General features: G+C 49.9%; 55 protein-coding genes and 1 pseudogene (1 of these 56 running past the window's edge). 34 read left to right on the top strand and 22 right to left on the bottom strand.

The window, feature by feature from the left end:
* On the top strand, positions 1-518 hold the 3' portion of the coding sequence (locus tag KDM89_RS08395) for a TetR/AcrR family transcriptional regulator (protein ID WP_212687502.1). Its footprint begins 118 nt before the window's first position; the window shows 518 of its 636 coding nt (coding positions 119-636); its start codon lies beyond the left edge, outside the window; it ends in the stop codon at positions 516-518.
* Between the two features lie 96 nt (positions 519-614).
* On the opposite strand, the gene KDM89_RS08390 is transcribed toward KDM89_RS08395, so the two are convergent.
* Positions 615-1,169: a glutathione peroxidase gene (locus KDM89_RS08390; RefSeq protein ID WP_212687501.1), complete on the bottom strand. Its 555-nt coding sequence runs from the start codon at positions 1,167-1,169 to the stop codon at positions 615-617.
* A gap of 270 nt (positions 1,170-1,439) precedes the next feature.
* On the opposite strand from KDM89_RS08390, the gene KDM89_RS08385 reads away from it, so the two are divergent.
* From KDM89_RS08385 to KDM89_RS08365, 5 genes are read left to right on the top strand one after another with little or no spacing between them, the layout of a single operon-like run.
* On the top strand, positions 1,440-2,444 hold the full coding sequence (locus tag KDM89_RS08385; protein WP_212687500.1) for a sulfate ABC transporter substrate-binding protein: 1,005 nt from the start codon (positions 1,440-1,442) through the stop codon (positions 2,442-2,444).
* A gap of 29 nt (positions 2,445-2,473) precedes the next feature.
* On the top strand, positions 2,474-3,334 hold the full coding sequence (gene cysT, locus KDM89_RS08380) for a sulfate ABC transporter permease subunit CysT (RefSeq protein WP_212687499.1): 861 nt from the start codon (positions 2,474-2,476) through the stop codon (positions 3,332-3,334).
* Positions 3,331-4,218 carry a sulfate ABC transporter permease subunit CysW gene (gene cysW / locus KDM89_RS08375; RefSeq protein ID WP_212687498.1) on the top strand — a complete coding sequence of 296 codons (888 nt, stop codon included), beginning with the start codon at positions 3,331-3,333 and terminating at the stop codon, positions 4,216-4,218. The genes cysT and cysW overlap by 4 nt, the downstream gene beginning before the upstream one ends.
* 10 nt (positions 4,219-4,228) lie before the next feature.
* Positions 4,229-5,299 carry a sulfate/molybdate ABC transporter ATP-binding protein gene (locus tag KDM89_RS08370; protein ID WP_212687497.1) on the top strand — a complete coding sequence of 357 codons (1,071 nt, stop codon included), beginning with the start codon at positions 4,229-4,231 and terminating at the stop codon, positions 5,297-5,299.
* A 14-nt stretch (positions 5,300-5,313) separates the two neighbouring features.
* Positions 5,314-6,252 (top strand): CysB family HTH-type transcriptional regulator, encoded by a 939-nt coding sequence (locus tag KDM89_RS08365; protein WP_212687496.1) that lies wholly within the window; start codon positions 5,314-5,316, stop codon positions 6,250-6,252.
* A 134-nt stretch (positions 6,253-6,386) separates the two neighbouring features.
* On the opposite strand, the gene KDM89_RS08360 is transcribed toward KDM89_RS08365, so the two are convergent.
* Positions 6,387-6,791 (bottom strand): VOC family protein, encoded by a 405-nt coding sequence (locus tag KDM89_RS08360; protein WP_212687495.1) that lies wholly within the window; start codon positions 6,789-6,791, stop codon positions 6,387-6,389.
* A gap of 375 nt (positions 6,792-7,166) precedes the next feature.
* Here KDM89_RS08360 and rfaE2 point away from each other — a divergent pair, with 375 nt between their 5' ends.
* Complete coding sequence (gene rfaE2, locus KDM89_RS08355; RefSeq protein ID WP_212687494.1) at positions 7,167-7,655, top strand: D-glycero-beta-D-manno-heptose 1-phosphate adenylyltransferase; 489 nt, start codon at positions 7,167-7,169, stop codon at positions 7,653-7,655.
* On the opposite strand, the gene KDM89_RS08350 is transcribed toward rfaE2, so the two are convergent.
* From KDM89_RS08350 to KDM89_RS08340, 3 genes are read right to left on the bottom strand one after another with little or no spacing between them, the layout of a single operon-like run.
* On the bottom strand, positions 7,624-10,338 hold the full coding sequence (locus KDM89_RS08350; RefSeq protein ID WP_212687493.1) for a putative bifunctional diguanylate cyclase/phosphodiesterase: 2,715 nt from the start codon (positions 10,336-10,338) through the stop codon (positions 7,624-7,626). The genes rfaE2 and KDM89_RS08350 overlap by 32 nt on opposite strands.
* 34 nt (positions 10,339-10,372) lie before the next feature.
* Positions 10,373-10,843 (bottom strand): tRNA (uridine(34)/cytosine(34)/5-carboxymethylaminomethyluridine(34)-2'-O)-methyltransferase TrmL, encoded by a 471-nt coding sequence (trmL, locus tag KDM89_RS08345; protein ID WP_212687492.1) that lies wholly within the window; start codon positions 10,841-10,843, stop codon positions 10,373-10,375.
* Between the two features lie 35 nt (positions 10,844-10,878).
* The gene (locus tag KDM89_RS08340) at positions 10,879-11,457 is read right to left on the bottom strand and encodes a ComF family protein (RefSeq protein WP_212687491.1); all 579 of its coding nucleotides are present in this window, start codon (positions 11,455-11,457) and stop codon (positions 10,879-10,881) included.
* Positions 11,458-11,800: 343 nt separating this feature from the next.
* On the opposite strand from KDM89_RS08340, the gene KDM89_RS08335 reads away from it, so the two are divergent.
* The 6 genes from KDM89_RS08335 to KDM89_RS08310 all read left to right on the top strand — a co-directional run bounded on the left by KDM89_RS08335 (position 11,801) and on the right by KDM89_RS08310 (position 17,702).
* Positions 11,801-12,715 carry a methyltransferase domain-containing protein gene (locus tag KDM89_RS08335; protein ID WP_212687490.1) on the top strand — a complete coding sequence of 305 codons (915 nt, stop codon included), beginning with the start codon at positions 11,801-11,803 and terminating at the stop codon, positions 12,713-12,715.
* A 328-nt stretch (positions 12,716-13,043) separates the two neighbouring features.
* The gene (gene coxB, locus KDM89_RS08330; protein ID WP_212687489.1) at positions 13,044-14,216 is read left to right on the top strand and encodes a cytochrome c oxidase subunit II; all 1,173 of its coding nucleotides are present in this window, start codon (positions 13,044-13,046) and stop codon (positions 14,214-14,216) included.
* Between the two features lie 23 nt (positions 14,217-14,239).
* Positions 14,240-15,835: a cytochrome c oxidase subunit I gene (ctaD, locus tag KDM89_RS08325; protein WP_212687488.1), complete on the top strand. Its 1,596-nt coding sequence runs from the start codon at positions 14,240-14,242 to the stop codon at positions 15,833-15,835.
* A 158-nt stretch (positions 15,836-15,993) separates the two neighbouring features.
* Positions 15,994-16,578, top strand: coding sequence for a cytochrome c oxidase assembly protein (locus KDM89_RS08320; RefSeq protein ID WP_212687487.1), 585 nt, complete (start codon positions 15,994-15,996; stop codon positions 16,576-16,578).
* On the top strand, positions 16,575-16,790 hold the full coding sequence (locus KDM89_RS08315; RefSeq protein ID WP_212687486.1) for a DUF2970 domain-containing protein: 216 nt from the start codon (positions 16,575-16,577) through the stop codon (positions 16,788-16,790). The genes KDM89_RS08320 and KDM89_RS08315 overlap by 4 nt, the downstream gene beginning before the upstream one ends.
* A gap of 51 nt (positions 16,791-16,841) precedes the next feature.
* Positions 16,842-17,702: a cytochrome c oxidase subunit 3 gene (locus KDM89_RS08310; protein ID WP_212687485.1), complete on the top strand. Its 861-nt coding sequence runs from the start codon at positions 16,842-16,844 to the stop codon at positions 17,700-17,702.
* Between the two features lie 42 nt (positions 17,703-17,744).
* On the opposite strand, the gene KDM89_RS08305 is transcribed toward KDM89_RS08310, so the two are convergent.
* Positions 17,745-17,945: a twin transmembrane helix small protein gene (locus KDM89_RS08305; RefSeq protein WP_212687484.1), complete on the bottom strand. Its 201-nt coding sequence runs from the start codon at positions 17,943-17,945 to the stop codon at positions 17,745-17,747.
* Positions 17,946-18,046: 101 nt separating this feature from the next.
* Here KDM89_RS08305 and KDM89_RS08300 point away from each other — a divergent pair, with 101 nt between their 5' ends.
* The 5 genes from KDM89_RS08300 to KDM89_RS08280 all read left to right on the top strand — a co-directional run bounded on the left by KDM89_RS08300 (position 18,047) and on the right by KDM89_RS08280 (position 21,890).
* Positions 18,047-18,733, top strand: a complete 687-nt coding sequence (locus KDM89_RS08300; protein WP_212687483.1) for an SURF1 family protein — start codon at positions 18,047-18,049, stop codon at positions 18,731-18,733.
* Positions 18,734-18,812: 79 nt separating this feature from the next.
* Positions 18,813-19,334, top strand: a complete 522-nt coding sequence (locus KDM89_RS08295) for a cytochrome C oxidase subunit I (protein ID WP_329604637.1) — start codon at positions 18,813-18,815, stop codon at positions 19,332-19,334.
* Between the two features lie 2 nt (positions 19,335-19,336).
* Entirely contained in the window at positions 19,337-20,416 is a 1,080-nt protein-coding gene (locus tag KDM89_RS08290; protein ID WP_212687482.1) for a COX15/CtaA family protein, read from the top strand.
* Positions 20,417-20,421: 5 nt separating this feature from the next.
* Positions 20,422-21,303, top strand: a complete 882-nt coding sequence (cyoE, locus tag KDM89_RS08285) for a heme o synthase (protein WP_212687481.1) — start codon at positions 20,422-20,424, stop codon at positions 21,301-21,303.
* Positions 21,304-21,320: 17 nt separating this feature from the next.
* On the top strand, positions 21,321-21,890 hold the full coding sequence (locus KDM89_RS08280) for an SCO family protein (RefSeq protein WP_329604644.1): 570 nt from the start codon (positions 21,321-21,323) through the stop codon (positions 21,888-21,890).
* Between the two features lie 68 nt (positions 21,891-21,958).
* Here KDM89_RS08280 and rpoH read toward each other — a convergent pair whose 3' ends face one another.
* The 4 genes from rpoH to ftsY form a co-directional block, all read right to left on the bottom strand.
* Complete coding sequence (gene rpoH / locus KDM89_RS08275) at positions 21,959-22,849, bottom strand: RNA polymerase sigma factor RpoH (protein ID WP_373295323.1); 891 nt, start codon at positions 22,847-22,849, stop codon at positions 21,959-21,961.
* Positions 22,850-23,134: 285 nt separating this feature from the next.
* Positions 23,135-24,049, bottom strand: a complete 915-nt coding sequence (locus tag KDM89_RS08270; protein WP_212687479.1) for a cell division protein FtsX — start codon at positions 24,047-24,049, stop codon at positions 23,135-23,137.
* 26 nt (positions 24,050-24,075) lie between these two features.
* Positions 24,076-24,744: a cell division ATP-binding protein FtsE gene (locus KDM89_RS08265; protein ID WP_212687478.1), complete on the bottom strand. Its 669-nt coding sequence runs from the start codon at positions 24,742-24,744 to the stop codon at positions 24,076-24,078.
* 12 nt (positions 24,745-24,756) lie between these two features.
* Complete coding sequence (ftsY, locus tag KDM89_RS08260) at positions 24,757-25,857, bottom strand: signal recognition particle-docking protein FtsY (protein WP_212687477.1); 1,101 nt, start codon at positions 25,855-25,857, stop codon at positions 24,757-24,759.
* A 111-nt stretch (positions 25,858-25,968) separates the two neighbouring features.
* Here ftsY and rsmD point away from each other — a divergent pair, with 111 nt between their 5' ends.
* The 3 genes from rsmD to KDM89_RS08245 all read left to right on the top strand — a co-directional run bounded on the left by rsmD (position 25,969) and on the right by KDM89_RS08245 (position 27,570).
* Positions 25,969-26,613 (top strand): 16S rRNA (guanine(966)-N(2))-methyltransferase RsmD, encoded by a 645-nt coding sequence (gene rsmD / locus KDM89_RS08255; protein ID WP_212687476.1) that lies wholly within the window; start codon positions 25,969-25,971, stop codon positions 26,611-26,613.
* A gap of 61 nt (positions 26,614-26,674) precedes the next feature.
* Positions 26,675-27,175, top strand: a complete 501-nt coding sequence (coaD, locus tag KDM89_RS08250; RefSeq protein ID WP_189356371.1) for a pantetheine-phosphate adenylyltransferase — start codon at positions 26,675-26,677, stop codon at positions 27,173-27,175.
* A 116-nt stretch (positions 27,176-27,291) separates the two neighbouring features.
* A complete protein-coding gene (locus tag KDM89_RS08245; protein ID WP_212687475.1) occupies positions 27,292-27,570 on the top strand; it encodes a YfhL family 4Fe-4S dicluster ferredoxin in 279 nt (92 codons plus the stop codon).
* Here the strand turns inward: KDM89_RS08245 and KDM89_RS08240 are convergent, their stop codons facing one another.
* Together KDM89_RS08240 and KDM89_RS08235 are read right to left on the bottom strand one after the other, a co-directional pair.
* Complete coding sequence (locus tag KDM89_RS08240) at positions 27,571-28,695, bottom strand: GGDEF domain-containing protein (RefSeq protein WP_212687474.1); 1,125 nt, start codon at positions 28,693-28,695, stop codon at positions 27,571-27,573.
* 13 nt (positions 28,696-28,708) lie between these two features.
* The gene (locus tag KDM89_RS08235) at positions 28,709-29,557 is read right to left on the bottom strand and encodes an MOSC domain-containing protein (protein ID WP_212687473.1); all 849 of its coding nucleotides are present in this window, start codon (positions 29,555-29,557) and stop codon (positions 28,709-28,711) included.
* Positions 29,558-29,741: 184 nt separating this feature from the next.
* Between KDM89_RS08235 and KDM89_RS08230 the strand changes: the two genes are divergently transcribed.
* On the top strand, positions 29,742-32,558 hold the full coding sequence (locus tag KDM89_RS08230) for a DUF3857 domain-containing protein (protein ID WP_212687472.1): 2,817 nt from the start codon (positions 29,742-29,744) through the stop codon (positions 32,556-32,558).
* A 105-nt stretch (positions 32,559-32,663) separates the two neighbouring features.
* On the opposite strand, the gene ychF is transcribed toward KDM89_RS08230, so the two are convergent.
* From ychF to KDM89_RS08215, 3 genes are all read right to left on the bottom strand, one after another.
* Positions 32,664-33,755: a redox-regulated ATPase YchF gene (ychF, locus tag KDM89_RS08225; protein WP_212687471.1), complete on the bottom strand. Its 1,092-nt coding sequence runs from the start codon at positions 33,753-33,755 to the stop codon at positions 32,664-32,666.
* A gap of 346 nt (positions 33,756-34,101) precedes the next feature.
* Positions 34,102-35,475, bottom strand: coding sequence for an MATE family efflux transporter (locus KDM89_RS08220; RefSeq protein WP_212687470.1), 1,374 nt, complete (start codon positions 35,473-35,475; stop codon positions 34,102-34,104).
* Between the two features lie 119 nt (positions 35,476-35,594).
* Positions 35,595-37,292: an SgrR family transcriptional regulator gene (locus tag KDM89_RS08215; RefSeq protein WP_212687469.1), complete on the bottom strand. Its 1,698-nt coding sequence runs from the start codon at positions 37,290-37,292 to the stop codon at positions 35,595-35,597.
* Positions 37,293-37,458: 166 nt separating this feature from the next.
* On the opposite strand from KDM89_RS08215, the gene KDM89_RS08210 reads away from it, so the two are divergent.
* From KDM89_RS08210 to KDM89_RS08200, 3 genes are all read left to right on the top strand, one after another.
* The gene (locus tag KDM89_RS08210; protein ID WP_212687468.1) at positions 37,459-38,832 is read left to right on the top strand and encodes an MFS transporter; all 1,374 of its coding nucleotides are present in this window, start codon (positions 37,459-37,461) and stop codon (positions 38,830-38,832) included.
* A gap of 173 nt (positions 38,833-39,005) precedes the next feature.
* Positions 39,006-39,620 (top strand): hypothetical protein, encoded by a 615-nt coding sequence (locus KDM89_RS08205; protein WP_212687467.1) that lies wholly within the window; start codon positions 39,006-39,008, stop codon positions 39,618-39,620.
* Between the two features lie 164 nt (positions 39,621-39,784).
* Positions 39,785-41,095 (top strand): hypothetical protein, encoded by a 1,311-nt coding sequence (locus tag KDM89_RS08200; RefSeq protein ID WP_212687466.1) that lies wholly within the window; start codon positions 39,785-39,787, stop codon positions 41,093-41,095.
* Positions 41,096-41,384: 289 nt separating this feature from the next.
* Here the strand turns inward: KDM89_RS08200 and KDM89_RS08195 are convergent, their stop codons facing one another.
* From KDM89_RS08195 to KDM89_RS08175, 6 genes and pseudogenes are all read right to left on the bottom strand, one after another.
* Positions 41,385-42,467 (bottom strand): hypothetical protein, encoded by a 1,083-nt coding sequence (locus tag KDM89_RS08195; protein WP_230427753.1) that lies wholly within the window; start codon positions 42,465-42,467, stop codon positions 41,385-41,387.
* 108 nt (positions 42,468-42,575) lie between these two features.
* Positions 42,576-42,914 (bottom strand): annotated as a pseudogene (locus tag KDM89_RS22965) (TniQ family protein); the annotation flags it as partial.
* Entirely contained in the window at positions 42,911-43,888 is a 978-nt protein-coding gene (locus tag KDM89_RS08190; protein WP_212687464.1) for a TniB family NTP-binding protein, read from the bottom strand. The gene KDM89_RS08190 and the pseudogene KDM89_RS22965, both read right to left, overlap by 4 nt.
* A 4-nt stretch (positions 43,889-43,892) precedes the next feature.
* Positions 43,893-45,863, bottom strand: a complete 1,971-nt coding sequence (locus KDM89_RS08185; RefSeq protein ID WP_212687463.1) for an integrase catalytic domain-containing protein — start codon at positions 45,861-45,863, stop codon at positions 43,893-43,895.
* Entirely contained in the window at positions 45,847-46,575 is a 729-nt protein-coding gene (locus tag KDM89_RS08180; protein WP_212687462.1) for a TnsA endonuclease N-terminal domain-containing protein, read from the bottom strand. Before KDM89_RS08180 ends, KDM89_RS08185 begins: the two co-directional genes overlap by 17 nt.
* A gap of 221 nt (positions 46,576-46,796) precedes the next feature.
* A complete protein-coding gene (locus KDM89_RS08175) occupies positions 46,797-47,309 on the bottom strand; it encodes a helix-turn-helix domain-containing protein (protein ID WP_212687461.1) in 513 nt (170 codons plus the stop codon).
* 166 nt (positions 47,310-47,475) lie between these two features.
* On the opposite strand from KDM89_RS08175, the gene KDM89_RS08170 reads away from it, so the two are divergent.
* From KDM89_RS08170 to KDM89_RS08155, 4 genes are all read left to right on the top strand, one after another.
* Positions 47,476-48,717, top strand: a complete 1,242-nt coding sequence (locus KDM89_RS08170) for a hypothetical protein (RefSeq protein ID WP_212687460.1) — start codon at positions 47,476-47,478, stop codon at positions 48,715-48,717.
* Entirely contained in the window at positions 48,714-50,993 is a 2,280-nt protein-coding gene (locus KDM89_RS08165) for a hypothetical protein (protein ID WP_212687459.1), read from the top strand. The genes KDM89_RS08170 and KDM89_RS08165 overlap by 4 nt, the downstream gene beginning before the upstream one ends.
* 111 nt (positions 50,994-51,104) lie before the next feature.
* Entirely contained in the window at positions 51,105-52,763 is a 1,659-nt protein-coding gene (locus KDM89_RS08160) for an ATP-dependent nuclease (RefSeq protein ID WP_212687458.1), read from the top strand.
* Entirely contained in the window at positions 52,756-53,913 is a 1,158-nt protein-coding gene (locus tag KDM89_RS08155; RefSeq protein ID WP_212687457.1) for a UvrD-helicase domain-containing protein, read from the top strand. Before KDM89_RS08160 ends, KDM89_RS08155 begins: the two co-directional genes overlap by 8 nt.
* A gap of 140 nt (positions 53,914-54,053) precedes the next feature.
* Here KDM89_RS08155 and KDM89_RS08150 read toward each other — a convergent pair whose 3' ends face one another.
* Positions 54,054-54,302 carry a helix-turn-helix domain-containing protein gene (locus KDM89_RS08150; RefSeq protein WP_230427752.1) on the bottom strand — a complete coding sequence of 83 codons (249 nt, stop codon included), beginning with the start codon at positions 54,300-54,302 and terminating at the stop codon, positions 54,054-54,056.
* 161 nt (positions 54,303-54,463) lie between these two features.
* Between KDM89_RS08150 and KDM89_RS08145 the strand changes: the two genes are divergently transcribed.
* From KDM89_RS08145 to KDM89_RS08125, 5 genes are all read left to right on the top strand, one after another.
* Positions 54,464-54,709 carry a hypothetical protein gene (locus tag KDM89_RS08145; protein ID WP_212687456.1) on the top strand — a complete coding sequence of 82 codons (246 nt, stop codon included), beginning with the start codon at positions 54,464-54,466 and terminating at the stop codon, positions 54,707-54,709.
* A 515-nt stretch (positions 54,710-55,224) separates the two neighbouring features.
* Positions 55,225-56,136 (top strand): SPFH domain-containing protein, encoded by a 912-nt coding sequence (locus KDM89_RS08140; RefSeq protein ID WP_230427751.1) that lies wholly within the window; start codon positions 55,225-55,227, stop codon positions 56,134-56,136.
* Positions 56,137-56,159: 23 nt separating this feature from the next.
* Positions 56,160-56,651 (top strand): hypothetical protein, encoded by a 492-nt coding sequence (locus KDM89_RS08135; protein ID WP_212687455.1) that lies wholly within the window; start codon positions 56,160-56,162, stop codon positions 56,649-56,651.
* On the top strand, positions 56,644-56,853 hold the full coding sequence (locus tag KDM89_RS08130; protein WP_212687454.1) for a type II toxin-antitoxin system antitoxin: 210 nt from the start codon (positions 56,644-56,646) through the stop codon (positions 56,851-56,853). The genes KDM89_RS08135 and KDM89_RS08130 overlap by 8 nt, the downstream gene beginning before the upstream one ends.
* A 196-nt stretch (positions 56,854-57,049) precedes the next feature.
* Positions 57,050-57,671: aldehyde dehydrogenase family protein (locus tag KDM89_RS08125; protein ID WP_212687678.1), on the top strand; the 622-nt coding region annotated here is incomplete at its 3' end.

The following is a 57,671-nucleotide window of genomic DNA, read 5'->3' as shown; positions in this document are numbered from 1 at the left end:
TGGCGGATGCGGTCGGCATTGCGAAGGGAAGTCTGTACAAGCACTTCTCTTCCAAAGACAAACTGGCCGCTGCTGCGCTGATACGTCTGCTGAATGCAACGATGGCGGAACTGGAAACGTTGCCGGACACCATGCCGGAAATCGAGAAGATCCGCCATATCCTGACCTGGTCGCTGAAATTGCGTCTGGAAGGCGGTGTCCCGCATCTGCCATCGACCAGTCTGACCCTGCAACGCAGCCTGATGCTGAATCTGGAATACATCACGCTGGCTCTGAAAATGCATAAGCGTTTCCATGCGATGGTGGCAAAAGCCCGTGAGCAGGGTGCGCTGACGCCGCTGGTGCCGGATGATGTGCTGGTCTACACCCTGTATTCACGTGCCTGCGATCCGACCGTGGATTTTCTGTTGCGAGATAAACGCATGAGCCACGAGCAAATCGTGACTGCGATGGTGCATGCAACGCTGGGCGGATTTTTGTCGGAACAGGCCAGAACGGCTGCACAGGCTGCTGCCTGACTCTGAAAGCCGCACACGGTAAGCTGTCATGTAAAAAAAGCCTGAAACCGTTATGGCTTCAGGCTTTTTGTTTTTGCCTCAGTGATGCTGAGATGATTACTGCGCCAGTGCTTTGTCGATATCGCTGAGCAGTTTTTTATCGTCCGGTGTAGTCATGCTGGAATAAGCTGCCAGCACTTTACCGTTGCGGTCGATCAGATATTTGTAGAAATTCCATTTCGGTGTAGTACCGGTGGCTTTTACCAGCTCGGCGTACAGCGGATTGATGTCTTTGCCGCTGACCGAGGATTTGGCAAACATCGGGAATTTCACGCCGTAGGTATTGAAGCAGAAATCCGCGATTTCCTTGCTGCTGCCCGGTTCCTGTTTGCCGAAATCATTGGACGGGAAACCCAGAATCACCAGACCCTTATCCTGCAAACGGGCATACAGCTTTTCCAGACCTTCATACTGTTTGGTGAAACCGCAATAGCTGGCGGTGTTGACTACCAGTGCCACTTTTCCTTTGTACTGACACAGGTTTTGCGGTGCATCGTCCTGCAGACGGTTAAAACTGTGGTTCAGAACTGCAGGGCAGGAAGCTGCATCGTCGGCCAGTGCCGGTAAGGCGACGGCCTGCATCAGGCCAAGTGCCAAAAGCCATTTTTTCATGTTTCGCTCCGGAGATAACGGAATACACAGTCATGCTGACCGCGTGCGGCAATTGCCTGCTGTCAGCGCCGCTGCGCAGTGTAGCTGAGCGTCATTATTTTTGCAGAGACTGTTAAAAAACTTATTTTTCAGATAATTAAATCACTTAAATCAATCGGAAATTACCCTCTATATTCGTTTTTTGAATATAGAACGAAAAAATACTTCGTTTTCAGGTATAAAAAGCATGGATATGCTTACTTCATTATTCGATAACCAAATGAGGAAAGCATGTCTGTACATAAGTGGATTGCAGTAGCACTGCTGGCGTTTTCCGGCACAGTAGCCCAGGCGGCGGAAGTACGCTTGCTGAACGTATCGTATGACCCTACCCGTGAACTGTATCAGGATGTGAATAAAGCCTTCGCCCGTCAGTGGCAGGCAAGTTCCGGTGATACTGTGACCATCAAACAATCGCACGGCGGTTCCGGCAAACAGGCGCGAGCCGTGATCGATGGTCTGGATGCCGATGTCGTCACACTGGCGCTGGCTTATGACACGGATGCGCTGGCAGAGCGCGGCTTGCTGGCGAAAGACTGGCAAAAACGTTTTCCTCATAATGCATCGCCTTACACATCAACCATCGTGTTTCTGGTGCGCAAAGGCAATCCTAAGCAAATCCGCGACTGGAATGATCTGGTCAAACCAGGCGTGGCTGTGATTACGCCAAACCCGAAAACTTCCGGCGGTGCGCGCTGGAACCATCTGGCAGCCTATGCCTATGCCCTGCGTCAGCCGGGTGGCAATGAAGCGACTGCAAAAGATTTCCTGAGCCGTTTATACCGCAATGTACCGGTGCTGGATTCCGGCGCACGTGGTGCAACCACTACCTTTGTAGAGCGCGGCATCGGCGATGTGTTGCTGGCATGGGAAAACGAAGCCTTGCTGGCGATCCGTGAACTTGGCCCGGATAAAGTGGAAATCGTGGTGCCATCGATCAGTATTCTGGCGGAGCCTGCAGTGGCTGTGGTTGATAAGGTGGTGGACAAGCGCGGTACCCGCAAAGTAGCGCAAGCCTATCTGCAATATCTGTACACAGATGAAGCGCAGGATCTGATCGCAAAGCATTACTACCGTCCGACCACCGAAAAAGCAGCCAAAAAATACGCCGCACAGTTCCCGAAACTGAAACTGGTGACGGTGGATGACACTTTCGGCGGCTGGACAACAGCGCAGAAAACCCATTTCGCAGACGGCGGTTTATTCGATCAGATTTACCAGCCGGGTCAGCGCTGATTTTGTCGCCCGTGTGAGATGAGGTTCCCATGCTGAGTTCTGTTTTTTCTTCTGCGCCACGACGACGTCAGGTGATACCGGGATTTTCCTTGTCACTGGGATTTACGGTGGTGTACCTGAGTCTGATTGTGTTGATTCCTTTGTCTGCCGTATTTCTGAAAACACTGGGACTCAGCTGGGATCAGTTTGTCGCCACGGTAACTTCTGATCGTGTGATGGCATCGTATCGACTGACTTTCGGTGCCTCGTTTCTGGCAGCGATTACCAACGGTATTTTCGGGCTGATCGTGGCCTGGGTACTGGTGCGTTACCCGTTTCCCGGTAAGCGTGTGCTGGACGCGCTGGTGGATTTGCCATTCGCACTGCCAACCGCCGTGGCTGGCATCACACTGGCAACTCTGTATGCGCCGCAAGGCTGGCTGGGTCAGTGGCTGACACCGCTGGGTATCAAGGTCGCATTCACGCCGCTGGGTGTCTGGGTTGCGCTGACGTTTATCGGTTTGCCGTTTGTGGTGCGTACCGTACAACCGGTACTGGAAGAAACTGAAAAAGAACTGGAAGAAGCGGCGCTGAGTCTGGGTGCGAGTCACTGGCAAACCTTTGTGCGCGTGATTTTCCCGACCATTCTGCCAGCGTGGCTGACCGGTTTTGCGATGGCGTTTGCACGTGCCACCGGTGAGTACGGATCGGTGATTTTTATCGCGGGCAATATGCCCATGGTTTCTGAAATCACACCCTTATTTATTATTACGAAACTGGAGCAGTACGATTACGCCGGTGCTACAGCGATTGCGGTGGTGATGCTGAGTATTTCGTTTGTACTGTTGCTCACGATTAATCTGCTGCAGGCATGGGCGCGTCGTCGTCAGACCGGAGGGAAATTCGCATGACACAGACTGCTGTTTTATCTGCTGCGCCGGCCGTCACGGTGGTGCGCAGTCCAGCCACGACCGAGCCGCGCTGGGTGCGCATTGTATTGCTGAGCGTGGCAGCCTTATTTCTGACTTTATTTTTATTGATTCCGCTGGCTGCCGTGTTTGCTGAAGCACTGGCGAAGGGTTGGCGAGTGTATCTGGAATCGATCACGGAACCGGATGCCTTGTCGGCGATTCGCTTAACGCTGATCGCTGCCGGTATTTCCGTGCCGCTGAATCTGGTGTTCGGTGTGGCGGCGGCGTGGGCAATTGCGAAATTTCAGTTCCGTGGCAAAAGTATTTTACTGACGCTGATTGATTTGCCGTTCTCTGTATCGCCGGTGATTTCCGGTCTGATTTATGTATTGCTGTTCGGCGCGCAGGGCTGGTTTGGCGAGTGGTTGCGGGAACACGATATCCGCATTTTGTTTGCAGTACCGGGCATTGTACTGGCAACGCTGTTCGTGACCTTTCCGTTTGTGGCACGCGAACTGATTCCGCTGATGCAGGCGCAGGGTACAGAGGAGGAAGAAGCCGCGCTGGTGCTTGGTGCATCCGGCTGGCAAACCTTCTTCCGCGTCACGCTGCCGAATGTGAAATGGGGCTTGCTGTACGGCGTGATTCTGAGCAATGCGCGCGCAATGGGCGAGTTCGGTGCAGTGTCTGTGGTCTCCGGTCATATCCGTGGCGAGACTAACACCATGCCCTTGCAAGTCGAAATTTTGTACAACGAATATAACTTTGCTGCGGCTTTTGCAGTGGCTTCGCTGCTGACTTTGCTGGCCTTACTGACGCTGGCGCTGAAAGCGATTGCCGACTGGCGCAGCCAGCACCCTGCGCATACGCACCGTGCATCCTGAGGAGAAGAAAATGAGTATTGCTGTAAGCGGATTGCAAAAACGATTTGGCGGATTCACTGCGTTGCAGAATGTCGATCTGGAATTTGCGCAGGGTGAACTGACTGCTTTGCTCGGCCCTTCCGGCTGTGGCAAAACCACGCTGTTGCGCATCATCGCCGGTCTGGAAACCGCGGATGCAGGACAGGTGCTGATGCACGGTGAAGATGCGACCGGCCGCCATGTGCGCGAACGTCAGGTTGGTTTCGTGTTCCAGCATTATGCGCTGTTCAAGCACATGACGATTTTTGAAAATGTGGCTTTCGGTCTGCGTGTGATGGATAAAAAACGCCGCCCTTCTGAAAACGAGATCCGCGCGCGCGTGATGAAGTTGCTGGAACTGGTGCAGCTGGACTGGCTGGCAGACCGCTATCCGCCGCAGTTGTCCGGTGGTCAGCGTCAGCGTATTGCCTTGGCCCGTGCGCTGGCAGTGGAGCCAAAAGTATTGCTGCTGGATGAACCATTTGGTGCGCTCGATGCCAAAGTGCGTAAAGAATTGCGCCGCTGGCTGCGCCGTCTGCATGATGAATTGCACGTGACCAGTATTTTCGTGACACATGATCAGGAAGAAGCGCTGGAAGTTGCAGACCGTGTGGTGCTGATGAATCACGGTAAAGTGGAGCAGACCGGTACGCCACAGCAAGTGTATCAGCAGCCGGCAACACCGTTTGTGCTGAATTTCCTCGGTCAGATTAACCGCTTCTCCGGTCGTTTACATGAAGGTCAGCTGGATCTGGGTGGCCTGCGTATCGCCGCGCCGGAATTCAGCGATCTGCGTGATGCCAGCGGCACGGCGTATGTGCGTCCGTATGAGCTGAGCGTGGAACGTTATTCGCCGGGCATTGAAGGATTGCTGGTACAGTTGCGCCGTATTCACGGCACCGGCCCGCTGGCGCAGCTGGAACTGGAAAGAGATGATAATAACCAGCTGATTGAAGCCACCATCAGCAGCGAGCGTTTGCAGCATCTGAATTTAAAAACCGGAGAAACCCTGATTGTTCGTCCGCAGCACTACCGTGTGTTTGCCGATCAGCAGGCCGCCTGAAAAGGAAGCATCGTATGAATTTTCAACAGTTACGTTCCGTGCGCGAAACTTCGCGCCGTGGTTTTAATCTGACCGAAGTGGCGAATGTGCTGTTCACTTCGCAACCCGGTGTCAGTCGCCAGATTCGTGAGCTCGAAGAAGAACTGGGCGTCGATATTTTTGAGCGCAACGGTAAGCGTCTGACCGGTCTGACTGAACCGGGTAAATCTATCCTGCCTATCATCGAGCGTTTGCTGGTGGAAGCAGAAAACCTGCAACGCGCCGGTGATGAATTCTCGGATCAGACACGCGGCACTTTGTCGATTGCCACCACCCATACGCAGGCGCGTTATGTGTTGCCGGAGGTGGTGCAGCAATTCCGTGGCAGCTATCCGGACGTGCGCATCGCTCTGCAGCAGAGTTCGCCGGAACATATTGCGGAATGGGTGTTGTCGGGCAAAGCAGACATCGGCATCGCGACCGAAGGCTTATCGCAGTTTAAGGATCTGGTGTCATTTGCCTGCTATGAATGGAACCATATGATTGTGGTGCCGGAAGATCATCCGCTGCTGAATCAGCATGTGCTGACGCTGGAAGAACTGGCCCGTTATCCGCTGATTACTTACGATCAGGGTTTTACCGGTCGTAGTCATATCGATGCCGCGTTTTCTCATGCTGGTCTGCGTCCCGATATCGTGCTGACCGCGATGGATTCGGACGTGATTCAGCAGTATGTATCGCTGGGTCTGGGGGTGGGTATTATCGCTTCGATGGCAGCGGAATCCGGTCGCAGCTTTGGTTTGCGCACGCTGTACGGCAAGCATTTGTTCACGCCGAATGTGACGCGGCTGGCGGTACGTCGCGGCACGTATCTGCGTACTTACATTCTGGATTTCATCCGCGCCTTTGCGCCGAGTCTGAGCGTCGATGCGATTCGTGAAGCCGTGATGGCACCGGAGGAACAGTCTGAATAAGCGCTGGCATAACCATCGGAATTCAGGAAGAATCACAGCGGCCTGCGTGCTGATCGCAGGTATCCAAGCAGAACAACACAAAGCAGTGCAAGCCCTTACAGGGGCTTGCACTGTTTTGTTTTTCAGGATTCTGCTTATTCGCAGTTCACCATCCACGGTACGCCGAACTGATCGGTCAGCATGCCGAAACGTCTGGCCCAGAAAGTTTCTGCCAGCGGCATACCAATCACCGCATTTTCTGACATCGCCGCGAAAATGCGTTCGGCTTCAGCCGGATCAGAAGTATTGATACTCAGCGAAAAACCTGCCAGTTTTTCGGGCGCACATTCACCACCGGCGTCCGATCCCATCAGCAACATGTCGCCGACACGTGCGCGCATATGCATGATTTTGTCGCCCCAGCCCGGCGGACACTGCGCTTCCATTGGTGAGCCCGCATAGCGGTGCTGCTCCATGATTTCACCACCCAGGTGCTTCACATAAAATGCGAAAGCGGCTTCGCAATTGCCGGAAAAACTCAGATAAGCATTCAGATGCATGACGGTCTCCTTAAACCGGTGGAAAGGGGCGGCCTGCGGTTCTCCGCAGTCCGGCAGACGAGATGAACTTCCGGCAGTCTGCCTCAGACCGGCATCAAAGAACAGGAAATTTCATGCTGCACTGAACATGTCGTTGTGCAATATTCGTCATTTGGCGAAAAACAGGCAGGCCGGAGCGCCAGTGTTGATGCGGACGTCCGTAAAAAACGTGATTTTTTTGTGCCGGAGTCCGCATTTGAGGCGATTTTCAGCCATTTCCGGCCTGTCGCGGCACGTGAACACCTGACCAGCTGTGCCCGGCGCTGCGGCTGCTGTGGGCGGCGGGGCAGGGTGTACAATACGCGCCTCTTTTGACCTGCAATGGATGAGGGCAGTATGGCCAGTTTCGAACAAAAAATCAGTGACCGCGCCAGTCTGGCAGAACGCGTTGCCGCGCTGCCGCGTCCGGTGGTGATGACCAATGGTGTGTTTGATCTGCTGCACCGCGGACACGTCACGTATCTGGATGAAGCGCGCCGTCTGGGCGCATCACTGGTGGTCGCGGTAAATACCGATGCCTCGGTGCGTCGTCTGGGTAAAGGTGATGACCGTCCGGTCAACACCTGTGAGGACCGTTTAGCAGTGCTGGCGGCGCTGGAATCGGTCAGTCTGGTAGTGCCGTTTGAAGAAGATACGGCGCTGGAAGCTGTACTGCAGGCAAAGCCCGATGTGTATGTGAAAGGCGGCGATTATCAGATGGATGCGATCCCGGAAGGGCAGGCGGTGCTGGCCTACGGCGGACAAGTTGCAGCGATCGCGTTTGAACACGACCGCTCCACCACCCGCATTCTGGCTAAGGTACGCATGCACAGCAAGGCAGACTGAGAAAATCTGCTGCCGCCGAGGGCTTACCGTACAGGTAGCCCTGCGCAAAATCACAACCCGCCTCACGCAGCAAATCCGCCTGCTCAGGGGTTTCGACCCCTTCCGCAATCACATTCAGCCCCAGTTTGTGCGCCATCATAATAATCGCTTCACACAGCGCATGATCGCTGTTATCGCGTCGCAAATTACGTACAAAAGACTGATCGATTTTGAGGAAATCAATATCAAATTTTTTCAGATAAGACAGCGATGAATAGCCGGTTCCGAAATCATCAATCGCCACCTGCACACCGGCCGCGCTGAACTCCAGCAAACGCTGTACCACTTTTTCACTGGCATCCAGCAACAAACCTTCAGTGATTTCAATCGTGATTGCCTGTCCCGGTAATTGCTGTGCCTCCATCGCTTCCAGCCAGCGCTGATAACGGGCCGGATCAGACTGAAATTCCACCGGCGACTGATTGATGCTGATCTGAAATTCCGGGTCCAGCGTTTGCCGCCACTGCGCGACTTGCTGCAGCGCCTGATCGAATACAAAATCACCGATGGCCGTAATCTGACCACTGCTTTCTGCCAGCGGAATAAATTCCAGCGGACTGATCCAGCCTTTCTGCGGATGCTGCCAGCGTATCAGCGCTTCGGCCTTCACGGCTTTACCGGTTTGTAACGCCACAATCGGCTGATACACCACATGCAGTTGCTGCTCCTGCAGTGCGTAGCGCAAATCATTACTCAGACGCATGCGGGCCAGCGCAGCAGTCTGCAGGCTGGGCGTGAAAAAGCTGTAACGGTTGCGTCCGCTGGACTTGGCCGCATACATCGCCTGATCTGCCTGTTTGATCAGATCATTGACGGTTTGCGCATCCTCCGGAAAGCGCGTGATGCCGATACTGGCAGATAAATAAATCGTCTCACCGCCGATGTGGAAAGGTGCGCTCATGCTGGAAATCATGGCGGCCGCAATCTGTTGGGTGCGTTGCGGGTCAGCCAGACTACGCAGTATCACCATGAATTCATCACCGCCAAGACGCGCCACCATATCTTTACGGCTGACGCATGCCGCGAGCCGCGCTGCGGCTTCCTGCAATAAGCGGTCACCGGCGGCGTGGCCGAGCGTATCGTTCACTTCTTTAAAGTAATCCAGATCAATGAACAGCACGGCAAACCGGTTGCGGCGCTGCTTGCGGTGCGCCAGCATTTTTTCCAGCTGGTCATACAGCATGCGCCGGTTTGGCAAAGATGTCAGCGTATCGAAATGTGCCTGTTGCCAGATCAGGGCTTCCGCCTGTTTGCGTTCGGTAATATCGGTGACCGTACCCAGCATGCGTACAGGTTGCTGATCCGCACCCCATTCCACCACCGCACCTACCGACATAATCCAGACCCAGTGCCCCTCTGCGTGGCGCTGGCGGAATTCGGCACGGTATTCCGGTGCTTTGCCGCTCACATAATGACGGAAAGCCCGTTCGGAATTACGGAAATCGCCCGGATGCAGCCTCGCAATCCAGTTCTCACGATTCTCTACAAAATCCTGATGTGCGTAACCCAGCATTTGCGCGTATTCCGCACTGACGACAGCGCTGCCATAGCGTAAATCCAGATCGTAGGTACCCTGATGTGTGGCGGATAAGGCCATCCGTAAGCGCTCTTCGCCTTCACGCAGCGCAACTTCAGCATGTTTACGCTCAGAGATATCAGTATGTGTACCGACCACGCGCAGCGGTTTGCCTTCAGCATCGCGCTCCAGCACCATGCCGCGTGTCAGTACCCATTTCCAGCTGCCGTCTTTACTCTGTACCCGGTGTTCGTTGATGTACATCGGCGTCTGGCCGGAAAAATGCGTCTCGCGGGCTGCGCGCATTTCCGCCAGATCATCCGGGTGCGTACGGCGGTCCAGTTCTTCCGGATCGTTTTCCAGATCTGCACGGTCATAACCGTAAATTGCCAGCAGACGGTCAGATAAATATTCGACACCGGCTTGCGGATACCAGTCCCATACGCCATCACCGGATACTTCAAGCGCACGCCGCCAGCGTTCTTCGGTATGCTGCATTGCCTGTACTGCCGCCTGATAGCGACTGATGTCGTGCACAATCATCAGCCGGTGACCATCCGCCGTCAGATCGGCAGCGGCTTCCAGTTGCAGAGTGCGTTCTTTCCAGGTCAGTCTTTGTTCGCGGCTGCCGGCAGCAACCGCCTGCATCAGTGGTCCCAGTTCACGCAGCAGTGCTGGCGGAAACACGGCTTCCCAGCGTTGCGGCAATGGCGGAACATCGCGCAACTGCAGCCAGCCGCGCAGGGTCTGATTCAGATGAAAGATGGTTTTCCCATCCAGTTCAATCATGCCCAGCGGCAGATGGTCTGAGAAGCAGCGTTCAGCAGAAGGCGCACCCAGCCATTCCATGCTGCCGTATATTTGTCCCTGTTGCAGACAGCCACCAATCAGACGCAGTTGCCCCTGCAAGCTGCTGCCGGAAGGAATCAGTGTGGTATCAAAACCTTCGTGTGCGGCATCGTGTATCAGCATCGTCCACTGACGGACAATGTCATCACCAAGCACCGACTGCAATTGCACCGGTGTGCAGGGCTGGTCCGGCGGTATTTGCAGCCAGCGCGCGCAGCCCGGTGACAGCGTGAACTGTTGCTGTGCTTGATGCCAGATCCAGATGCCGCTGATATTCAAGGTCAGACTCCGGGGAAGGGATTCAGGAAGGTTATCAGGCGCCACCGGCATAGCCGTTTTGCCGCCATGCCTCATACACCACAACCGCGACTGTATTCGATAAATTCAGGCTGCGGTTGCCTTCCCGCATCGGAAGACGGATACGTTGTTTTTCAGGGAAGGAATTGCGCAATTCCGGTGCCAGTCCGCGGGTTTCAGAACCAAATATAAAATAATCGCCGGACTGAAATGTTTGTTGCGCAAACGGTGAAGAGCCGTGTGTCGTCATCGCAAACATGCGGTCAGCCGCCGGTTTTTCGCTGTCCAGAAACGCTTGCCAGTTGCTGTGAACTTTCATGGTGGCATAGTCGTGGTAATCCAGACCCGCGCGTCGCATTTTGGCATCATCCAGCGGGAAACCGAGAGGTTCTATCAGATGCAGTTGCGCACCTGTATTCGCGCACAAACGGATGATGTTGCCGGTGTTCGGCGGGATTTCCGGTTCGACCAGAACGACGTGAAACATAATTCTCCTTCAGATTCTGCAGGCAAAAGCGCCGCTTACAACGCATCGCCGGGGGATGGTGTGCGCGCTGCCAGTAAAACACTGACGCGCCTTGCACCGTTTAACTTCAGCATTGTAGCGATTTCATGCAGAGTCATGCCAGAAGTCATGACGTCATCGACCAGCGCAATATGTCTTCCGGCTGGCAGAACGCCTTGTTCAGCGCGCCATCCGAAGGCCTGGTGCAGGTTACGCTTACGTTCAGACAATGGCAGACTGGCTTGCGGTTGTGTATCCCGCAAACGTTCAGTCGCATCGGGCCAAACCGGCACGCCGGATAAACGGCTCAGTATTCGTGCGATCTCCAGTGCCTGATTGAAACCGCGCTCCTGCAAGCGCTGCCTGCTTAACGGGACCGGGATCAGGCAGTCCGGGGCATCATCCTGCCAGTACCGGTCTGGTATCGCGTCGAATAATTGCTGTCCCAGCCAGCTTGCCAATGCAGTGCGGTGCCCGAATTTCAGTGCCAGTATCAACTGATCTGCCGGTGGCCGGTAACAGAATCCGACAAAGCTCAGATCAAATGCCGGCGGATGCCGCAGGCATTGTCCGCAGACCGCTGCAGGTGCTGACATGGCAACTGCACAGCGCGGGCAGCGATGTATTTTCCGCACTACGGTTTGTTGTCTGCACTTGTCACACACCGGCCCCGTACTATCCTGCTGACATAGCAGGCAGGCACCGGGTATCGCGCGGGCAAGTTCATGCCGGACTTTTGACAGGAAATTTTGTCCGTGGTGTTGAATCCGCAAGCGTAATCCCTGCAGTTCAGAAGCGGCTGGGTTTTTCATGGCGGACGTGTATTGCCTGCAATGTGTTCAGGGGGAAGTTCAGCACAGTTAGCAGACAGCGTGTAAACTGCCTGCCGTCCGGCTGATCTTTTTCAGGTTAGCGCAGTTTTTTCATGATTGATTTGTTATGTTGAGTTCCCCGATTGATTTGCAACAGGTTCGCCAGCTTTTTTCTGATCCGCAACGCAGTGCCGGTACCGATTTTCTGCGCCGTGAAATTGCCGGACGGATGCGCGAAAAACTGGAGCTGGTCAAAATTCAGCCGGCTTGTGTACTGGATGCCGGCTGTGGTGCAGGTGCCGATTTGCCTGAGTTGCAGCGCAGCTATCCGGAAGCGCTGGTCATCGGTCTGGATGCGAGTCCGGCCATGTTGCGTTCCGGCGAGCAGGCGCGCGGCAGTGCACGTCAGGTACTGGGACGATTTCTGTCCCGGCTGACGCCTGCCGCATTGCGTGCGGAACCGGCACCTGCGTTAATCAGCGGTGATTTTGCTGACCTGCCGCTGGCACCGCGCAGCGTGGATCTGATCTGGTCGAATCTGGCATTACACTGGCATCCACAGCCACATGCCCTGTTTGCAGAATGGCGTCGCGTATTACGGACTGAAGGTTTGCTGATGTTTTCCTGTTTCGGGCCGGATACGCTGACAGAAGTGCGCGCTGCATTTGCGGAAGCAGATCCGTTTCCGCATACCCTTCAGTTTGTTGATATGCATGACTTCGGCGATATGCTGATCGAAAACGGTTTTTCCACACCGGTGATGGATATGGAAAAACTGACCTTGACCTATGAGCATCCGCAAGCTTTACTGGAGGACGTACGGGCGCTCGGTGGTAATCCGCTGGAGAACCGTTTGCGTGGCCTCACTGGCCGCAGTCGTTATCAGCGCTTGCTTGAGGCGCTGGAGAAGCAGCGTCAGCCTGACGGGCGCCTACATCTGACAATTGAAGTTGTGTACGGTCATGCGTTTAAACCCGTGCCAGCCAAAACGGAATCCGGTGAAGCGATTATCCGTTTTGATTTGCCTCGTCGCCAGCGCTGACTATCTGTCCCGGTTTTGCAGGCTGGCTGGTGTACGGTACGCCCGCCATGATGCGCTGCAAAATATCCGCCTGTTTATTTTCTGATAAGGCATGTTGCACTGGAAATTGCAGTGCAACAAATTTCAAAAAGCGGATTGTTTCTGATCTGCATCAGTGTCACATTTGCGTCAGCGCAATATCGACAGTTTCCGTTTTTGCTTGCTCTGAATTTTATTTGCCTCCTATACTGATGGCGTTGTTCAAGTTGCCAGCACGCAGTTTGGATTCATGGTTTTTCGCGTTCTGGTGAACGTTTCATAAAAAACTAAACAGGGTTTTGGGGAAATCATGATCAGTGCAAAACGATGTCAGTCGTTCTTGCTGGGCGCTGCTGTGTTTGCGACCAGCCTGCCTGCCTTGGCGACCGGAGACAGTCAGGGCGGTCCAGCGGTACGTCAGCTCAATTTGCAGGCTCCGGTAACAAAAATCGCAGAGGATATTTACTCTCTGCACAATCTGATGCTGGGTATCTGCCTGACGATCTTTGTGATCGTTTTTGGTGTGATGTTCTATTCCATCATCGTTCACCGCAAATCTGCCGGACACAAAGCGGCAACCTTCCATGAGTCCACAGCAGTGGAAATTGCCTGGACAGTTGTACCGTTCATCATCGTCATTCTGATGGCATTGCCCGCGACGAAAACCGTCGTCGCTATGAAAGATACTTCCAGTTCTGACCTGACGATCAAAGTCACAGGGATGCAATGGAAATGGGGTTATGACTACCTGAAAGGCGAGGGTGAGGGGATTTCCTTCCTGTCCACGCTGGCGACACCACGCACTCAGATCGGTGCTCCCGGTGTGCAGCCAACGGAAGCCCGTACTGATAATTACCTGCTCGAAGTTGATAATCCGGTCGTTGTTCCGGTCAATAAAAAAGTACGTCTGATTACCACCGCGAACGACGTGATTCACTCTTGGACGATTCCGGCATTCGGCGTGAAACAGGATGCGATTCCGGGTTATGTGCGTGACACATGGTTCAAAGCAGAAAAGACCGGTGTGTATCGTGGTCAGTGCGTTGAGCTGTGCGGTAAAGAACACGCATTCATGCCGATTGTTGTGAATGTGGTCACTGAAGAGGAATACAAAAACTGGGTTGCGGCAAAGAAAAAAGAAATGGCTGCTAAAGCGGATGATCCTGCCAAAGTATGGACGCTGGATGAGCTGAAACAACGCGGTGAAAAAGTCTATGCAGCAAATTGCGTGGCTTGCCATCAGGCAACAGGTAAAGGTATCCCCGGCGCGTTTCCGGCACTCGATGCTTCCGCTGTGGTTACTGGTCCGAAAGCTGCCCAGATCGGCATTCTGCTGAATGGTAAGAATGCGATGCCGGCATGGAAGTCAACGTTGTCAGATACAGAGATTGCTGCAGTGATTACGTATACGCGTAACAGCTGGTCGAACAAAGCTGCAGAGAATCTGGTTCAGCCTGCAGAAGTGCTGGCTGCACGTAAATAATTCAGATACGCCGGAGAGACACGATGAGTTCCACGACTGTACCGCACTCCCACGATCATGCGCATGACCACGCGCATGACCACCCGCACGGCTGGCGTCGCTGGCTGTTTGCTACCAACCACAAAGATATTGGTTCTTTGTATTTATGGTTTTCATTCACCATGCTGTTGTCCGGCGGTGTACTGGCCTTGCTGATCCGTGCTGAATTATTTCAGCCAGGTTTGCAGGTGGTTCAGCCGGAGTTATTCAATCAGCTGACCACAATGCATGGTCTGATTATGGTGTTCGGCGCGATCATGCCGGCCTTTGTCGGTTTTGCGAACTGGATGATTCCATTGCAAATCGGTGCATCCGATATGGCGTTCGCACGGATGAATAACTTTTCATTCTGGCTGATGCCACCTGCTGCGATTTTGCTGGTGTCCTCTTTCTTCGTTCCTGGTGGTGCAACTGCGGCAGGATGGACCCTGTACGCGCCGCTGTCGACCCAAATGGGCCCGGGTATGGATATGGCAATTTTTGCTGTGCATATCATGGGTGCTTCTTCGATTATGGGGTCGATCAACATCATCACCACCATCCTGAACATGCGTGCTCCGGGCATGACGCTGATGAAAATGCCGATGTTCTGCTGGACATGGCTGATCACGGCATATCTGCTGATTGCAGTGATGCCGGTACTGGCCGGTGCGATTACGATGACACTGACTGACCGCCATTTCGGTACTTCGTTCTTCAATGCGGCGGGTGGCGGTGATCCGGTAATGTATCAGCATATCTTCTGGTTCTTCGGACATCCTGAAGTGTATATTATGATTTTACCGGCGTTCGGAATCATTTCTCAAATCGTTCCCGCCTTCGCCCGCAAGCCTTTGTTTGGTTATGCATCGATGGTGTATGCAACGGCATCGATTGCGATTCTGTCTTTCATCGTGTGGGCGCATCATATGTTCACCACCGGTATGCCGGTAACCGCACAGTTGTTCTTCATGTATGCCACCATGCTGATCTCGGTACCGACCGGCGTTAAAGTGTTTAACTGGGTCGCTACGATGTGGAAGGGATCGATGACCTTTGAAACCCCGATGTTGTTCGCTGTCGGATTTATCTTTGTGTTTACTATGGGCGGATTTACCGGACTGATTCTCGCGGTAACACCGATTGATATTCAGTTGCAGGATACGTATTACGTCGTTGCCCATTTCCACTATGTGCTGGTGGCAGGTTCGCTGTTCAGCTTGTTTGCCGGTTTCTATTACTGGGGACCAAAATGGACGGGCTTTATGTACAACGAATTCCGCGGAAAAGTGCACTTCTGGGGTTCGCTGATTACCTTCAACATCACTTTCTTCCCTATGCATTTCCTGGGGCTTGCAGGTATGCCGCGTCGTTATGCTGATTATCCTGCCCAGTTTACTGACTGGAATATGGTGGCAACAGTCGGTGCATTCGGCTTCGGTCTGATGCAGGTGTATTTCCTGTTGTTTGTCGTTTTCCCAGCGATTCGCGGCGGTCAGCCTGCTCCTGCAAAACCCTGGGACGGTGCAGAAGGTCTGGAGTGGACAGTTCCGAGTCCTGCTCCATTCCATACCTTCGAAGAACCACCTGAGTTCCGTTAAATTCATGTCCGGCCCTGCGGGGCCGGTTTCAGCGGGAGTGCATGATGGATACGAAAGTGTTACAGAAAAAAAACCAGCGTACGGCGATGATGCTGGGCGTACTGGTACTGATCTTTTTTGCAGGGGTAGTGATCAAGCAATTTTTGCGCTGAGTATCTATGTCGGATGCATCTGAAAAAAACTTATTGCAAAAGCTGAACAGAACGATGATGGGAAAACTTCTCATCATAGCAGTGCTCATGTTTGGTTTCGGTTATGCACTGGTTCCGGTATACCGCGCTATTTGCGAGGTGACCGGTATCAATTTACTGACACCGAAAGATATTTCAGCAAAAGAGCTGAGTAATACCCAGATCGACCGCAGCCGGGAAATTCTGGTGGAGTTTGACGCAAATACGCAGGGACCCTGGCGCTTTCGTCCGGTACAGTCGTCCATGAAAGTACACCCCGGTGAAATGCACCAGATTGTGTATGAAGTGGTTAATCAGCAGCCTTATCAGATGGATGCGCAGGCTATTCCGAGTTACGCACCGCAGCAGGCTGCACAGTACTTTAAAAAAATGGAGTGCTTTTGTTTTCAGCAGCAAACGCTGGGGCCGAAAGAAGCAAGACAAATGCCGGTAGTGTTTTTTATTGATCCAGCGATACCGAAAGAGGTGAAGACCATCACACTGTCTTATACCTTTTTTGATATCGGCGGGAAAACAAAATCCGCAGCGGCGGCGGGAGTTGATAAATCATGAGCGATCTGAAGCAGGCAAGTCAGCGCAAGCTGTCTTTCGGTGCGACGGTAAAGGCTGTTTTGTGGTCGTTTCTGGGAATACGTAAAAAAGGAGATTATGAATCGGATGCAGCAAAGCTGAATCCTGTTCATGTCATCCTTGCCGGTCTGATTGCTGCGGCATTATTTGTGCTGACGCTGATCTGGATCGTTCATTTAGTCGTACAGAAATAAGAGCTAGCAATAATAAATCGATTTTAAGATTTGCAATCAGGGAGACTGACCATGAGTGCTTCACGTTCTAATGCCCCGTATTATTTTGTTCCGGGACCATCACGATGGCCTGTGCTTGCCGGTGTGTCGTTACTACTGACGATGATTGGTGCATCCGCATGGGTGAACCATTTGTCGTGGGGAAGTTATGTCAACATGGCGGGTATCGTGCTGACTGTTATTGTGATGTATAACTGGTTCGGTGATGCGATTTCGGAATCCGAGTCCGGTAAGTACAGCGCACGTATTGATGTGTCTTATCGCTGGAGCATGAGCTGGTTTATTTTTTCTGAAGTCATGTTTTTCGCTGCGTTCTTCGGAGCACTGTTTTACGCGCGCACCATTAGCATGCCGTGGCTTGCTGATATTGATCACAAATTGCTGTGGCCGGATTTTTCAGGTCAGTGGGGCAATGCAGGACCCGCAGGTACTGTCGATGCTTTCACAACCATGGGGCCGTTCCCGATTCCGACGATCAATACGGCGTTACTGCTGACGTCCGGTGTGACACTGACGATTTCGCACCATGCATTGCGTGCTGGTCAGCGCGGAAAAACGGCGTTTTGGTTATTTGCCACGATTGCACTCGGTGCCGTGTTTATCGGTTTTCAGGCGTATGAATACATTCATGCGTATCATGAACTGAATCTGAAGCTGACTTCGGGCATTTACGGATCAACATTTTTTATGCTGACTGGTTTCCACGGTTTCCATGTGACACTCGGTGCAATCATGCTGGGCGTTGTCTGGTTCCGGGTAATGAAAGGCCACTTTACGCCTGAGCAGCATTTCGCTTTTGAGGGTGCTGCCTGGTACTGGCACTTTGTTGATGTGGTCTGGCTGGGTTTGTATATCGTTGTGTACTGGATGTAAGTCAGACACGAATTCAGGCACTGTCCGCTCGCAGTGCCTGATTCAGCGCAGTCCTGTTGGTTGTATCCAGCCAAGTTTCGCTGCAATCAGTATGCAGATAAATAAAACAATTGAAAATCCGACACGTAAAGCAAGTGCTCCTACCGTACGGTTAGTTTGACCTTTGTCTTTCATCATAAACAGCAGCGCCGAAGCCAGGCTGCCGATAATGCATATAAACGCAATCGCGATCAGAATTTTCATCCCAACTCCGGTAAGCTATTGTTGAACTGGCAAACCGATTGTATATCCGAATGCGTATCTCCTTTCGATTCAGACTCTTTCCTGCTTTAGTTTGTGCGACTTTGTTGTTGCTCGGCCTCTTGCTGGCTCGCTGGCAATGGAATAAAGCCAATCTCCGGGAAGAACAGACACATCAGATGCAGGTTCGTCAGTTGCAGCCTGCATCTGACGCAGTCAGTTTTGGTATGACACTACCCGATATGTATACCCCGGTATTTGCCGAAGGGGAGTGGCTGCCTGAATGGATTGTTTATCTGGACAACAGGCCAAATGGCGGTATTTCAGGCCGCATTGTGCTGATGCCGATGCGGTTAAAGAATTCGGGAAACGTCGTACTGATCGCGCGCGGCTGGCAAGCGCGTGATCCGCAGGATCGCTTGCGTTTGACGCTGCCTCCTACTCCCTCGGGTGTGGTAAAAGTCAGCGGAGTCGTGCGGCATCAGTTAGATCGCGTACTTCAGCTTGGGGATGCGCCGGCACTCAAAGGTGGTGCGCTGTTACAGAATCTTGATACCGGTATGTTCCGGCAAGCGAGTGGATTACCTGTACTGCCATGGATACTGCAGCAAACCAGTGAAGCACAGGATGGCTTGCTGCTGCAATGGAGTACTGCGGCGAGCGGGGCTGAACGTAACCGTGCCTATGCGTGGCAATGGCTCGCACTGAGTTTGCTGTCATTGATATTTTTTGCAATTTTCACCATCCGAATTCATGAACCAACCATTGAGCACGAACAATCAGGCAGCTGACGAACAAGCTGTTATTAAGTCTGCAACCAGCCGGTCAAGATGGACGCTTTTTCTGGTAATCGCTGTTTGCGCAGCACCCGTGATTTTGTCTTACCTGTCGTATTACTGGATTAAGCCTGAAGGGCGCACAAATTACGGGACTTTGCTCGATCCACGCCTTTTTCCTATGCCTGCTATGATGCTGTCCCGTGTGGAAAATAGTGCTCCTGCCGAGATTCAGGACACCAATGGTAAATGGCGCATGCTGATGGTGACAGATGCGCCATGTACACAACAGTGTGAGGCGACTTTGTATCAGATCCGGCAGTTACGTCTGATGCAGGGCAAAGAGCAAAGCCGGATCGAACGTATCTGGCTGATTACTGATCAGTATCAGCCACCGGTGGCTCAATTGCAGGCTGTTACAGGGATGCATGTTTTGCGTGCTGACGCGACGCCGCTGAATAAATGGTTGCCGGTTGAACAGGGTAAAGCGCCAGCGATGTACTGGTATCTGCTTGATCCGCTGGGTAATCTGGTGATGCGTTATCCAGTCGGCTCCGACACGGTAAAGATAAAAAAAGACATCAGTAAATTATTAAAAGCTTCTGGTATAGGTTAGGCATGATTGTTGAACTGGGTTTGATTTTTCTGGCAGTTGCCTGTCTTCCGCTGGCGCTCATTTTTTTCTCGCGCGTTCCTGATAAGCGACGCAAACTGCTGACGGTCACAGTTGCTCTGACGTTCGAGCTGATCATGTTCGGTGCATTTACCCGTCTGACCGATTCCGGTCTCGGATGCCCGGACTGGCCCGGCTGCTACGGGGAATCTAATCCTTTCATGGCACATGAAGAGATTCGTGATGCAGAGGCACTTGCACCGCATGGACCGGTAACAGTTAGTAAAGCGTGGATAGAAATGATTCACCGCTATCTGGCCGGTAGCCTTGGTGTGCTGGTCATTGCGCAATTGTGGATGGCTTGGCGGGATTACAGGCGCAACGGAACTTCCTATGCATGGAATCTAGCGATGCTGGTGCTGATTCTGCTACAGGGGGCATTTGGTGCATGGACGGTAACCCTGAAACTGCAGCCGGTCATTGTCAGTACTCACTTGTTATTAGGTATGCTGCTGCTCGCCGGTTTAACGGTGTCATGGGTACTTTACGATAGCCGGCGCTACTGGGCTCCATGGCAAATTCCAACCAGCGCACTGCGCTGGTTGGCCCCGCTGGCATTGGTCGTTTTGTTTTCCCAGATCGCACTCGGTGGATGGACCAGCAGCAATTATGCAGCACTTGCCTGTTCAGATTTTCCGACCTGTCAGGAGCAGTGGATTCCTGCGATGGACTGGCAGCACGGATTCAGTTTGTGGCGTCCTTTGGGTAAAACCGTGCACGGGGAATATCTGACGTTTCAGGCACTGGTTGCAATTCACTGGGCTCATCGCAGTTTTGCCTGGGTGGCAGCACTGATAATACTGAGCACGGCGTTTTTGTTACGCCGGATCGCCGGAGCAGAACGGCTGGCAACTGGTTTGATTGTCGCGGTGTTATTGCAAATTGCCATTGGTATATCAACGGTCTTGTTATCCTGGCCATTATTGCTGGCTGTTTTACACAATGGCATGGCTGCTGTGCTGGTCATTTTGCTGAGCATGGTAAACTACCGTATCTGGCATGCTAAGCGTGTCGCTGTACAGTGAGTAACATGACAACCCTGACTCTTCCCACCAACCGCATCGCCCAGTACTGGTCGCTGACAAAGCCGCGTGTCACGCAGCTTGCGGTATTTTGTGCCGTCATCGGCATGTTTTTATCGACACCGGGTCTGCCGGACTGGCGCGTACTGGTTGCTGCGACAATCGGTATCTGGCTGCTTGCCGGCGCAGCGTTTGCTGTCAACTGTCTGATTGAGCGTGAAATTGACGCCCGTATGGCGCGAACAGCGCGTCGTGCTACCGCCCAGGGTGAGATTACCCCGTTGCAGACAATAGTATTTTCCGGTGTCATCGGCGGCATGGGCATGTGGGTTTTATTCAATTTTGTGAACCCGTTGACGATGTGGCTGACTTTTGTGACTTTCGTCGGTTACGCCATCATTTACACCATTCTGCTGAAACCGAATACACCGCAGAACATCGTCATCGGTGGCTTATCCGGTGCGATGCCACCAGCGCTGGGCTGGGCTGCGGTGGCGAATGAAGTGCCGATGGAAGCATGGTTGCTGGTGATGATTATTTTCGTCTGGACGCCGCCGCATTTCTGGGCGCTGGCGATGTACAGACGTGATGACTACGCTCGTTCAGGTTTACCTATGTTGCCGGTAACGCATGGCCCGCGCGTCACGCTGACCCATATTCTGCTGTACACCATTGCATTGTTTGCGACCAGCCTGTTGCCATTTGCAGTCAAAATGAGCGGTATGTTTTATCTGGTATCAGCAGTGATTCTTGGCCTGATTTTCCTCTGGTATGCGTGGAAAATGTTCACCGATTATAGCGATCTGCTGGCGCGTAAAACCTTTGCTTATTCGATTATTTATTTGTCGCTGTTATTTGCAGCCTTACTGATTGATCACTATCTGAAATGATTTCATTTTTGCGTAAAATCTGCTGCTGGCTGGCAATTTTGTTGCTGGCGGCCTGCACTCCACCGGCTGTGAAATTCAATAATACAGATCTGACCGGGCTCGACTATGCGGCGGACTTTCAGTTGAAAGACCACACCGGAAAAGACCGTACGCTGGCAGATTTTCGCGGCAAGCTGGTGGTCATGTTTTTTGGTTATACGCAATGCCCGGATGTTTGCCCGACAACGATGGCGGAAATGTCGGCAGTAATGCAAAAACTGGGTACTCAGTCCGACCAGGTACAGGTACTGTTCGTAACACTTGATCCTGCACGTGATACCCAGGCTTTGCTGAGTTCTTATGTTCCGGCGTTTGATACGCGTTTTCTGGGCTTGTACGGTGATGCAGCAGCAATTGATAAGCTGGCTAAAGGCTTGAAAGTGTTCTATCAGAAAGTCCCTGGCAAGACAGCAGACAGTTATACGCTGGATCATACTGCAGGCAGTTACGTGTTCGATAAACAGGGCCGTATCCGCTTATTTCTGCGCCATGCACAAGGTCCTGAGCCTATCGTGCAAGACTTGCAGAAACTGCTGAACGAAAAATAGTCAGCACTTTCCGGATTACCAAACAAAAAAGCCACCGACCGGTGGCTTTTTTGTTTTACTAAAACATCTCAGGCAAAGTGACTGAGTGTTCCTTTCATTTTCTTCAATGCCGCACTTTCGATCTGACGGATACGCTCAGCAGAAACACCATACTCATCAGCCAGTTCATGCAAAGTTGCGCCCGAACCATCATCATTACTCAGCCAGCGAGCCTCAATAATGTGGCGGGAACGCGGATCAAGTTTTGACAGGGCGGATTCCAGTCCCTCGCTTTGCAGGCGGTCGAACTGACGTGTTTCGATGACACGTGTTGGTTCTTCGGATTCCGTTTTCAGATAGGAAATCGGTGCGAATTTTTCATCTTCGTCATCAGACGGTGCATCCAGTGCGATGTCATGACCGGACAGACGCATCTCCATTTCAATGACTTCTTCGCGTTTCACATCCAGCGATTTTGCCAGCGCATCAATCTGCTTAGGCGACATCGCTTCCAGACCTTCTTTGTGGCTGCGCAGATTAAAGAACAGCTTACGCTGCGCTTTGGTGGTCGCGACCTTTACCAGACGCCAGTTTTTTAGGATGTACTCATGCATTTCTGCTTTGATCCAGTGCATTGCATAGGACACCAGACGTACGCCCTGAGTCGGATCAAAGCGTTTGACCGCTTTCATCAGGCCGATATTGCCTTCCTGAATCAAATCGGCATGCGGTAAGCCATAACCAAGATAGCCACGGGCGATCGATACAACCAGTCGCAGGTGAGACAGAATCAGTTGCTGTGCAGCGGCGAGATCATTTTGCTCACGCAGCCGGGTCGCTAAGTCAATTTCTTCTTCCTGCGTCAGCATAGGCAGACGATTTACGGCAGAAATGTACGCGTCAAGATTACCGAGCGAGCCACTGAAACCCAGTGTCAGCGCTGTGCTGTCAGATGCCGGGATAAGTTGTGTCGATGTCATTGGGTTCATTCCTCCACGTTGCTGTCCGCTGCTTACAATGTCAGCAGACATTCACTGATGAGTCCTATATTAGCACTCTATTGAGATGAGTGCTAATTCCCGTTAAAAAGTGGTCAGAATATTCACTCTGAGGTCCGTAGATATGCCACCGAAGCAGTAAAAAAGCTTACCGGGTGAGGACTGGTATGGGTAAAACTCAGGTATTTCACCAGAGTTTGACAGGTGTGAAAGGCAGAAGTTGCAGCGCAAACTGAAATAAATTTCCTTAAGGAAATTTATTTCAGTTTACTGGATACGTGCCATCTGGCGACGGACGGATAAGAAGGCACCAAATAAACCCAGCAACATGGAGATGGTCAGCAGGGCAATACTTTGCAACCAGCCAAGCGGAACCAGACGAAATTCTGAAGCGTAAAGGCGGGCAAACTCGGCAATCGCCTGATTCAATGGCTGCAGACTTGCTGCAGTCAAGCCAAGAGCAAGTCCGCCTGCGAGTAAACCCATCAGCGCGGCGGTGTAATAATAAGGGCGACGGATAAAGCTGTTCGTTGCGCCCATCAGGCGGGCAACGGCAATTTCAGCCTGATGCGAGACAACCTGCAGACGTGTGGCATTGAAAACCACAACTAACACCACCACACCGAGAGATATTGCAAGAAATAACAGACCGAGCTCAGCGATCTGCAGCAGTGCGGCCAGTCGTTTTACCCATGCGGAATCCACTTGTACAACGTCCACACCGGGTAATTCGCGCAGCTGAGCGGACAGATTGTCGAGCTGTGCGGCATAGCGGCTGGATAAAGTCAAAACAAATGCATCCGGTAACGGATTTCCGCCCAGCGTACTCATCACTTCCGCCAGGCTTGATGCATCATTCATAGCAGCCAGTGCTTTTTCTTTTGGCGTAAAGCTGAGTTGCGCTTCGATACCGCGTTCTTTGAGCAGTTTTTTGATCGGAATGGATAAGGCAGTTGCATCGTTGCGCGCCATATCAGGACTGAGAAAAATACTGATCTCCGGTTCAATCGATAATTGCGACGAGACCGGACGGACATTTTCCACAACGGTCAGACCGGCAATCGGCAGAGATAATGCGACTGCGACGACCAGTACATTAAACAAAAAATTGCCCGGCGCAGCCCGCAGATGAGTCAGTGCGCTGCGAATTGCAAAAAGATGTTCACGTAACCAGATGGTCATGCGGATAGTTCCTGTTGAGTGAAAAATCAGGCAGCATCATGCCAGTGATCGGTCAGACGACCTTGTTGCAGATAGATGACTCTGCTCGCCTGATCCAGAAACTGTTCGTCGTGGCTGGAGATCAGGCAGGTGACACCTGCACTGCGGAATGCTTTCAATGCGTTCAGCACCTTGTTTGCATTGTCACGGTCCAGAAAAGCGGTTGGCTCATCTGCCAGAATAATTTTCGGCCGGTTCACGATTGCGCGCGCGATGGCGATTCTCTGCTGCTCACCACCCGACAATTCCAGCGGGTAAGCACCGGCTTTGTCCGCCAGTCCTACTTTTTCCAGTGCGGCACGTGCTCTGCCATCTGCTTCCGTGGCCGATGCTCCGGTGACGATCAGCGGCAGCATGACATTCGATAAAACATTGCGGTCATTCAGCAAATGCTGATCCTGCAGAATCAGGCCAAGCTTGCGACGCAGATACGGAATGCTGCCGGCACGCAACCGGGTAATGTCCTGGCCATTCACAATAATTCGTCCGCTGCTCGGTTTTTCAATACCGGCAATCATTTTCAGCAATGTTGATTTACCTGCACCGGATGGCCCCGCCAGAAATACCAGCTCGCCGTCAGGAATGGAGAAGCTGATGTCCTGCAGCGCATAGCCACCACGGTTATATTGCTTACTGACGTTTTCAAACTCGATCATGGCGTAGGATGATTAGTTGAGCAGTGCGTCGACAAATTCCTGAGCATTAAACGGTTGCAGATCTTCAATCTGTTCGCCAACACCGATAAAGTACACAGGCACCGGACGGGTTTTTGCAATCGCTGCAAGAACACCACCTTTGGCTGTACCGTCTAATTTCGTAATCACCAGACCTGTCAGCTGCAGTGCATCATCAAAGGCTTTTACCTGTGCCAGTGCATTCTGACCGGTATTACCGTCAATCACCAGCAAGACTTCATGCGGTGCGGTATCCATGGCTTTGCCGAGAACGCGACGGATTTTTTTGAGTTCTTCCATCAGGTGCAGCTGAGTCGGCAGACGACCAGCGGTATCGATCATCACGACATTGGTCTGACGGGCTTTGGCCGAGGCGACCGCGTCAAATGCAACCGCTGCCGGATCACCCGATTCCTGTGCAATCACGGTGACGCCATTACGTTCACCCCAGATTGCCAGTTGTTCACGCGCAGCAGCACGGAAGGTGTCACCGGCGGCCAGCACCACAGACTGATGATGCATCTGCATATGTTTGGCCAGTTTGCCGATGGTGGTGGTTTTGCCAGCACCGTTGACGCCGGCGATCATCATGACCATAGGCTGATGCTTGCCGAGAATTAACGGCTTTTGCAGTGGCGTCAGCAAATCAATCAGCAATGTTTTCAATGCTGCTTTGACTTGTTCAGCCTCAGTCAGTTTTTCTTCTTTGACTTTTTTCTTCAGCGCATCCAGCAGGAACAAGGTTGCTTCCACGCCTGCATCTGCTGTCAGCAATGCTGCTTCGAGTTCGTCGTACAAATCGTCATCGATGCGCGCACCGACAAATAAAGTGGTCAGACTGGAAGACGTTTTGGCGAGACCTGCTTTCAGACGGCTGAGCCAGGATTTTTTTTGTTCCGGTGCCGGAGCCGGAGCGGGTGTAATTTCCGCTTCTTCAACGGCAGGTGCAACTGCCGCAGTTGTTACTGCAGGTGCAGGACTGACATTCGGTAAAGGTTGTACCGGTGTTTCCGGTGCAACTGGTGCCGGTGCGACTTCAGGCGCAACAACGGCAGGCGCTTCTTCTTTGGGCTTTCTTCTGAAAAAACTAAACATGGGGGATGATTTTGCAGAGTGCTGGCAGGCATAGCTGCCTGCACTGGATTAGAATGCTGCCATTCTAACAGACTGGGACAGGAATACCGCTTTGCGCCTGTCATATAAGCAATGAAAAATCAACGTCAGGCGACACCGGCGCCGAAACGGACATCGCATCAGATCCGCATTATCGGCGGGCAGTGGAAACGCAGCCTGATTAGCGTCGTGGATGCAGAAGGCTTACGTCCTACGCCGGACCGGGTCCGTGAAACGGTTTTCAACTGGCTGGGGCATTTGTTTGATCGCGACTGGGAGCACCGCAACTGTCTGGATTTATTTGCGGGCAGTGGAGCACTGGGCTGGGAAGCAGCCAGTCGCGGTGTAGCGCAAGTGATCATGACGGAAACGAATCCCGCTGCGTTTCGTCAGTTGCAGCAAGTACAGGAAAAGCTGGGTGCGCAGCAATGCCGGATTCTGCGTTCGGATGCGATGTCATTTCTGAATCAGGCCTGCAGCCGAAGTGAACGTTTTGATCTGATTTTCCTTGATCCGCCGTTTCATCATGGCTGGCTGGAAAAAGTATTACCCGTTTGCGCCACTTTACTGACACCGGCGGGCCTGATTTATGCGGAATCAGAAACACCGCTGGAAACCGGAGCTGTTGCCTGGCTGGATGGCTGGGAAGTGATACGGGCAGATAAAGCGGGAAGTGTGTTTTTTCATATATTGCAACGCAACACAACGGCTGCAGCAATGAGCGAAAATCAGGCATAATGCCGGAATTCAGTGCATTGCCACACATTTTTAGTGCAAACCGCCAACTTAGGGAGTGAAGATGGTCACAGCCGTTTATCCGGGAACATTCGATCCGTTGACGCGCGGACATGAAGATCTGGTGCGTCGCGCATCGGGATTGTTCGACACACTGATTGTCGGTGTGGCTGACAGCAAAAGCAAGCGCCCGTTTTTCTCTCTGGAAGAGCGCCTCGGCATTGCGAATGAAGTTCTCGGGCATTACCCGAATGTCCAGGTTCACAGTTTTTCCGGTTTGCTGAAAGATTTTGTGCGTGAGCACGATGCGCGTGTGATTGTGCGCGGCTTACGTGCGGTATCTGATTTTGAGTATGAGTTTCAGATGGCAGGTATGAACCGGTATTTGCTGCCGGACGTAGAAACGCTGTTCCTGACACCGTCGGATCAGTACCAGTTTATTTCCGGCACGATTGTGCGTGAGATCGCCTTGCTGGGCGGCGACGTGTCGAAATTTGTGTTTCCGTCAGTAGACCGCTGGCTGAAACAAAAAGTAGAAGCGCTGCGAAGCGGACAGTCTGTCTGATGCAGTTTCTGTGCAAAGCACAGTAAAAACGGCATTTTGAACTATCCTGAATCCGGCTCTCCTGTGAGAGCCGGATTGTTTTATTGAACGATTGAATATCAGAGCGAGTAGTTAGTATGGCCCTTATGATTACGGATGACTGCATCAACTGTGATGTATGTGAACCAGAATGCCCGAACGATGCCATTTTCATGGGTCCGGAAATCTATGTGATTGATCCGAATAAGTGCACCGAATGCGTCGGACATTACAATGAACCGCAGTGTAAACAGGTGTGCCCTGTGAACTGTATTCCGTTCAATCCTGAATGGAAAGAAAGCAAAGCTGAACTGCAGGCGAAATATGAACGTCTGCAAGAAGAAGCACGTCTGAAAGCAGCTGCCCGTCAGGCTTAATTACTGATAGCAGACCTGATTCCGGCCGTGGTGCTTCGCACCGTATAATGCCTGATCGGCGCGGGATAGCATGTCCCGTGCTACAGCACTGACTTCGCCACGGTGTAACAGCGGATCCATAATCGTCAGACCGATGGAAATACTGGTTTGGCAGCGCGATCCGTCTGACAGTCTGCAGGCTGTACCGGCAATGCTGCGGCGTATGCGCTCAGCCACCTGCAGCGCATCTTCCAGTCTGGTGTTGATCAGCAGCGCGACAAATTCTTCGCCGCCGAAACGTCCCAGTGTGTCGCTGAGACGCAGCTCGGCTTTGATGCGCGCAGCGACTTCGCACAGCACGTCATCACCGCCCTGATGGCCGAACTGATCATTGATGCGTTTGAAGAAATCGATGTCCAGAAACATACAGGCGATACTGTAATGCTGCCGGCGTGCACGGTTAATTTCCTCCAGCATCCTTTGCTCAACATAGCGCCGGTTACTGATTTTGGTCAGCGGGTCGGTCAGGCCGATGTAGACCAGTTTTTCATTATTCAGCACGTTTTCCAGTGCGATGGCGATGACCGAGCCCAGACGCTCAATGAAATCCGTTGCCATAGAACGCTGAAAGCGCTCGGCGTGCTGGCTGCCAAGATTCAGGAATCCGATCAGCTTTTGCTGGCGCCGCAGCGGAATTGCTGCCACGCTGCGCGGTCTTGCCGACCAGCTGCGGAATAAATGATCGTGGCGGGTGCTCATGTAAGGGCCCAGCACCGGTTTATGTACGGAAAGGTCGCTGCTGCCGAGTTCACGCTGATTACTGATCAGTTTCAGATGCGGGTAAGCATGCAATTCCACACGCTGATCCGCCAGCATGGCCGCCAGTTCCTGACGCGGATCCAGCAGCATCAGTGTCACCATCTCCAGTTCCGAGGTTTGTGCCAGCGCATTAAAAATATGCGCAATTAATTCCTCAAACTTGGTACAGGCAATCGCATCCAGTTCGAAACGCTGATGACGTTCCATAATGTTCTGATTGCGGTGTGCCTGTTCCAGAATCTGTTGCAGTTGCTGGCGCAGGGTTTGATTTTCACGCTGTAATTCAGCGATTTCAAATTCAGGATACGGAGATGGTACGGATTTCATCAGGATGCCGCCATCAGAAGCTGAGTTCAGCCTGACAATTATCACCAACCCGCAAACTCAGGCCCTTGCCGTTTTGCAGTACGCAATTCATGCCGAACACCGGTTGATCTTCAACCCGGGCATCACAGTGGAATTGCAGCAGCAGATCGACCGGATTGTTGCCGCTGATGCCGGTGTCCTGATCCACTGCAGGAATCGGGCAGCGTGTGCAGGGTTTTACCGCTTGCAGGCTCAGACCGTTTTCGAAATGGTAGTGGGTAACATGATCTTCTTCGAATGCCATCTGATCATCGATAACGATATTCGGACGGAAGCGATTCCCCGGAAAATCTGTCCAGCCAGCCTGTTGTGCATGACGGTTCAGTTCCGCCAGTGAGCTGACCGATGTCAGCAGGTAAGGATAGCCATCCTGAAACTGTACCGGATGGGTAACGCCGTCGGTCCAGGTGCCACTGGTCGTACGGCCGGTAGCCGGTGTGACTTGCACCAGACGGCAGGGCTGACCAAGCACCTGCGTACACCATGCAGCCGCCTCATTACCTGCATCACGTGCCATACCGGTGAAATCCCAGACGGTGACTTCGCGCTGTGCGTGTTCATCATTCAGTACAGGTGGCAGGTAAAAGTCCGGCATATCGTCATGCTGTAATACCAGTCCCTGTTCAGATACAGCCGGACGTATAGTCGCCATTTGCGGCAGTTCGCGTTGCGTCATGAACATGCCTTCCGGTGTCACGATCATCCAGCTGCGGTCGGTGATGCCGTGCACACTCAGTCCGTTTTCACCAAACTCCGCTTCAGTCAGCGAAATACCGGCGCAAGACTTGACCGGGTACAGAAACAATTCAGTGATAACAGGCATGGCGGTTCCGATTGCAACAATAAAACCCTATTGTAAAACGCTTTGCCCTGCTCATGCTGCGCAGACTGATACAGCGCAGCAGAACCGGCCATGAAAAGTATCCATTTTTTGTTATTTGCTTCACAATGGAATGCAACGATCGTTTCCGGCACAGCGTACTGGCCGGTTTTTTCTGATGGATACTATGCGACTCTGTATAAGCACTTCTTTGCGTCCGCTTGCGTTTGCAGCATTTCTGGTGTGCAGCGGTGTATTGCCTTTGACTTCGCCGGTGTTTGCTGCCGACCACGTACCACTGGCGGCGGCTGCCCGTCCGCAAAAACTGGAGCCAACGCCCGCGTGGGTCAGCAAAGTTGCACCGGAGTGGGATGCGCGTGATGCCACTGCGCCGGTGTATCTGCCGCTGCTGGATGTGCAGACGCGGGTGGAGGCACGCCAGACTTATCGTTATTCCCACGTGATCCGTAAAATCCGTGATACCGCCGGACTGGAATCCGGCAGCCAGATTCTGATGATCTTTGATCCGAATTATCAGAAGCTCAGTATTCATCAGTTGCAGATTGTGCGTAACGGCAAGGTGATTCAGAAATTCGACCCGAAAAAAATCCGCTATCTGCAGCGCGAATCACGGCTGGAAGCGCAGATGCTGGATGGACAGATTACCGCCAGCATTACGCTGGATGATGCCCGTGCCGGAGATCAGATCGAATATGCGTATACGCTGACGGGCGCGAATCCGGTGTTTGACGGGCGCTTTGTGGATATTGAATGGGTGTATTCCAATTACGGCCCGGTCAGCCAGTTCTATTACCGTTTGCTGCATCCTGACAATCGTCAGATGCAATGGAAATACGACAGCAAGCTGTTTGAAATACAGCAGGAAAGTCGAGGTGGCTGGAAAGAAACCGTACTGCGCCGCCGCTTTGTGCCTGCATTCCAGAATGATCCTTACGGGATTGCGTCCACCTATCTGAAAGACCAGATACAGATCAGTGAATTCCGTGACTGGAACGATGTGGCGCAATGGTCTAAGCGTTTGTTTCAGTCGGCTTACCAGCCCGCACCGGATATAGAAAAAGAAGCAGAGCGGCTCGCTAAACTGGCGGATACACCGGAGCTGGCTTTACTGAAAACGCTGGATTTTGTGCAGAAAGAAGTACGCTACTTTGGTACTGAAATCGGTGAGAATTCGCACCTGCCGCATCCGCCGGCTGACGTGCTGCGTCAGCGTTTCGGGGATTGTAAAGATAAAACCGGCTTACTGATTGCTTTACTGAAGGCGCAGAAAATAGAAGCCGAACCGGTGCTGGTATCCACTGTGTTTCGCGATGATACACAGCAATTGCTGGCCAGTCCGCTGGCGTTTAATCATGTGATCGCGCGTGTAAAACTGAATGGTAAAACCTACTGGCTCGATGCTACGCGCAGTTTTCAGACCGGTGACCTGAAATCCCGTCAGGCACTGGCGCAGCGCACTGGCTTGCCGGCACAGTCGGATACCCGTGAGCTGGTGATGATGCCGGATTCTTCCAGAGACTTGCAGGCAGTGACCTGGGATCAGTACACGATTCAGGCTATGGGCAAGCCTGCCGTGCTGGACGTACGTCAGACCTATTATGGGGACAGCGCAGAATCATTGCGCGCTAATCTGGCGGCAAATCGTAAGCCGGATATTGAGAAAGAAATTATTGCGGAGTATCTGCGCTTTTATCCGGCAGCAAAACCGGATGGCGCGCTCGGTGTCAGCGAAGAAAGCGGACAAAATGCGGTGACGCTGACGCTGCGTTTTGAGTTGCCGGATTTCTGGCGTTACCACGAAAAACAAACCTTGCAAACGGACTTTTCACCGGTCACTTTATCGCAGACCTTGCGTATGCCGACACAAGTGCCGCGCACCGAGACGATGCGTATCAGTCCGACGGGTATGTATCGTCAGGTCACCGATATCCGTTTTTCTGAGCCGGTTTTCTCTAAAACATTTAATAAGCGTTTCGATGAAACCAATAAGCACTTTGAAATTCACAGTATCGCGAACGGTGAAACAGACCATGTACAGATTCAGTCAGATCTGCGTTTTATGCGTGACCGTGTTGAACCGGCAGACTGGACGACGTATCGTGACAAAGTACAGCGCGGCTGGAACGGCTTGCTGAATACCCTGACCATTAACGCAATCAGTGCACCGCAACTGATCAGGGCAAGGCTGGATATGGATGATCTGGAAAAGGCGATCAAAGAGAAAAAAATCAGTGTGTATTCGGAAGCGCAGGCCGAGGCGGTGTATCGCTTGCCTGTGCTGGATGCACAACTGAATTCCGGTCGTCTCAGTGAAAAACAAAAAGCCGATGTTTATCAGGAACGCGCGCAGCGCTTGCAACAGATTGGTCGTCTGAAGGGAGCGAAAGCAGATATAGAAAAAGCGCTGCAAATCAAACCGCAGGAATTGCCGCTGCTGCTGCAACTGGGGCAAATTGCGCAGATGCAGAATAATCAGCCGGAAGCAGCACGCATTGCGAAGCAAATGCTGGATCTGCAGGCGAACGATGTGTCTGCACAATCGTTGCTGGCATCCACGCTGTATCAGCAAAAGCAGTATGCGGCGTCTGCAGCGCAATGGCGCACGGTACTGGCAGACCGGAATGAAGCGGAAAAAAGTACGGCGGTGATTGGTTTATTCCTCGCTGCACAGGCTGCCGGGCAAGATCCCGTTGCGGCGACCAGTGAATTTTTGCCGCAATCCACGCACCCCGCGTGGCCGTATCCGGTGCTGCAAGTGTTGCATGGTCATTTATCCGAAACCGCATTACAGACGCAACTGAAGACCGATGGTAAAACGGACTATGTGAAAATGACGGAAGCCTATTACGCATTGGGCCAGTTTGCATTGCAACAGGGGAACAAAGCGCAGGCGAAAGCGTGGTTCCAGAAAGCGATGTCCGGTATGCAGATGGAAATGCCGGAACTGTATTTCGCTGACCGGCAACTCGAAACGCTGAAATAAAAATGAAGGCAATTCGCTGCAAGAAAGCGCCGTACTGATCCGGCACTTTCTGCGGGCAACAAAAAACCGCGCAGCTGCGCGGTTTTTTGTTGGATACGGAAATGATCAGACGTTGAACAGGAAGTTCAGTACGTCGCCGTCTTTGACCACATATTCCTTACCTTCAGCGCGCATTTTGCCTGCTTCTTTAGCGCCGGTTTCACCTTTGTACTGGATGAAATCGTCGAAAGCGATGGTTTGTGCGCGGATGAAGCCGCGTTCGAAGTCGGTATGGATCACGCCTGCAGCTTGCGGTGCAGTGTCGCCGATATGAATAGTCCAAGCGCGTACTTCTTTGACGCCAGCGGTGAAGTAAGTTTGCAGACCCAGCAGTTTGAAACCGGCACGGATCAGACGGTCCAGACCTGGTTCTTTCATGCCCAGATCAGCCAGGAAAGCAGCTTTGTCTTCTTCTTCCAGATCCGCGATTTCAGATTCGATCGATGCGCAGATGGAAACGATAGGTGCGTTTTGCGCATTCGCGTATTCGGTCAGTTTATCCAGCAGCGGATTGTTTTCGAAGCCGTCTTCCGACACGTTGGCAACGTACATGGCCGGTTTGGCGGTGATCAGGCACAGTGGTTTCAGCAGTGCCAGTTCTTCTGCATCCAGACCCATGCCGCGTACCGGTTTGGCATCGTTCAGGGTTGGCAGGACTTTTTCATACAGATTCACCAGTTTGATGGCGTCTTTGTCACCGGATTTGGCTTTTTTGCCTTCGCGCTGCAGCGCTTTTTCCAGTGTGCCGAGGTCAGCCAGCGCCAGTTCGGTCTGGATAACTTCGATGTCGGCGATAGGATCAACACGACCGGCAACGTGGACCACGTTCGGATCTTCAAAGCAACGCACCACGTTCACAATCGCATCGGTTTCGCGGATGTGGGACAGGAACTGGTTACCCAGACCTTCACCTTTGGATGCACCGGCAACCAGACCGGCGATGTCAACGAATTCCACGATGGCCGGTACGATGCGTTCCGGCTTGATGATGCCAGCCAGCTGACCCAGACGCGGATCAGGCACTTCCACCACGCCCACGTTCGGTTCGATAGTACAGAAAGGATAGTTTTCTGCCGGAATGCCTGCTTTAGTCAGTGCATTGAACAGAGTGGATTTGCCGACGTTAGGCAAGCCGACGATGCCGCATTTGAGACTCATGGTGTTTGTGTATTCAGGATGAAATTAACCCGCTATTTTACCGGAAAAGCCAGTCCAAACCGGAAAATCCTGTACCGGCCTGCCTTTGTGACGGCAGCGCGGGTAAAAGGCGGGGAAAGCTCGGGGCAGGGTGGCTGCTATCTGAGAGATTGCCGCTATCCGGCAAGGGTGGCTTGCCGTGGTTGCAGCCGGTTTGGAATGGCTAAAAATGCACTGTTTTAGTGCGAAATGCGGTGTTTAGCACAGCACCCCGGCGGTCGTCGGCAGAAAGTCCGGACTTCACAAAAACACGCATGCGGACTTCTGCACAATTTCCATTGCCGGTATGTCGGTAGCAGACAGCGCCTCAGTGCGCAGGCGTGCCCAGCGCGCGCAGGCTGACGCGGTGCAGGAAGCGCAGCAGCAGCGCACCGGCGACAGTCAGGCCGGATACCAGCCCGACCCAGAATCCCTGCGATGCCATCGGCGATGCAGGCCACGGCATCCAGTCCGGTGCCAGACCGAGCAGGCAGCCGACCGGCAGCGCAATGCCGTAAAACGCGGTCAGGTGGATCAGCATCGGCGTACGGGTGATTTTGTAGCCGCGCACTGCGCAGGAAGTGGTGACCTGCGCGGCATCGGATAACTGGAACACGGCGGCGAACAACAGCAGGGTTGCCGTCAGTTGCTGTACTGCCGGATCAGACGTGTAGGCAGCGGCAATCACATGGCGGAATACCGTGATCAGCGTCGCGGAAAACACCGCAAACACCAGGCCGGCGGCGACACCGACCCAGGAAACAAAACGGGCGCGTTCGGCATCGCCTTCCCCCAGCGCCTGCCCGACTCGGGTAGTCAGCGCGATACCGATACTCAGCGGCACCATGAACACTAAGGACGAAAAATTCAGTGCGATTTGGTTGGCGGCGACTTCGACTACGCCGAAACGTGCAATCAGCAAGCCCACGGCACAAAACGCCGATACTTCCGCAAAGTACGTCACGCTGATCGGCAAACCCAGTTTCAGCATGGAGCGGATTTCCGGCCAGTGCGGCGCTTCAGCCTGCGCAAACGGATAGGTACGCTGATACGCTTCTGAGCGGCGTATCCAGTACAGCATCGCTCCCAGCATTAGCCATAAACCGCTACCGGTCGCCAGCGCACAACCGCTCGCACCCAGTGCCGGGAAACCGAAATGGCCGTAAATAAACAGCCAGTTAATCAGCACGTTATACGCCAGCCCCAGCAGCGCAATCACCATCACCGGTTTGGTCTGATTCAGGCTGGTGGTGTAACCGTACAGCGCGCGGTACATCGCAAACGCGGGCATGCCGATACTGATCAGATGCACAAACTGCTTGGCTTTTTCCGCGACCGGCGCATCCAGCGATAAGTGATCAAATACAAAAGTCGATGCGTTCAGCAGCAAACACGCCAGCAAACCACCACCCAGCCCCAGCCACATCGCCTGCCGCATCTGATGCGGAATCCGGTCTTCGCGACCGGCACCGGTTTCATGCGCAATCACGGTATTCACCGCCATCATCAGACCCATGACCGTGACCAGCACAATGGTCCATACCGAAGTTCCCAGCGATACCGCCGCCAGTTCTTCTGCATTCAGATGCCCGGTCATCGCCACATCCGCCACACCCATACCCACGGTCGCAATCTGGCCAACCAGCACTGGCCATGCCAGTTGCCATAAAGCGGAAAATTCGGAACGGATCTGGTGTTTCATAAGTATTCTTTTCAAAAATGCAAAGCATCAGCAATTTTGCTGATGCGGAACGGCGAATCTGGCATGTTACCTGATTCCGGCAACGGATTATGCGGAAATCCGGTCAGGACGGGCAGAAATCAGTTGGTGCTGCTGAGATCTTTCTTCACCCACAACTCACAAAACGAAACAAAGCCCAGCGGTGTCATGCGGACACCGGCAATATGCGGTGCGACGCTGACGAAATGGCTTTCGTGGGACAGAGGAATGATCCAGTAGCCTTGTACCAGTTCACGTCCGATGTTGGCATAGGCTTGCATGCGGTTAGCGGCGTCGGGCATGGACTGAATGTCACATAATTGTTTATCCAGCCACTGATTCATGCTGTCCGGCAGCCAGTGGCGGAAATGGCTGTCATTGCCAAACCATTCAAAACAGCCGAAATCTTTATCGTCATGCAGCATTTCGCGGCCCAGATACAGATCGCATTGTTGCAGCCAGTCGCGTGCGATTTGTTCTTTCAGCGGGATTGTTTTCCACTCCACTGAAAAACCAGCCTGCTCGAGTAAGGCTTTAATCCTTTCCGCCAGCTGGCGCATTTCTTTGGTCTGTCCGCTGATCAGGCGCAGACGGGTACCAGCCGCCACGCGCTGATGGTGTTCCGGACTGGTTTTGTGCTGCCATTCGGGCAGCAAGCCGTAGGCCGGTGCGCGCGCGGGCTCCGGTTCAGGAAACAGTAATTCCGGTTTCAGGATGGCGGCGATTTGCTGGCGGCCGGATTGCTGGCGCAGCAAAGGCGTATCCGGATTCATAATCAGATAAGTGCAGCCGCTTTCATCGACTTTTTGTTGTTGCTGATTTGCCTGTCCCGGTGGCGTGTAGCCATACTGCATGTCAAATGTCGGTTCGGCGACACAAGGTTGCATGACCCATAAGTCTATTTCATCCAGCAGCGCACCTTCGCGGTAATACGAAGCAAATGCGCGCAGCGTCAGCTGATACGGATTATTCCGTATCACCTGAAATGCGCCGGAGCCGACCGGAAACTGCGCAAAGTTACGTGCACGCTGACGCGGCACGACGGAACTCATCGACGTCGCCAGCAAATGCGGCCACAGCCAGTCGCTGTGTTTCAGATAAAAACTGACGCGCCGGTCCGGCCCGGTTTCCACCCGCAGTAAATGGCGGTACAGACGCTGGTTCATGGATGTCTGATCGCGCAGGCGCAAAAAGCTGGCTTTCACATCCTCGGGGCCAAGGTCTGAACCATCGTGAAAATGCAAACGCGGCCTGAGCCAGAAATGCCAGACACTGCCGTCTTCATTGTGTTCCCAGTGATGCGCGATCACCGGACGCAGGCTGCGGGTCTGGTGATCAAAGGTCATTAGCCGCGAAAAAATCTGGCGCACCAGATGCGCTTCCAGTCGTCCGTAGGCATGCATAGGATCGAGGGTGGAAACCGGGCGGTACATCGGCAAACGCAAGACGTCGCGGTTGCCGTCACGCAAATCCAGAAATTCCGGTAAGCGCGCTGCCAGTTGTTTTTTCTGTTGTCTGCCGAGGCTGGCAAATGCCTGTTCCAGTTCACCCTGTGCCAGCAAGCCCTGAATCTGATCGAGTGCCAGTGCATCCGGCGTGACACGGAATTCCAGTTCGGAATGATGTCCGCGCCCGCGCGCCGGTGTCCAGCGCAGCCAGCCCTGATCCTGCATTTTGCTCAGCAAGTGGCGCATATTACGTTCGCTGCAATGCATCGCATCTGCCAGTGCAGGCAAGCCGGGTTGCTTCTGATCGTGCATCAGCTGATACAAACGGTTGAACTGGTCACGCAGTTTCATAAGTCCGGAATCGGTAAAAGGAATGGAAAGATTATGCCGTGTAAGGCTGAAAATAAAAGCGGAAATGATGCAGGCATTCTTATCCGTTTTTATGTGCAGCTTTTATGAGGATACTGTAAATCAGCAATGATTCGTCAGTTCATCATCAGTACATCAGGAGAGTGATATGAGTGGATGTTCAGGAGTTCCCGCCGTGACAACAGCTGCATGGCGGCAATCGCGGCTGATGCAATGGATACCGGCGTTTCCGGCACCGGTGCCGCGTCTGCTGGGCAGTTCGCTGATTTTCGTGATGGGGCGTGCGGTGTCCTTGCCGCTGGTGGTTTTGTATTTGTCACAGGCCTTGCAATTGTCACAAACGCATATCGGCTGGATGCTTGGCTTCGCGTCACTGATCGCAACCTTGTCCGGCCCGCTGGCCGGTATGCTGGCTGACCGCTATGCGAAAACCCGGCTGATGGCGATTGCCTGTCTGATTGCAGCCGCAGCAGTGCTGATGCTCAGCGTCTCACCGAATGCCGGTTTTGCAGTGCTGGCGCTGGCAGCGATTGAAGCGGCGCTGGTATTGCGCAGTGTCAGTCTGAAAGCCTTGCTGGCGGATTATCTGCCCGGCGAATTGCGCGCCCGTGCATTTTCCATGAATTACCTGATGATTAATCTCGGCTTCACGATCGGTCCGCTGATTGGAGCCGCCTTGTTTGCGCACTGGATCGCTGCGCCGTTCTGGCTGGCAGCGATATTTGTGCTGGCTGCAGGCTGGATCGTGCGTGACAGTGCGATGCAGCGCAGTCAGGCGGCCAGTCCGCAACTTGCGGAAGCTGTTGTTGCTAAAACCAGTCTGCGGGAAACTCTCCAGGCTTTGCGCAGTGACCGGATTCTGTTGTTATTCACACTGGCCAGTATCCTGACGTCGTTTGTGTTCGGACGCTTTATTTCCGGTTATCTGGCGCAGTATCTGATTGCTTTGTATGGTGCGCAACAGGCGGCCGGAACCATTACCAGCGTGCTGGTGACGAATGCGGTGCTGGTGGTAGCGCTGCAGTATCTGGTCGGCAGCCGGATTCAGAACCGTTATCTGTTGCGCTGGATTACAGCAGGGGTGGGATTTTATCTGGCTGGCTTACTCGCGTATGCAGCGGCTGACAGCCAGATCAGCTGGATACTCGCGACGGTGGTGTTTTCAGTCGGCGAAATCATTGTGATTCCGTGTGAGTATCTGTTCATTGATCTGATTGCACCGGCCAGTCAGCGCGGCGCGTATTACGGCGTGCAAACGCTGGCCAGTCTGGGGACTGCACTGAATGCTGTGGTCTGTGCTTATCTGCTGACCCATGCAGGCAGTACCGCAATGTTTGCAACGCTGATAATGGCTGGTGTACTCGGCGTTGCGTTGTATGCACTGGGCTGGCATTTCCGTCACCGCGCTGTTCAGCGGGCGGCATTGCCGGATGCACATGCGCTGCCTGAGCAGCACGAATACAGCGATGCTGTAAGAATGCTGAGTCGCAATGCAGTGCGTGGTTTACGCAACCTGACATAAATGAAGGATCTCAGAGTTGCTGAAAATTACTCTCTTTGATTTTTCAGGACTTTTTTACGCTGATGAGACATCTAAATATTACCGAATTCTCAAAAGAAATGAAAATTCTCTACTTTTTCTCATAGAAACTGAGGAAAATATCTGCCTTAGATAATTGCAGAATGTGATATTTCATGGATACCCTTACCTTTATTATAAAGATAGTTGAAGCAGCAGCTTGGCCGGTTACAACGATTTCCTTAGTGTTATTACTAAAAAAAGAAATCGGTGCGCTAATACCATTTTTGAAGAAATTCAAGGCGGGTCCCTTGGAAGCCGAATTCGAAAGAGAAGTGCAAGAAATTCGCTTTGAGACAAATCAGAAAATTCCGTTACCCAAAGAGGCAACTTTATTGTCGCCACAACTGAGAAAACTTCATCAACTCGCCTCAGTAAATCCTCGATCAGCAATTATTGAGGCCTGGCGAGAGGTAATATTCGCTGCCGAAAATTTGTTGCAGCGATCTGGTGCTGTCAATGCTAATAATGGCGTGATGTTTCCTTACGAAGTTAAGCAAAGACTTGAGAAAGCAGGTCTCTTAAATGTTGAACAGCTCACTTTGTTCAATGATCTTAGGAAGTTACGAAATCAAGCATCTCACACGCCGAACTTTGAACCAACATCTGAGTCGACACTTGGATATATCGATCTTGCCGTTCGATTGGCATCAATATTGAATGAAACTGGAGAGGTCCGTAGTACACTCGATATGTCAGAATATGGCGATTCTCAGTCAAAAGCAGTGTGAGTTGTAAAAGTTGTTATATGACTTATCAGGTTGTGTTGTAATCGCGATATTCCGAAGCCAATCTGGCAGTTGCTCAATGATGTACGGTATAGCGTTTAATCACATAGCAAGTATAGCCGTAGTACAATAAAAATAATGTAATTTTGACACCAAATTATTCAGTGATGACAAAAACATCCATTTTTTTTTCATGGCAATCCGATCGAAACTCGCTGACTGGCCGAAACCTTATAGAGAGAGCGCTCGAACGAGCAATTTCAAAAATCTCAAAAGATATAAATTTGTTTGAACCCGATCGAGATGGTGGAGCTTTGATACTCGACCGCGACACCAGGAATGTTGCAGGCTCTCCGCCTATAGTGGAAACCATTTTTAGAAAAATAGATTCCGCCGCTGTTTTTGTCCCCGATCTAACCTTCGTTGGTACCCGAAGCGATCAACGCCCAACACCAAATCCGAACGTCTTGATCGAATATGGATGGGCGCTCAAAGTTCTTGGGCATGGGCGTGTTGTTGGCGTAATGAACACAGCATATGGTGAACCAAGCGGCGAGAACATGCCATTTGATCTTCGTCATCAACGTAATCCAATTACATATTTTTGCCCAGAAGGTGCAAGTGATGCTGTTAAAGTGGCCGCTAGGGATTCGCTCGCAAAAGACTTTGAAAATGCTCTTCGAGCAGTGTTTAGCAGTAAGGAGTATCAGGAAACTTTGCCAGGCGAGATACCCACGCGATTGAATCAACTTCTCGGTCAAATCAATTTAGTTCGCCATGAAAAGATTCGTCCGTCTCATGTTGCTCAAATGCTTGGCGAAGATCACGCACTGGAAGTTGAGGGCTGGTTCCTTGGTAAGAAAACTCCGACATTCACCAATCTTTTGGGCATCGCCGAACTATTTGGAGTAGAAGCCAAATGGCTACAGCACGGTGATGGTCATATTTATCCAGTGGCACACGAAGAACTATCAAGAAACCCGGTCGAAGCGGTAAATCGTTTATTGAGTTGGGATGGGGAAGTAGATAAGTTAGAAGAGCTGCATTTAATTCGTGCAGCGGATGATGCAGGTAGTTTGTATATTGTGAAAAAATCCAAGCACCATCACTTTCGAATCTACCATACCCTAATTCATGTTTCAGAGGTGATTGGTGCTACTGGTGAGGCCGACTTGATGTCTCTTTTCGTTACATTAGAGTTCTTGTATAAGCGCCGTTCTGAGGATGGATACAAAGTTTCCATCGTAGGACACGAAATGACGCGTGAAGATATTTTTGTATTGGTTAAAGGAAACACAAATCCTGGGCTGTTTCTCAACAAAAGAAAATCTACGTGGTGGGAGGATATCTGGGATCGTAATATGAACGGAAGCAATTACTGGCCTGGCTATCATTCATTGCGTGAAAGGATCGAGCGAGGTATTTCTATGAATGCACATCTTACACAATTACGAGCAAATATCCGGCGCGGGATGTGATGAACGATTGCAAAACCCTTACCGGCGACGCGTTATTGGCTAAATAGAGTGTCTCGTCTGAGACTGCGAATTGGTCATCCAATGTCATCTAGGTACAAATTTTTTTCAAAAAACCCACTTGATCGGAAGTAGTTGATGGATTGTTGTCGTTTGCGAATGATTACCCCTGAAAAGGAATTGATTAGGATCTCAATAAAATCAGACAATACAAATAAATCGCCTCCAGTTTACTACACATAAGTAGCCAAGAAAATTTCTGCACAAAATTACCTAGCTGAAAACTTCTATTTTAATTAAGGAACTTGGAAATTGGTGAACGAGTTTCTTTCCACCAATTATTGAAATCTACAGTGTTAAAAATTAATCCCGAAATTCCTCGATAAAACGAAATATGCCCCAATGTTGGCAATTTTCCGACGAGGATATCAGATATGAATTTCACGAATTCACTATCCGAAAAGCCGTAATACTCCAAAATGCGATGTCCGAAAATTTCTTCGTCACTGCCCGTGCGTCTACGTCGATAAACCGAAAGATGTTCTACGAATTGTGAGATTTCTAAACATGAAAAATAGGGACTCAAAGAACTGTTGTCAAACTTATGAAAAATGTGAATTATCCCAGCGTTAACGAGTTCATCGACTCTTTCCTCGGATATACCAAGTAAAATTTCAGCACTTTTTTTTGTAATTTGGTTTTCAATATAATTGCGGGCCAATTTTGCAGAGTCTTGCTCTATAAAAATCCTCTCTGGTCTATTTTCTGACTTATCAAATCTACCGACTAGGATACCGTGAAGCATTAAATTTTCTATTTTCTCACTTGGAATATGAAATTTTTCGATCACACTTTTTTTCGAAATGAAGCGTGATATTTCAATATCCTCTTCTGATATTTTGCAAAGAGCAATACTTGAACCATGCCAGTGGCTACGCATAAATTCTGTATATGCCGATCTTAAAAAATCAAATTTTTTTGGTTTGAAATTGCCATGAATTATTCTAACTAATCGTAAAAAATCTTTTGGTAACGCCGAAATTAATGGATTTTTGTCAGTAAATCCAGAATAGAATTTTAAAAATGATTTGAATCCTGTTGGCCACTTCTTGAGTAAGTGTGCAGTTTCAAATACTAATGCGTTTGCGTGTTTTATATTTGATGGCCTAAAATTTCTCTGGGTTGGTGTTGATGCACTTTTATTGGTATGGCTACCAAGCATGAGTATTAGATTTGCAATATCAAGGATATCGATTTTTTCTAAAATAGAATATTGGTGCTCACCACAATGATGATTACTGAATTGTCCTGCGGAAGATAACAATTTTTTTTCTATGAATTGACAAAATCGGTGTGTTTCTACGTCACTAGTCATAGAACTCATTTGGGAAAAAGAGGCACCACACAAACACTGGGATAAACTTCGTCTAGTCCATTTAACATCCTCCCCGCATTTCGTGCAGTTCCCGAGCAGTTGCATACGGTGCTTCGAGCAAGATACATAAAAAGAATATTCCCACACCCATTTCCAGATGGCTTCCTCTGCTAAACACAAGGGGCAAAAACGAGACGTCGAGCTCACGATATAAATTTGACGGATCCCAATCGTATGAGATTTGACCCCCAGAAGACGTTGAGTCCAACTTGGAACGCTACCATGTAAGGAGACGCCGACAAGTGGACGCAGAAATTCTTCCAAATCAGCGACATCTTTAAGCCATGTGACCTGTTCATATGAATTTTTATCCGCAAGTCTCCGTAGAAACCCACGAACGCTCTCACCAGGCAATGGCGATAAATGGAGTAATAAAGATGAAGTCATCTACGCCTACTATTGAGCTTCGTAAACGTCGACGTATCGCCAGAAAATGGTTCTCCCTGTTGATTTAGGCGGCGGAATTTGAATTTATCGTTGAAGGGATTAAGCACTCCAACACCATCCCGCCATATTTCTTGAACAAAAGCTTGTTCTAATAAATGGCAATCTAATGAAATCTTATTCTCCGAAATCATTATTTCAAATGCGCCAATCAGCAGCTTCTTCAAATATCCAATTAAACCATTGCATGCGAAATATATACGTCGAGCCAAGTCGACCTCTGCTAGTCCAGACGTTTTTTTCTTCGAGAAAGTGATTTCCATTTCTTTTAGAAGGGATCGAAATTCGATTTCTCCATTTTCAGAATCTATTGAGAATGCAGAAAGCTCAAGACGAGTTGAAAATCGACGACGAAGTTGTTCATTCACATGTAAAATATTTTCACAACGAGGCAATCCCATGAGCAAACATGGGCGGTTAGCATCTTCGATAAACAATTTAAGCCAGTCTGCCACGGCCAGCAATGATTGATTACGTCCATGATCATAAAAATGCTGGAACTCATCAAAAATGATCAATTGCACTTTGCATTCGCGCATAAACTCTAACGCACGTCTGCGTTTGTCAGATGCTGTTCCTCGATAAAAAATTGGATCGCCCAAAGAGACTAGAATAGCTTCCGCCAGACCCTTAAGTGTAGGTACCGCAGGTGTCTCTACGTACAATATAGGCATCACCATATTCCCATCTTGCCGATTGGCTGGGTAGATAAATTGCAGATAACGGGCGATCCAAGTTTTTCCCGCTCCAGACTCTCCAACTAAAAGGGTATGCCTAGATTCAGCTCCGTGGACAGATACCTCCATTACATATTCAAGCCGCTTTACTACCTTTGCGAAGTTTTTATGAGGAATTAGATGATTTTCACATTCCCTGAGGTGCGCGTAAAAATCATCATTTACATGATATTCTTTCATTGAGTCACTTCCGCTTTTTGCCAAGAACATGCATGTTTATTGACCCAATAGATGGTAGATCCTCGCTGCCTATTGAAGATGAAAAACGTTCGGAACTTTCTTTGATTTCACCTATGGCAGTGGCATCAGATCCCATTATGTCTTTTTGATTCGTACCTATCCCCCTAAGTTTTCCTGATTTTTGACGGGTACGCTGCGACTTACTACTCGCCATTTCATATACGATTTCCCGAAGATCAGCTTTTGCTTTGGCTAGTGCATTAAAATTTACCTGGCCAGAATTTTTTTCGCGCACATGTTTGGAAAGAAGATCATGTTGGACGAGATTTAAATTTCGTGTGTAATCTTGATCTAATGCGGGAACCAATATCGCAGACTGAGTGGCTGGATCAATAACGTGCACATATGAAAGATCGCCAAAATAATGGCGAACATCTACTTGGACGCGAGGACCATAACGTTTTCTAATAACATCTAATGCTGAATCGTTATAGCGAATATTGTTAAGATCAATTCCATAGCTACCAAGAACACGTTGAGATGTACGCCCTAATGCGATGTCAAGGCGCTCTGGGTTTTTAAGTAAAGCCGGAGGATACGCCGACATGCCTTCATTCCATTTTATGTATGGAATTGCACGTATCCCACGATGTATCGTCTGCGCATAAATATCAAGCATCCATTTGTGTAGATATTGAACCAACTGATCAAACTCGACTATTGCATCTTTTAGAGGGTCATAATCCTCTCGATGAAACCAACGTGCGAAACTACTTCCAGGCAACATACGCGAAAAACTGAAATTTACGGTCTTTAAAAAACGTTCGATAGTCCCTTTGTAGTATGGCTGACGTTTTGGGCAAAATATCAGATGAGTACCCATTTCCAACGCTACCCGTTCAAGTTCCATGCTCCGGAATTCACTACCATTATCGCAAACTAAGTTTTCAATAATTCCATAGCAAGGCCAATCAGATTCTACGGTTTTAAACTTATCTCGCAAATATGTCTTTGGCATAATTGCATTACGCAGGCACGCAAAAACAGATTCAATTGATGTTCCTTGAAAGCCTATGTGAATCCCTACAGGCATTTTTGAAAATACATCGATTGCCAAAGTAACAGTGGGACGTCCCAAGGGAAGATTTGTTTCTCGATCAAATACGAATAAATCTAGCGGCGTGTGATCAATTTCCACTCTTTCCATGATGCGAGTTGGATTTGGGCCATTTCCGCTTGAGCGAAATTTCATTTTTGCGATACGGGGGCTATATCTTGCACACGTAGTCTCAAATTTATCTAGGCTTGCAATTGCACGATAGACCGTTGCCCGACTAGGCATTTTTAGTTTCTCACTGCTAGAACGGAATTCGTTTTCCTTATTAATTTTATGCAAAAGATCGAAATACACTTCTGATGCAGGCTCTCGTAATTGGGTCATATAAATTCTCTCAATAGATTGCTGCAAAAGCGTCTGAATTTCCGGGCGCAGTCGACTTCCGGATCCACCACGTTTATCGAATCGGTCGATTAATGCTCGGTAATCTCCTTGATTTGTGATGATTGCCCGATACCATCGATAAACAGAGGTACATGATGGAGGATTTGCATCCTTTAACTTTTCGGCACAAGCTTTAATATGTGGTTGCAACTTTTCTGGAGTAGAAATAAACCTACCGCAACTAGTCACAAATTCAACATACTTTTTTTTACGAATCGCTTTTTGTTGAACAGCGTCTGAAAATGTGGAAAGCGCTCTTCCGGTAATTTTTTCTGTTTTTTTATTTTCTGATGTGTCAACGAATATGAGTAATTTCTGCTCGTATTTTCCCAGTAGCTCATTTAACGTTGTGTTTGTTAGAGTCCCGTCGACATAGCTCTCTAGTTGTACTCGACCTTCCGATAACATACGACGAATAAGGAAATTTACATTCTTAATGGAGATAGTCGTACCAACCTTAAAAGAATAATTCATGATCGAAATTTTCCTTTGGTTGTATGTTTAACTTGGTATCTTCATTGACGATTTTTCGTAAGTCGCAAAATAAGATTTGCTCTGCAATTAACCGCCATGTTGTGCGCGGATCGCCAAGCAGTGCCGTAACTTTCTTGAAAGTAGTTTGGGGTGTTTTCGAGAGTTTCTCGATAAGTTGACGCCGTTCAAAAAGTGAAAATGGCATGCCACGATATTTCGCCATTAGTCCCAGATTTACGAGTAATTCAGCTTGCCTAATCTGATGATCCTGAAAAATCCAGAAAGTAAATCCATATCGGAAATAATGACGTTCAATATTTTTAAACCTTACGCGTTCAACTGGATCCAGTAGCTTCTCGGCTGGCTTAATTTCTACATATTGCACTTCGTTTGATTTTAAAATCAATTCGAAATCAGGGGTATAGCGGTGACTTCTTTCATTCAAAAAATGATTAATCGTATGAGGTTGTTCGCGATATGCAGATACACCATGCGAAAACTCGAAAATGAGGATCGCATCTCGCTCTAATTGGCTTTCCCAATGAATCATACGATTCATTTTTCGTGAAGGAAATTTCCCGCGCACGCGACCAAATGAATTGTTGACAGGTTCTCGTGCACGAATTGGAGTTAACGATTTTGATTTTTTTGGGGCGATAGGCAGCCCAATCGCAGTGGACGTTTTCCATTGCGATACTATTATTGCAGACATAAGTTCCCCTTTTGCGTCAGTAAATGAACCCAAACTTGGTCATTACGAAACGCAAATTGTCGATTGAGATTGATTAAGGGGCTTGACCGCGGAGTAGAAGAGGACGATACTAGATTTGTGGATCGGGGTAACGTCAGTTATTCCACTCGAGCGGGACAAGCCTTTAAAAGTTTGTCCTGTTTGTTTTTCTCCTATTTATATTCAAAATACTTCCTATTGCCTTATAGCTTTAAGACCTCACTAATGGCGTTGATCTGTGCTGGTTTTAGGTGACTGACTGAATCAAATATCTTCCAAACCATTTCGTACACACGCGGGTCCGCTTGTACCGGCATGCTGTAGCGCATTTTCGAAAATTTTATCGACTCTTGCAGAGCAATTTTCTCTTCATTCGTTAATTTTGCAGCCTCTTCCAATTTGCTGACGATTGCAATTCCAGGTATTCCTTTACGTCCACCAGCAAGCGCGCTCAAATACGATGGATCAACCCCGATCAAGTAAGCGAGTTCTTTTTGGCGCATCTGACGGGAGCGACATAAATCTTGAATGAAAACTGAAAACGGGGTCATTTTCTCGATTTTTAAGAAAAAGTTATTGTCCTGAATTTTATACTTATTCGAATAAAATTGCGAAAAAATATTTATAATCAAATACTTGCATAGTTTTTTAGTGATTTTTTTAGTGATGAAATCCAACATAAATAATGGACATAATTTGATTTCAGAACTATTCAATTTGCGTACCATAAGGCAATTAAGTACCATTTTATGCACTTTGGTCTTGTGAGAGATGCAATATATTCTTCGAATATCCTTGCATTTGTTGTCACAATACTGGCAACATACCTCCTCTTGATTTGAAAGACTTAGCACACTCTCTAAATATAAGGAATTGCCTCACATGCACGCTTTTCCGACTTCGCTTGAGGATATGGAGGCTAGACTTATCGCCCCACCTGACTCTTCGGATAGAACCCTACTCTTTGATTCACAAAAAATACGGAAAAATACAAATAAACTACTTGCTGAATCATCGACTGTTCAATGGTTAGTCACTTGGACACGTGGGTTAGGAGGGCGCATTCATATAGAGCCTATAGCGAACGAACTTCCTGTTGATATGTTAAAACGAATCTCCGACACGTTACCCGGATCTCTACTTGGGTTGCTTTCAGAAGAATCGCTAGGTAATGTACCCAAAATTGCATTGGCAAAATATAAAGATGCTTATTTTAAGCAGCAACGTACCTGGCCAGACTTAAACGTGCATGATCAGGCTGCACTTCTTTGTTTAGATAATGTGCCAGCTGTGATCGGGCTTCCAAATCAACTTTATCCCCCGTCCACAATATTGCGAGTTGCCAATCGAGATCAGTTCTCAAACCTGGTTGACCAACTCATTAAGGCAGTTACCGCGGAAGAAAATATTCGTGGTGCAATCACAAATCATCGTGATCGATTAACCACAATATTGCACGAACTGTTCAAGAATACACATGATCATGCTCGAACCACTGTTGATAAACAACCTTTACCACTTTCAATTCGCGGCCCATACGCCCGGTTTTATTCTCCTGGACAACTAGCCTACTCTGCGCCGCCAATTCAAAAGGACAAGGCCGGTAACGAAGTTTTACCGGATATTAATCAGGCTGAGCGCTATGCATCGTACTTCCTTCTACCAAGATCACAAAATAATGTTCATCGACTAGCGCCTACGTCTGATCGAAAATTTCTTGGTTTATTAGAACTATCTGTTTTTGATACAGGCCCAGGATTTGCTGCAACATATTTGAAAAATGGATTTGAGCAAGCTTCTGTTCAAGAGCAATTCGATGCAGTTTTGGGCTGTTTCAGCACTGGGAGATCCTCGACTGGAGACGAAAGTCGAGGATTCGGTTTATGGAAAGTCTTGCGCGATTTACGTGAATTGAAGGGATTTATCCGTGTTCGTACAAATCGGGTACATGTATATCGTGATTTTGCATGGTATGGCGATATGTTCTTGCAGTCTGATATTAACGCGCCCGCTGAACGCATGATGGACTGGCGCCGGGGAATAACACGGAAGATCTCGGAGGACTATCCAGATATGTTGGGTGCTCATGTCTCCGTTCTTATACCTTTGGGCGACAACTTATGAGTCCGTTTTCCACATGCACATATGTTCGCAAAGGTCCAAATAATTTACCAATCAATATCCTGTCAGTTTTTTTACATCCTGTTTCCTTTTGTGAAGAAGACCTAGACGAGGTAATTGCGCCATTGCTGACATCCAATGGTTCACTAGATCGAGTGCATTTCCATGGTGCAATTGAACCGATTAAGCATGTCCGTAATATATTTAACAGTGAATCAGCCGTCATACGCTCTCGTCTTAAAAAAACGCTACAAAATATCGAAAAACAAGTAGTGTTTATAACGTGGTCACAAAAAGAAGGCGAAAATTTCTTAGTAGAAACATTGCTAGGTAGTTCTCCAAGTGAGTCAGACATAGCTCAATTAGAGCAGCGTTTTTCACTCTTCGAAGCGTTCGCCAATAATGGCGGACTAGTAACTGCTGGACGTGGGACTCACTTTACGAAACCGTCGGGAACACATTCGCTGCAGTTCTTGCGGGCGGCAAATGTGCTGGAAAATAGTGGCGTAAGTCACCAATTGACCTTCTGGTTGCTTCCCCTACTTCGATCTTTCAAAATAAACAGATTGATTGTGGATACATCTGGAATTGCATCGATCGCATATGCAATTGCATATGAACGTGTACGGCAAGACGTTGCGGCATCGCTACCGATGATCGAGTCTCATGCATCGTATGGTGGACTAGATTCACTCGTCGTTTCTGACGCAGAGAACACAGTATTCCTGATATCTGCATCAACTTCAGGTAGCTTAGCAAATAAATTAATCGCAAAGGGAGCCAAACCGAAGAACATTTTTACACTGTTTTTCTTAGGGATCGAAACACCCGGAACGGTAATATGTCATTTAAATGAAGAGAAGTCTATTCTCTTCAACGGTCTCCCAGACATAGAAAATTATAAAGCGGCCTCCTGTCCTGAGTGTGTGAAGCATTCCTATGCTATACCAATCGTAGGTGATCAATTCCGAACTGAGCCAGCCAAAGTAGAGGAAATAACGGTAGCATTGGCTGATTTTGACGAGGCATCGCGATCCTTATTAGATCGATTAGTCAGTACCGGTGTGTTCAGAGTATTTCGAGCCGTAGGAAATCGGCAATTCGAACTCTATCTTGATATAGAAAGCATACTTACAGGTAAATCCAGCGATCCTGACGGGCAGCAACGCGTACAAGATATTAACCAGCGCACAGAACGCCTTGTTCGTCGAGGAATGCCGGTGCATTTACACCGAATCGTGCCAACGGCATATCCCGGCGCAAATGCTATTGCAAAGTTAGCTCACAACTTACTACCGCCTGACGTGAAAGCCACCGCACAAATTAAATCGTCACAGGAATTATTACCAGCGCCTCAAAACGCAGAATCAGCCACGCTAGTGGTGTCAGGATGCATGGATGATACGTATGAATTAATGAATATAAGTCGTGACCTGCGTACTGTGCAGCCTGGAGGTAGTATCACCTACGTTAGCCCAATCTTTCGCGCGAGTTCTGATGAAGAGCGCAAACGAATAGAGTCAAATCTAACTTTTGGAGATCAAGGGCCAAAAACATTTACATTACTCTCAGTGATGAATATTAACTTGCCGCCCTGCATTCTCAATCATAGTTGGCAACTTGAATACGATCGTCTAAATGCTCTGACATACTGGTGCGACTTGCAAGATGTAAACGTGTCACAAGATATTATTAGTCGCATCGAACTGTTGCGTGTTGCGCCTTCCGAAGGCCTGACAGACAACCTTTTCTGGTCCGCATCATCTGGTGACGCATTACGCTTGAGTGCGGATTTCACCATGATTCCGACTCGAGATGGGCAGCGAATCGTCACACAATCCGACGTATTCGCCATCGTTGCAACCTTGCTTCACAAGTATCGCCAAGGAGTACCGAAAAAGCCTAAGCTTGTGTACAGAACCTACGAGCGCACCGTAATTTCCCCAGAAAGTTTTCAACGATTTAGCGACGGCGTTCTTCAAGCAGCCTTCCTTCGGGCGGCCCGAGAAGGTGAAATTGCCTATGGCAATTGTGATGATAAGGTTAGCGAACGTATGCTTGCATTTTTACTAGGAGAGGTAGGGGCTACTAAGCATGGAGCTGGTCATGCACTCATGGAATACCTAATTGCTTTCCTAATTGGGCGCTTAACGTTACATCCGACACATACCCGAGCATTTCTTGACATGGTTATTGACAGCGATGTGTCATCATCAATCACTTTAATTGCGCGTTTCTTGATCTACGAAATGGATTCGAAAAAGTCACCGGCTTCCTAGTCTTGCTGCCTGTTAGAGTGCCAATAGACAGCAAAACTGGTGACGCTGAACGTGTGCTGTTTGAAGTTGAGCAGCACCTTTAAAGTTTGCACGGTGATAGAGGATATTAAAGTGAAGGTTAAATCAATCAAGCTAATCAACTTCAAAAAATTTCGCGACGAATTTCTTGAGTTCAATGACGACGTCAATATTTTCGTCGGTGATAACAATGCTGGCAAAAGCACGATCCTAGAAGCATTAGAAATTGTGCTCAATTACAATCATCGCGGCCGCCCCTTTAATAGTGAATTCTCATCTGATCTTTTCAATCAGGATGCCGTCAAAGTGTTCCTCGCCAGCGACAAGACCTCGAAGCACCTTCCCAGTCTGATCATCGAGGCCTATATTGATGGTGTACCTGACTACAGAGGGGCGAATAATAGTCGCAAGGTGGACGCTCAGGGCGTCATGGTAAAGGCCTGTTTCGATGCGTCGCTGGAAGCGGTGTACGAGAGCTACCTGCTGACCGAGCCTAACTTAACCAGCATTCCTATTGAGTTCTACAAGCTAGACTGGCTTGATTTTGGCTGGAACCAAATAAAGCCGATCTCTAAAAAGTTCAACGCTCTGTACATCGACCCCACACGCATCCACCCAACGATGGGCAAGAATCAGTACATTTCGAGCATCCTCAACACTGCACTTGAGAAGGAAGATTTGCTCAAGTTGACTATCAATTTTCGTGAAAGCCGGCAGGTGTTTAACAACGCGGGAGAGGTCAAAGCGGTTAACGCCGACCTCGATGCTGAGCACCTCGTCACTGATCGCAAACTCACTATTGCAGCAAGTACACTATCAGCAGGCTCTATACAGACCGGACTGCAACTGGAAGTCGATGATGTGCCATTTCACTTCATCGGCAAAGGCGAGCAAAGCAATATACAGATCAAGCTGGCGATCCAGAACAAATCTCACGATATTGATCTGGTAATGATGGAGGAGCCCGAAAACCACCTGTCCCACATTAATCTGAACAAATTGGTGCACTACATTGAGAACCGGCGCGCTAATAAGCAGCTGTTCCTAACCACCCACAGTTCATATGTGCTAAACAAGCTTAGCGTCGACAAAATTTGCCTTGTGCAATCAAGATACAAGAGGCTACACACGCTAGAACCAAAAGTGGTTAAAACCCTTAAACGCCTCCCTGGCTACGACACCCTTCGGGTGGCGCTGTCGGGCAAGGTGATTTTGGTTGAAGGGCCATCAGACGAGCTGGTGCTCAAAAAAATATACCATCGAAAACATAACAAACTGCCTGAAGAGGACGGAATTGACATCATAGTAGTGCGCGGTGTGGGGTTCGAGACGTTTATAGCGGTGGGCAAAGAGATCGGTACCAAGATCCATGTACTCAGAGACAATGATGGTGATTATCATAACAACATAGTTGAAGCACGATTGGAGTATGCGGCGTTTCCTAACGTTAAACTGTTTTCATCAGATAACAACGCGGCTTTTTCTCTTGAACCGGCGATGATTTATGCCAACGCGATCGATCTCAAGTCACTTGATGCCTTTGCAAAGGAAGTACTGTCTACTGCGACCTATAAGCTGTACGAAGCTAAAGTGACCTTGGAAGATAGAAGAGACTATTTGATCGAGTGGTTTAAAAGCGTCACGGGCAACGGTAAAGGTGCTCGAAAGGTCGATTCGGCGGTCAAACTTTTCGATGGCATGCTGGACTTTAAGTATCCCCTCTTCTTGGACGAGGTACTCGATTTTGCCTAACGAACTTTGGCTTGCGGGCGCTGGGTCAGGCAAAACGCACAAGATCATTACGGACGCCATTGAGGTTATCAAGGGCGGTGGGCGAGTGCTGGTAGTTACTTATACTATGAACAATCAAGCGGAGCTGCGCGCCCGATTTGTCGAACTCTATGGTACCTGTAGCGAGTATTTCGTCGTTAAAGGACTGTTCTCTTTTTACCTTGAAGACATGGTGCGCCCCTATCAGAGCGAGGTGTTTCCCGATCGGATAACGACCATCTCGTTCACTGAGAACAATCCTCACTTGATACCAGGTACAACAATTTATATTAAAGGTAGAGCTGAAAAATCGGTAGGCGGAGCGATAAATCCGCTGCATTATCTCACTCCCTGCAAAACCAAGGCTTACTCCGGATTGTTGGCAAAGCTTGCAACGCTTATTTCGAAGCGATCTAAAGGCGCTCCTGCTAAACGGTTGAATGAGATTTATCAAAGAGTTTTTTTTGATGAAGTACAGGATTTGGTCGGCTGGGATTACGACGTGCTCGAATCTATCAACAAGGTGATGATCAATTCGATCTGTTGTGTAGGGGATTTTCGGCAAACTATTTACACCACGACATTTGGCCATAAGGCCCCGCAAACACCTCAGCAGAAAATTGATTACTTTGTCGATAAGATGAAGTTCAAAAAGAATTCCATGCCCCGAAATCGCAGGTGTATCCAGGAAATCTGCGACTTATCCGATAAGATTCATGCTGAACTGTATGACAAGACGATATCGGGAGTTGAGAAAATTCCTGAAGAGATCGCACATCACTGTGGAGCGTTCATTGTAAAACAATCCCAGCTAACCGATTATCTAGCCACCTTTCAGCCTCAAGTTCTCCGCTGGTCGTCTACCACTGGTAGTAGGTACCTCCCAAGTAACCTTATCTGTTACACGTTCGGATCTTGCAAGGGTCTTGGTTTTGACCGAGTGCTCGTAATCCTGTCGGATAAACATCTAAAATTTATAGGTGGTGACGCAAAAGTTTTCGAGAAAGATAAAACAGATGAGTCACGGAACAAGCTTTACGTAGCGATCACCCGCGCTCGTTATAGCCTTGCATTCCTTGTCGAAGATAAGTTGGTAAAAGATTTACCTTATCCTGTGTGGAATGGCGCTTAAGTTTTGAGGCAAAGTGGCTGACTGCGAATTTACGAATGTTCAGTCGATATCCATTGGCATAGATATAACTCCCCGGCACACTCAGCTGACTCACTCCCCCCGCCAAAGCTTCGCTGTAATTTGAGAATAAACGCTAAACTTTACTCTTGGTTAGGTGTTTTTGAGGGATTCAATTCAGACTCAACATCGATTAGCATTTTTGAGGGAGACGTTCCTAATGCTTTTGCTAGCTTAAACATAATACGAATCGTTGGTTGATTAACTCCACGCTCAATTAAGCTAACAAAATTTCGTTCCACGTCGGCTTCCAACGCGAGTTGCTCTTGCGACAATTTTGCCTCCTTACGTAGGCGTCGCAACACATAACCAAAAACGACCGCTGGATCCAAACATTTCTCCCAATATGTTGGGAGAAATAGTGTTCTTCGGTTAATATTAAGTCTTCACAATATATTGGTAATTTTGTGAAAATCAACGCGTGCTTACTAATTATTGTCATCATTTCAATGGTTGCGATGACTTGGCAATCAGAAAAAAATTGGACCTAAATATGGCTATAAAGAACTGGATTGGCTTCTGCTCAATCGTCTTCCTTCTAATTGCTTGCGAACCGGCAAGAGAACCTGTTGAGAAGTTGAGTTACGAGCAACTACAAAAAATTTCTGATTCTTGTTTCGCTAATGGAAAAATTGCAACGGATAATTATTGCAAAGAAGTGGCGTCTGTTTTCGAAACTCAACGGTCAGTGCGTAAAGAAAAAGCTCGCCTTGCTAAATTGTTCGCAGAACATCATTAACTTAAACTTAACAAAACTATAGCTACCGTCAATTAGATGCAAATGCTTTTGCTCGTTTAAAACAATATCAGGTGCTGACAACACCGTTTGATAATTTAAAAAATACATATTAGATTACTGTCGCCATTGTCAGTGTTTTTTTATGGTATTTCGGTGAAAAGCCAGCAGATCCTAGCTTTTTCCAACAACACGGCTATCAATTCGATTGATATTTTTAACACTTTCTATTGATTCAAAATTATTCGTTTCTTTGAAATAAATGCACGACAGTTACAATAATTAAAATGAAGAAAATAGAAAAATGGGCGACAAATGGACTATTCCGTTTGTCGCCCATTTTTCTATTCAATAACTCATTGAAGGAAATTTTCACTAACTCCGAGAAACGTTTTTCATCTCAATGAGACATTTATCAGTAACTCTGAGATCCTACAATAAATTCCTTGCATTTTCGTAATGAAACTCCTAAAGTGATATCACTTTGATTTCATCGTGAGATCGTATAAGGGGCAAACATGACAACGTCAAACGAAGTTTCTATGCGCAGTACAAATATCAGAGAAATATCCCGTTCTTCCGCCAGTGGTTATCTGATTCTGGCCATCGCTTTCCTGCTGATCGCATTCGGCATTGCCGGTCTGATCTGGGGTGGGGCGATGCCGGGTTACAGCATCCTGCTGAAAATTCTGGCGATTACCGTCGGGTCTTTGCTGTTCAGTGGTTTCTATATGCTGCAGCCGAATGAAGCTGCTTTGCTGAGTCTGTTTGGTGACTACAAAGGTACAGACCGCAGCCAGGGGCTGCGCTGGGTGAATCCTTTTCTCAGCAAACGCAAACTCAGTCTGCGCGCCCGCACGCTGAACACACCGCCGCTGAAGGTGAATGACAAGCGCGGCAATCCGGTGGAAATCGGTGCGGCGATCGTCTGGCGCGTCAACGATACGGCACTGGCAATCTATAACGTCGATGATTTTGAGCGCTTTGTTTCGGTGCAGGCAGAAGCTGCGCTGCGTCATCTGGCAACGCAGTATGCCTATGACGAAGGGGATGATCTGGTGGACGGCGAAGTGACACTGCGTGCCGGTATGGATGTGGTAGTGAATGCAATGAAACAGGAATTACATGACCGCTTTTCTGCTGCCGGTATTCAGGTGGAAGATGCCAAACTGACCCATCTGGCTTATGCACCGGAAATTGCTCAGGTGATGTTACGCCGCCAGCAGGCTGAAGCGATTATCAGCGCCCGTAAGAAAATTGTGCAGGGTGCGGTCAGCATGGTGGAAGGTGCATTGCAGGGCTTGTCCGAACGCCAGATTGTCGAACTCGATGATGAGCGCAAGGCGGCCATGGTCAGCAATCTGCTGGTGGTATTGTGCAGTGAACGTGATACCCAGCCTGTAGTGAATGCCGGTACGCTGTATAACTGATCTGCTGGTGCACAGGTGACATCATGGATGAGATTGTTTATGAAGAGCAGCAGACCGCGATCTGGTTTTTATGGATCATTGCGGTAATCGTCACAGCGGATCTGGTGCTGTGGCAGCAAATCGGTGAACAGGCGAATCTGCATGAAAAATCCGTAGTATTGCTGACGTCCGCATTGGTCATCATTGTTTTGCTGCTGATGCACCGCATGACCATCACGCTGACAACACGTGAATTGCGCTGGCGTTACACCTGGATCAGTTTTCCCGGCTGGCGTATTCCGTTGACTGATATTCGCCGTGTGGAAGTCACGAAATCTGTATGGATAGAAGGCTGGGGTATCCGCTACACCACCACCGGTATGTTGTACAACGTGACTGGTACGCAGGCCATACGTCTGCATCTGAAAAACGGTAAGACGCTGCGTCTGGGCAGTCAGCAACCCGGTCACTGGTATAGTTTGTTGCAGGCTCGTACCGGACCAGATGCCGGTATCGCAGGAAATCGTTATGGCTAGTCCGAATAAAAAATCCTTCCCGCTGCGGATAGATCCGCAGTTATGGCAGGAAATCGAAAGGCTGGCAGCGCAGGAGTTACGCAGTGTGAATGCGCAGGTGGAATACCTGTTGCGCGAAGCACTGGCGAAACGCGGGCGTCTGCCGGATACAAAAAAAACTGCTGTACCCTCACAGGATGCAGAATTGCCGGACGATACTTAAGCTTCCGGCAGTGCTTTTTGCTGTGCTGAAATCGTCAATATTCATTCGGAATTAGCGCCTATCTGTGCCGGCGCGTCTTGCCTACTATCGGCAGATTTCCTCATTCCGGCAATCTGACTGCCGGTACTTTTCCGTATCAGCAAACATGACGACTTTTTCAGCCACCACAGCGCAGGCAGCCAGCCTGCTGGCGCAAATGGGTGCCGACCTGCATTCCTGTTCCGGCACCGACATCCAGAGCATTTCCCCGATTTCCGGCACTACCATGGCCAGTCTGCGCGCCGATACACCAGCGCAAGTGACCGAACGCATCAGCCGTGCGCAGCAGGCTTTCCTGCAATGGCGCACCGTACCGGCACCGCGCCGTGGCGAACTGATCCGTTTGTTCGGCGAAGAGCTGCGTCAGCATAAACAGGCGCTCGGTGAACTGGTCACCCTCGAAGCCGGCAAAATTCTGCAGGAAGGTCTGGGCGAAGTGCAGGAAATGATCGATATCTGCGACTTCGCGGTCGGTCTATCCCGCCAGTTATATGGTCTGACAATTGCCTCTGAACGTCCGGGTCACCGCATGATGGAACAATGGCATCCGGTAGGTGTGGTCGGCGTGATTTCTGCGTTTAACTTCCCGGTGGCAGTCTGGGCCTGGAATGCGGCACTGGCCTTTGTCTGCGGCGACAGCGTGGTCTGGAAACCATCTGAAAAAACACCGCTGACCGCGATTGCAACCCACGCTTTATTTATGCGTGCGGTACAGCGTTTCGGCAGCGATGCACCGGAAGGTCTGGCAGAACTGATCATCGGTGGCCGCGATACCGGCG

Origin of the sequence: Cognatundibacterium luofuense, assembly GCF_018139685.1 — a bacterium.
GTDB lineage: Bacteria > Pseudomonadota > Gammaproteobacteria > Burkholderiales > Burkholderiaceae_D > Undibacterium > Undibacterium luofuense.
The sequence above is the reverse complement of the archived record's forward strand: the minus strand, read 5'-3'. Positions and strand labels throughout refer to the sequence as shown.

What these genes read in the sequence shown, in the direction of transcription:
- KDM89_RS08390 (WP_212687501.1), bottom strand. Translation starts at nt 1,169, where the DNA reads ATGAAAAAATGGCTTTTGGCACTTGGCCTGATGCAGGCCGTCGCCTTA.
- KDM89_RS08385 (WP_212687500.1), top strand. Translation starts at nt 1,440, where the DNA reads ATGTCTGTACATAAGTGGATTGCAGTAGCACTGCTGGCGTTTTCCGGC.
- cysT (WP_212687499.1), top strand. Translation starts at nt 2,474, where the DNA reads ATGCTGAGTTCTGTTTTTTCTTCTGCGCCACGACGACGTCAGGTGATA.
- cysW (WP_212687498.1), top strand. Translation starts at nt 3,331, where the DNA reads ATGACACAGACTGCTGTTTTATCTGCTGCGCCGGCCGTCACGGTGGTG.
- KDM89_RS08370 (WP_212687497.1), top strand. Translation starts at nt 4,229, where the DNA reads ATGAGTATTGCTGTAAGCGGATTGCAAAAACGATTTGGCGGATTCACT.
- KDM89_RS08365 (WP_212687496.1), top strand. Translation starts at nt 5,314, where the DNA reads ATGAATTTTCAACAGTTACGTTCCGTGCGCGAAACTTCGCGCCGTGGT.
- KDM89_RS08360 (WP_212687495.1), bottom strand. Translation starts at nt 6,791, where the DNA reads ATGCATCTGAATGCTTATCTGAGTTTTTCCGGCAATTGCGAAGCCGCT.
- rfaE2 (WP_212687494.1), top strand. Translation starts at nt 7,167, where the DNA reads ATGGCCAGTTTCGAACAAAAAATCAGTGACCGCGCCAGTCTGGCAGAA.
- trmL (WP_212687492.1), bottom strand. Translation starts at nt 10,843, where the DNA reads ATGTTTCACGTCGTTCTGGTCGAACCGGAAATCCCGCCGAACACCGGC.
- KDM89_RS08340 (WP_212687491.1), bottom strand. Translation starts at nt 11,457, where the DNA reads ATGTCAGCACCTGCAGCGGTCTGCGGACAATGCCTGCGGCATCCGCCG.
- KDM89_RS08335 (WP_212687490.1), top strand. Translation starts at nt 11,801, where the DNA reads ATGTTGAGTTCCCCGATTGATTTGCAACAGGTTCGCCAGCTTTTTTCT.
- coxB (WP_212687489.1), top strand. Translation starts at nt 13,044, where the DNA reads ATGATCAGTGCAAAACGATGTCAGTCGTTCTTGCTGGGCGCTGCTGTG.
- ctaD (WP_212687488.1), top strand. Translation starts at nt 14,240, where the DNA reads ATGAGTTCCACGACTGTACCGCACTCCCACGATCATGCGCATGACCAC.
- KDM89_RS08320 (WP_212687487.1), top strand. Translation starts at nt 15,994, where the DNA reads ATGTCGGATGCATCTGAAAAAAACTTATTGCAAAAGCTGAACAGAACG.
- KDM89_RS08315 (WP_212687486.1), top strand. Translation starts at nt 16,575, where the DNA reads ATGAGCGATCTGAAGCAGGCAAGTCAGCGCAAGCTGTCTTTCGGTGCG.
- KDM89_RS08310 (WP_212687485.1), top strand. Translation starts at nt 16,842, where the DNA reads ATGAGTGCTTCACGTTCTAATGCCCCGTATTATTTTGTTCCGGGACCA.
- KDM89_RS08305 (WP_212687484.1), bottom strand. Translation starts at nt 17,945, where the DNA reads ATGAAAATTCTGATCGCGATTGCGTTTATATGCATTATCGGCAGCCTG.
- KDM89_RS08290 (WP_212687482.1), top strand. Translation starts at nt 19,337, where the DNA reads ATGATTGTTGAACTGGGTTTGATTTTTCTGGCAGTTGCCTGTCTTCCG.
- cyoE (WP_212687481.1), top strand. Translation starts at nt 20,422, where the DNA reads ATGACAACCCTGACTCTTCCCACCAACCGCATCGCCCAGTACTGGTCG.
- rpoH (WP_373295323.1), bottom strand. Translation starts at nt 22,849, where the DNA reads ATGACATCGACACAACTTATCCCGGCATCTGACAGCACAGCGCTGACA.
- KDM89_RS08270 (WP_212687479.1), bottom strand. Translation starts at nt 24,049, where the DNA reads ATGACCATCTGGTTACGTGAACATCTTTTTGCAATTCGCAGCGCACTG.
- KDM89_RS08265 (WP_212687478.1), bottom strand. Translation starts at nt 24,744, where the DNA reads ATGATCGAGTTTGAAAACGTCAGTAAGCAATATAACCGTGGTGGCTAT.
- ftsY (WP_212687477.1), bottom strand. Translation starts at nt 25,857, where the DNA reads ATGTTTAGTTTTTTCAGAAGAAAGCCCAAAGAAGAAGCGCCTGCCGTT.
- rsmD (WP_212687476.1), top strand. Translation starts at nt 25,969, where the DNA reads ATGAAAAATCAACGTCAGGCGACACCGGCGCCGAAACGGACATCGCAT.
- coaD (WP_189356371.1), top strand. Translation starts at nt 26,675, where the DNA reads ATGGTCACAGCCGTTTATCCGGGAACATTCGATCCGTTGACGCGCGGA.
- KDM89_RS08245 (WP_212687475.1), top strand. Translation starts at nt 27,292, where the DNA reads ATGGCCCTTATGATTACGGATGACTGCATCAACTGTGATGTATGTGAA.
- KDM89_RS08240 (WP_212687474.1), bottom strand. Translation starts at nt 28,695, where the DNA reads ATGAAATCCGTACCATCTCCGTATCCTGAATTTGAAATCGCTGAATTA.
- KDM89_RS08235 (WP_212687473.1), bottom strand. Translation starts at nt 29,557, where the DNA reads ATGCCTGTTATCACTGAATTGTTTCTGTACCCGGTCAAGTCTTGCGCC.
- KDM89_RS08230 (WP_212687472.1), top strand. Translation starts at nt 29,742, where the DNA reads ATGCGACTCTGTATAAGCACTTCTTTGCGTCCGCTTGCGTTTGCAGCA.
- ychF (WP_212687471.1), bottom strand. Translation starts at nt 33,755, where the DNA reads ATGAGTCTCAAATGCGGCATCGTCGGCTTGCCTAACGTCGGCAAATCC.
- KDM89_RS08220 (WP_212687470.1), bottom strand. Translation starts at nt 35,475, where the DNA reads ATGAAACACCAGATCCGTTCCGAATTTTCCGCTTTATGGCAACTGGCA.
- KDM89_RS08215 (WP_212687469.1), bottom strand. Translation starts at nt 37,292, where the DNA reads ATGAAACTGCGTGACCAGTTCAACCGTTTGTATCAGCTGATGCACGAT.
- KDM89_RS08210 (WP_212687468.1), top strand. Translation starts at nt 37,459, where the DNA reads ATGAGTGGATGTTCAGGAGTTCCCGCCGTGACAACAGCTGCATGGCGG.
- KDM89_RS08205 (WP_212687467.1), top strand. Translation starts at nt 39,006, where the DNA reads ATGGATACCCTTACCTTTATTATAAAGATAGTTGAAGCAGCAGCTTGG.
- KDM89_RS08200 (WP_212687466.1), top strand. Translation starts at nt 39,785, where the DNA reads ATGACAAAAACATCCATTTTTTTTTCATGGCAATCCGATCGAAACTCG.
- KDM89_RS08195 (WP_230427753.1), bottom strand. Translation starts at nt 42,467, where the DNA reads ATGACTAGTGACGTAGAAACACACCGATTTTGTCAATTCATAGAAAAA.
- KDM89_RS08190 (WP_212687464.1), bottom strand. Translation starts at nt 43,888, where the DNA reads ATGAAAGAATATCATGTAAATGATGATTTTTACGCGCACCTCAGGGAA.
- KDM89_RS08185 (WP_212687463.1), bottom strand. Translation starts at nt 45,863, where the DNA reads ATGAATTATTCTTTTAAGGTTGGTACGACTATCTCCATTAAGAATGTA.
- KDM89_RS08180 (WP_212687462.1), bottom strand. Translation starts at nt 46,575, where the DNA reads ATGTCTGCAATAATAGTATCGCAATGGAAAACGTCCACTGCGATTGGG.
- KDM89_RS08170 (WP_212687460.1), top strand. Translation starts at nt 47,476, where the DNA reads ATGCACGCTTTTCCGACTTCGCTTGAGGATATGGAGGCTAGACTTATC.
- KDM89_RS08165 (WP_212687459.1), top strand. Translation starts at nt 48,714, where the DNA reads ATGAGTCCGTTTTCCACATGCACATATGTTCGCAAAGGTCCAAATAAT.
- KDM89_RS08145 (WP_212687456.1), top strand. Translation starts at nt 54,464, where the DNA reads ATGGCTATAAAGAACTGGATTGGCTTCTGCTCAATCGTCTTCCTTCTA.
- KDM89_RS08140 (WP_230427751.1), top strand. Translation starts at nt 55,225, where the DNA reads ATGACAACGTCAAACGAAGTTTCTATGCGCAGTACAAATATCAGAGAA.
- KDM89_RS08135 (WP_212687455.1), top strand. Translation starts at nt 56,160, where the DNA reads ATGGATGAGATTGTTTATGAAGAGCAGCAGACCGCGATCTGGTTTTTA.
- KDM89_RS08130 (WP_212687454.1), top strand. Translation starts at nt 56,644, where the DNA reads ATGGCTAGTCCGAATAAAAAATCCTTCCCGCTGCGGATAGATCCGCAG.